The sequence below is a fragment of the Cytobacillus eiseniae genome (genome assembly GCF_017874625.1).
Lineage (GTDB): Bacteria > Bacillota > Bacilli > Bacillales > Cytobacillaceae > Cytobacillus > Cytobacillus eiseniae.
In genome coordinates this window covers 1-50,966 of sequence record NZ_JAGIKZ010000027.1, presented here as the reverse complement: position 1 = coordinate 50,966, position 50,966 = coordinate 1, and the positions used below count along the sequence as shown (strand labels likewise).

At 36.7% G+C, this 50,966-nt stretch carries 55 protein-coding genes, 1 tRNA gene, 2 pseudogenes and 1 riboswitch; of the genes and pseudogenes, 43 read left to right on the top strand and 15 right to left on the bottom strand.

Annotated features, from left to right (window positions below):
* Positions 1-122 precede the first annotated feature (122 nt).
* Entirely contained in the window at positions 123-848 is a 726-nt protein-coding gene (locus J2Z40_RS16710) for an alpha/beta hydrolase (protein WP_066392897.1), read from the bottom strand.
* A gap of 308 nt (positions 849-1,156) precedes the next feature.
* Between J2Z40_RS16710 and J2Z40_RS16705 the strand changes: the two genes are divergently transcribed.
* The 15 genes from J2Z40_RS16705 to J2Z40_RS16645 all read left to right on the top strand — a co-directional run bounded on the left by J2Z40_RS16705 (position 1,157) and on the right by J2Z40_RS16645 (position 14,331).
* The gene (locus J2Z40_RS16705; RefSeq protein ID WP_066392899.1) at positions 1,157-2,158 is read left to right on the top strand and encodes a TAXI family TRAP transporter solute-binding subunit; all 1,002 of its coding nucleotides are present in this window, start codon (positions 1,157-1,159) and stop codon (positions 2,156-2,158) included.
* 114 nt (positions 2,159-2,272) lie between these two features.
* Complete coding sequence (locus tag J2Z40_RS16700) at positions 2,273-2,800, top strand: DUF1850 domain-containing protein (protein WP_066392902.1); 528 nt, start codon at positions 2,273-2,275, stop codon at positions 2,798-2,800.
* Complete coding sequence (locus J2Z40_RS16695; RefSeq protein WP_066392904.1) at positions 2,793-4,751, top strand: TRAP transporter permease; 1,959 nt, start codon at positions 2,793-2,795, stop codon at positions 4,749-4,751. Before J2Z40_RS16700 ends, J2Z40_RS16695 begins: the two co-directional genes overlap by 8 nt.
* Positions 4,752-5,128: 377 nt before the next feature.
* Positions 5,129-5,200: transfer RNA gene (locus tag J2Z40_RS16690), tRNA-Val, on the top strand.
* A gap of 94 nt (positions 5,201-5,294) precedes the next feature.
* Entirely contained in the window at positions 5,295-5,903 is a 609-nt protein-coding gene (locus tag J2Z40_RS16685) for a histidine phosphatase family protein (RefSeq protein ID WP_245350144.1), read from the top strand.
* Positions 5,904-5,948: 45 nt separating this feature from the next.
* Positions 5,949-6,737: a class I SAM-dependent methyltransferase gene (locus J2Z40_RS16680; RefSeq protein WP_066392912.1), complete on the top strand. Its 789-nt coding sequence runs from the start codon at positions 5,949-5,951 to the stop codon at positions 6,735-6,737.
* A gap of 103 nt (positions 6,738-6,840) precedes the next feature.
* On the top strand, positions 6,841-6,993 hold the full coding sequence (locus J2Z40_RS19890; RefSeq protein ID WP_245350143.1) for a nucleotidyltransferase domain-containing protein: 153 nt from the start codon (positions 6,841-6,843) through the stop codon (positions 6,991-6,993).
* A 135-nt stretch (positions 6,994-7,128) separates the two neighbouring features.
* A complete protein-coding gene (locus J2Z40_RS19885) occupies positions 7,129-7,410 on the top strand; it encodes a hypothetical protein (RefSeq protein WP_245350142.1) in 282 nt (93 codons plus the stop codon).
* Between the two features lie 957 nt (positions 7,411-8,367).
* Positions 8,368-9,225 carry a peroxiredoxin family protein gene (locus J2Z40_RS16670; RefSeq protein WP_083953996.1) on the top strand — a complete coding sequence of 286 codons (858 nt, stop codon included), beginning with the start codon at positions 8,368-8,370 and terminating at the stop codon, positions 9,223-9,225.
* A 287-nt stretch (positions 9,226-9,512) separates the two neighbouring features.
* Positions 9,513-9,638: a hypothetical protein gene (locus tag J2Z40_RS20050; protein WP_281064494.1), complete on the top strand. Its 126-nt coding sequence runs from the start codon at positions 9,513-9,515 to the stop codon at positions 9,636-9,638.
* A gap of 60 nt (positions 9,639-9,698) precedes the next feature.
* Positions 9,699-10,301 (top strand): SAM-dependent methyltransferase, encoded by a 603-nt coding sequence (locus J2Z40_RS16665; RefSeq protein WP_066392915.1) that lies wholly within the window; start codon positions 9,699-9,701, stop codon positions 10,299-10,301.
* Positions 10,302-10,472: 171 nt separating this feature from the next.
* The gene (locus J2Z40_RS16660; protein ID WP_066392917.1) at positions 10,473-10,805 is read left to right on the top strand and encodes a metal-sensitive transcriptional regulator; all 333 of its coding nucleotides are present in this window, start codon (positions 10,473-10,475) and stop codon (positions 10,803-10,805) included.
* 57 nt (positions 10,806-10,862) lie between these two features.
* Entirely contained in the window at positions 10,863-11,069 is a 207-nt protein-coding gene (gene copZ / locus J2Z40_RS16655) for a copper chaperone CopZ (RefSeq protein ID WP_066392918.1), read from the top strand.
* 72 nt (positions 11,070-11,141) lie between these two features.
* Positions 11,142-13,577: a heavy metal translocating P-type ATPase gene (locus J2Z40_RS16650; RefSeq protein WP_066392919.1), complete on the top strand. Its 2,436-nt coding sequence runs from the start codon at positions 11,142-11,144 to the stop codon at positions 13,575-13,577.
* 136 nt (positions 13,578-13,713) lie between these two features.
* Positions 13,714-14,331: an NAD(P)/FAD-dependent oxidoreductase gene (locus J2Z40_RS16645; RefSeq protein WP_066392922.1), complete on the top strand. Its 618-nt coding sequence runs from the start codon at positions 13,714-13,716 to the stop codon at positions 14,329-14,331.
* A 317-nt stretch (positions 14,332-14,648) separates the two neighbouring features.
* Here the strand turns inward: J2Z40_RS16645 and J2Z40_RS16640 are convergent, their stop codons facing one another.
* Positions 14,649-15,410: a glucose 1-dehydrogenase gene (locus J2Z40_RS16640; protein ID WP_066392924.1), complete on the bottom strand. Its 762-nt coding sequence runs from the start codon at positions 15,408-15,410 to the stop codon at positions 14,649-14,651.
* 200 nt (positions 15,411-15,610) lie between these two features.
* Here J2Z40_RS16640 and J2Z40_RS16635 point away from each other — a divergent pair, with 200 nt between their 5' ends.
* Complete coding sequence (locus tag J2Z40_RS16635) at positions 15,611-17,239, top strand: FAD-dependent oxidoreductase (protein WP_083953863.1); 1,629 nt, start codon at positions 15,611-15,613, stop codon at positions 17,237-17,239.
* A 34-nt stretch (positions 17,240-17,273) separates the two neighbouring features.
* Positions 17,274-17,726 carry an SRPBCC family protein gene (locus J2Z40_RS16630; protein WP_066392926.1) on the top strand — a complete coding sequence of 151 codons (453 nt, stop codon included), beginning with the start codon at positions 17,274-17,276 and terminating at the stop codon, positions 17,724-17,726.
* Positions 17,727-17,759: 33 nt separating this feature from the next.
* On the opposite strand, the gene J2Z40_RS16625 is transcribed toward J2Z40_RS16630, so the two are convergent.
* Positions 17,760-18,386 (bottom strand): TetR/AcrR family transcriptional regulator, encoded by a 627-nt coding sequence (locus tag J2Z40_RS16625; RefSeq protein ID WP_066392928.1) that lies wholly within the window; start codon positions 18,384-18,386, stop codon positions 17,760-17,762.
* 230 nt (positions 18,387-18,616) lie between these two features.
* Here J2Z40_RS16625 and J2Z40_RS16620 point away from each other — a divergent pair, with 230 nt between their 5' ends.
* The 7 genes from J2Z40_RS16620 to J2Z40_RS16590 all read left to right on the top strand — a co-directional run bounded on the left by J2Z40_RS16620 (position 18,617) and on the right by J2Z40_RS16590 (position 24,805).
* On the top strand, positions 18,617-19,810 hold the full coding sequence (locus J2Z40_RS16620; RefSeq protein ID WP_066392929.1) for an NAD(P)/FAD-dependent oxidoreductase: 1,194 nt from the start codon (positions 18,617-18,619) through the stop codon (positions 19,808-19,810).
* A gap of 238 nt (positions 19,811-20,048) precedes the next feature.
* Positions 20,049-20,447 (top strand): cytidine deaminase, encoded by a 399-nt coding sequence (locus tag J2Z40_RS16615; protein ID WP_066399176.1) that lies wholly within the window; start codon positions 20,049-20,051, stop codon positions 20,445-20,447.
* A 153-nt stretch (positions 20,448-20,600) separates the two neighbouring features.
* Positions 20,601-21,146: a histidine phosphatase family protein gene (locus tag J2Z40_RS16610; protein ID WP_066392930.1), complete on the top strand. Its 546-nt coding sequence runs from the start codon at positions 20,601-20,603 to the stop codon at positions 21,144-21,146.
* A gap of 173 nt (positions 21,147-21,319) precedes the next feature.
* Positions 21,320-21,880: a GNAT family N-acetyltransferase gene (locus tag J2Z40_RS16605; RefSeq protein ID WP_066392931.1), complete on the top strand. Its 561-nt coding sequence runs from the start codon at positions 21,320-21,322 to the stop codon at positions 21,878-21,880.
* 29 nt (positions 21,881-21,909) lie between these two features.
* Positions 21,910-22,926, top strand: coding sequence for a S66 family peptidase (locus tag J2Z40_RS16600; RefSeq protein ID WP_066392932.1), 1,017 nt, complete (start codon positions 21,910-21,912; stop codon positions 22,924-22,926).
* A gap of 788 nt (positions 22,927-23,714) precedes the next feature.
* Positions 23,715-24,227, top strand: coding sequence for a GNAT family N-acetyltransferase (locus J2Z40_RS16595; RefSeq protein ID WP_066392933.1), 513 nt, complete (start codon positions 23,715-23,717; stop codon positions 24,225-24,227).
* Between the two features lie 113 nt (positions 24,228-24,340).
* On the top strand, positions 24,341-24,805 hold the full coding sequence (locus J2Z40_RS16590) for a CBS domain-containing protein (protein ID WP_066392935.1): 465 nt from the start codon (positions 24,341-24,343) through the stop codon (positions 24,803-24,805).
* A 292-nt stretch (positions 24,806-25,097) separates the two neighbouring features.
* On the opposite strand, the gene J2Z40_RS16585 is transcribed toward J2Z40_RS16590, so the two are convergent.
* The gene (locus tag J2Z40_RS16585) at positions 25,098-26,240 is read right to left on the bottom strand and encodes an acyl-CoA dehydrogenase family protein (RefSeq protein ID WP_066392937.1); all 1,143 of its coding nucleotides are present in this window, start codon (positions 26,238-26,240) and stop codon (positions 25,098-25,100) included.
* Between the two features lie 377 nt (positions 26,241-26,617).
* Between J2Z40_RS16585 and J2Z40_RS16580 the strand changes: the two genes are divergently transcribed.
* Complete coding sequence (locus J2Z40_RS16580; RefSeq protein ID WP_162840474.1) at positions 26,618-27,433, top strand: ATP-binding cassette domain-containing protein; 816 nt, start codon at positions 26,618-26,620, stop codon at positions 27,431-27,433.
* Positions 27,434-27,437: 4 nt separating this feature from the next.
* Positions 27,438-28,136 carry a hypothetical protein gene (locus J2Z40_RS16575; protein ID WP_066392939.1) on the top strand — a complete coding sequence of 233 codons (699 nt, stop codon included), beginning with the start codon at positions 27,438-27,440 and terminating at the stop codon, positions 28,134-28,136.
* Between the two features lie 25 nt (positions 28,137-28,161).
* On the opposite strand, the gene J2Z40_RS16570 is transcribed toward J2Z40_RS16575, so the two are convergent.
* Positions 28,162-29,100, bottom strand: a complete 939-nt coding sequence (locus J2Z40_RS16570) for an SDR family oxidoreductase (protein ID WP_066392943.1) — start codon at positions 29,098-29,100, stop codon at positions 28,162-28,164.
* 158 nt (positions 29,101-29,258) lie between these two features.
* Here J2Z40_RS16570 and J2Z40_RS16565 point away from each other — a divergent pair, with 158 nt between their 5' ends.
* From J2Z40_RS16565 to J2Z40_RS16540, 6 genes are all read left to right on the top strand, one after another.
* Positions 29,259-29,426 carry a hypothetical protein gene (locus J2Z40_RS16565; RefSeq protein WP_162840475.1) on the top strand — a complete coding sequence of 56 codons (168 nt, stop codon included), beginning with the start codon at positions 29,259-29,261 and terminating at the stop codon, positions 29,424-29,426.
* Between the two features lie 139 nt (positions 29,427-29,565).
* On the top strand, positions 29,566-30,201 hold the full coding sequence (locus tag J2Z40_RS16560; RefSeq protein WP_066392944.1) for an FMN-dependent NADH-azoreductase: 636 nt from the start codon (positions 29,566-29,568) through the stop codon (positions 30,199-30,201).
* A 479-nt stretch (positions 30,202-30,680) separates the two neighbouring features.
* Positions 30,681-30,863, top strand: a complete 183-nt coding sequence (locus J2Z40_RS16555) for a hypothetical protein (RefSeq protein ID WP_066392947.1) — start codon at positions 30,681-30,683, stop codon at positions 30,861-30,863.
* A gap of 2 nt (positions 30,864-30,865) precedes the next feature.
* Positions 30,866-32,341, top strand: a complete 1,476-nt coding sequence (locus tag J2Z40_RS16550) for a sodium:solute symporter family protein (RefSeq protein ID WP_066399178.1) — start codon at positions 30,866-30,868, stop codon at positions 32,339-32,341.
* Between the two features lie 211 nt (positions 32,342-32,552).
* Positions 32,553-33,866: an alkaline phosphatase family protein gene (locus J2Z40_RS16545; RefSeq protein ID WP_066399179.1), complete on the top strand. Its 1,314-nt coding sequence runs from the start codon at positions 32,553-32,555 to the stop codon at positions 33,864-33,866.
* Positions 33,867-33,877: 11 nt separating this feature from the next.
* Positions 33,878-35,143, top strand: a complete 1,266-nt coding sequence (locus J2Z40_RS16540; protein ID WP_066392949.1) for an MFS transporter — start codon at positions 33,878-33,880, stop codon at positions 35,141-35,143.
* A 445-nt stretch (positions 35,144-35,588) separates the two neighbouring features.
* On the opposite strand, the gene J2Z40_RS16535 is transcribed toward J2Z40_RS16540, so the two are convergent.
* A complete protein-coding gene (locus J2Z40_RS16535; RefSeq protein ID WP_066392951.1) occupies positions 35,589-36,296 on the bottom strand; it encodes a class I SAM-dependent methyltransferase in 708 nt (235 codons plus the stop codon).
* 219 nt (positions 36,297-36,515) lie between these two features.
* Here J2Z40_RS16535 and J2Z40_RS16530 point away from each other — a divergent pair, with 219 nt between their 5' ends.
* The 3 genes from J2Z40_RS16530 to J2Z40_RS16520 all read left to right on the top strand — a co-directional run bounded on the left by J2Z40_RS16530 (position 36,516) and on the right by J2Z40_RS16520 (position 39,396).
* Entirely contained in the window at positions 36,516-37,448 is a 933-nt protein-coding gene (locus tag J2Z40_RS16530; RefSeq protein WP_066392957.1) for a COX15/CtaA family protein, read from the top strand.
* Positions 37,449-37,733: 285 nt separating this feature from the next.
* Entirely contained in the window at positions 37,734-38,177 is a 444-nt protein-coding gene (locus J2Z40_RS16525; protein WP_066392959.1) for a helical membrane plugin domain-containing protein, read from the top strand.
* A 37-nt stretch (positions 38,178-38,214) separates the two neighbouring features.
* A complete protein-coding gene (locus J2Z40_RS16520; protein ID WP_066392962.1) occupies positions 38,215-39,396 on the top strand; it encodes an NAD(P)/FAD-dependent oxidoreductase in 1,182 nt (393 codons plus the stop codon).
* 75 nt (positions 39,397-39,471) lie between these two features.
* Here the strand turns inward: J2Z40_RS16520 and pepT are convergent, their stop codons facing one another.
* From pepT to J2Z40_RS16500, 4 genes are all read right to left on the bottom strand, one after another.
* Complete coding sequence (gene pepT / locus J2Z40_RS16515; RefSeq protein WP_066392964.1) at positions 39,472-40,710, bottom strand: peptidase T; 1,239 nt, start codon at positions 40,708-40,710, stop codon at positions 39,472-39,474.
* Between the two features lie 71 nt (positions 40,711-40,781).
* Complete coding sequence (locus J2Z40_RS16510) at positions 40,782-41,264, bottom strand: hypothetical protein (protein WP_245350141.1); 483 nt, start codon at positions 41,262-41,264, stop codon at positions 40,782-40,784.
* Positions 41,265-41,493: 229 nt separating this feature from the next.
* Positions 41,494-41,688, bottom strand: coding sequence for an alpha/beta-type small acid-soluble spore protein (locus tag J2Z40_RS16505; protein ID WP_066392965.1), 195 nt, complete (start codon positions 41,686-41,688; stop codon positions 41,494-41,496).
* Positions 41,689-41,840: 152 nt separating this feature from the next.
* On the bottom strand, positions 41,841-42,095 hold the full coding sequence (locus J2Z40_RS16500; protein ID WP_342590346.1) for a helix-turn-helix domain-containing protein: 255 nt from the start codon (positions 42,093-42,095) through the stop codon (positions 41,841-41,843).
* 180 nt (positions 42,096-42,275) lie between these two features.
* On the opposite strand from J2Z40_RS16500, the gene J2Z40_RS16495 reads away from it, so the two are divergent.
* From J2Z40_RS16495 to J2Z40_RS16470, 7 genes and pseudogenes are all read left to right on the top strand, one after another.
* Positions 42,276-43,010 (top strand): protein-glutamine gamma-glutamyltransferase, encoded by a 735-nt coding sequence (locus J2Z40_RS16495; protein WP_066392968.1) that lies wholly within the window; start codon positions 42,276-42,278, stop codon positions 43,008-43,010.
* A gap of 92 nt (positions 43,011-43,102) precedes the next feature.
* A complete protein-coding gene (locus tag J2Z40_RS16490; protein WP_425351426.1) occupies positions 43,103-43,420 on the top strand; it encodes a metal-sulfur cluster assembly factor in 318 nt (105 codons plus the stop codon).
* A 129-nt stretch (positions 43,421-43,549) separates the two neighbouring features.
* Entirely contained in the window at positions 43,550-44,074 is a 525-nt protein-coding gene (locus tag J2Z40_RS16485; RefSeq protein ID WP_066399185.1) for an NfeD family membrane protein, read from the top strand.
* Between the two features lie 15 nt (positions 44,075-44,089).
* A pseudogene (locus tag J2Z40_RS20185) lies at positions 44,090-44,734 on the top strand (flotillin family protein); the annotation flags it as partial.
* Between the two features lie 216 nt (positions 44,735-44,950).
* The gene (locus J2Z40_RS20180; RefSeq protein WP_425351427.1) at positions 44,951-45,619 is read left to right on the top strand and encodes a flotillin domain-containing protein; all 669 of its coding nucleotides are present in this window, start codon (positions 44,951-44,953) and stop codon (positions 45,617-45,619) included.
* Between the two features lie 193 nt (positions 45,620-45,812).
* Positions 45,813-45,932 carry a YjcZ family sporulation protein gene (locus J2Z40_RS16475; protein ID WP_083953865.1) on the top strand — a complete coding sequence of 40 codons (120 nt, stop codon included), beginning with the start codon at positions 45,813-45,815 and terminating at the stop codon, positions 45,930-45,932.
* A gap of 90 nt (positions 45,933-46,022) precedes the next feature.
* Positions 46,023-46,109: pseudogene (locus J2Z40_RS16470) on the top strand (YjcZ family sporulation protein); the annotation flags it as partial.
* A gap of 38 nt (positions 46,110-46,147) precedes the next feature.
* Here J2Z40_RS16470 and J2Z40_RS16465 read toward each other — a convergent pair.
* The 5 genes from J2Z40_RS16465 to J2Z40_RS16445 are packed head-to-tail and all read right to left on the bottom strand — an operon-like array spanning position 46,148 to position 49,729.
* Positions 46,148-46,921: a TatD family hydrolase gene (locus J2Z40_RS16465; protein ID WP_066392983.1), complete on the bottom strand. Its 774-nt coding sequence runs from the start codon at positions 46,919-46,921 to the stop codon at positions 46,148-46,150.
* Positions 46,918-47,661, bottom strand: coding sequence for an ABC transporter ATP-binding protein (locus tag J2Z40_RS16460; protein WP_066392986.1), 744 nt, complete (start codon positions 47,659-47,661; stop codon positions 46,918-46,920). The genes J2Z40_RS16465 and J2Z40_RS16460 overlap by 4 nt, the downstream gene beginning before the upstream one ends.
* Entirely contained in the window at positions 47,658-48,425 is a 768-nt protein-coding gene (locus J2Z40_RS16455; protein WP_066392992.1) for an ABC transporter permease, read from the bottom strand. Before J2Z40_RS16455 ends, J2Z40_RS16460 begins: the two co-directional genes overlap by 4 nt.
* A complete protein-coding gene (locus J2Z40_RS16450; RefSeq protein ID WP_066392994.1) occupies positions 48,422-48,715 on the bottom strand; it encodes an MTH1187 family thiamine-binding protein in 294 nt (97 codons plus the stop codon). The genes J2Z40_RS16455 and J2Z40_RS16450 overlap by 4 nt, the downstream gene beginning before the upstream one ends.
* A gap of 12 nt (positions 48,716-48,727) precedes the next feature.
* Complete coding sequence (locus J2Z40_RS16445; RefSeq protein ID WP_066392996.1) at positions 48,728-49,729, bottom strand: ABC transporter substrate-binding protein; 1,002 nt, start codon at positions 49,727-49,729, stop codon at positions 48,728-48,730.
* Between the two features lie 107 nt (positions 49,730-49,836).
* Positions 49,837-49,945: riboswitch (TPP riboswitch) on the bottom strand.
* 281 nt (positions 49,946-50,226) lie between these two features.
* Here J2Z40_RS16445 and J2Z40_RS16440 point away from each other — a divergent pair.
* Entirely contained in the window at positions 50,227-50,826 is a 600-nt protein-coding gene (locus J2Z40_RS16440; RefSeq protein ID WP_066393000.1) for a cell wall hydrolase, read from the top strand.
* Positions 50,827-50,966 lie beyond the last annotated feature (140 nt).

Sequence of the window (50,966 nt, the reverse complement as noted above, 5' to 3'; positions counted from 1 at the left end):
AGGGAAACCCTTTCAGTGGGCCTTTAAGGCCAAGGCCGGTAAGAGAGGCTTTCAGCCGCAGAGCAAACCACCAGTTCACACTGGTGGTTTTGATTTCTGAGAACTATTTTTCTGTGAAAGGATTATGAAAACATTTGTTTTAATGCTCTTTTTAAATCTGGTTGCCAATGGGTCCATGTATGGTCTCCATCAAATTCATCATAGAAATAGGGAAAGCCCTTTTCTGTAAATAGTTTTGAAAGTTCTCTATTTGGAGTGAGAAAATCTTTCTCTTCATTTTTTGTTGTTTGAACATTGGTTTCCTCTTTACCAATTACATGATAAACACTTGTTAGATGAGGCTGATTGATTTCTTTAACCGCATGTAATACATTCTCATCCACCATCGGAGATTGAAGTAAAACTTTACCGAATGTATGAGGATATTCAGATGCAGCCATTAATGAGACGGTTGCTGCAAGTGAGTCTCCTAATAGTGCACGGCCCATTCCCATTTGATAGGTTGGAAATTCCTGATCTAAAAATGGAACGAGCTCATGAGCTAAAAATCGGATGTAGGCATGATTTTGTTCTCCTTTTGGATGATACTTCTTCCAGCGATCCTCTACATTTTTATAAGGAATCCCAACAATAATAATATTTTCAATTTCTCTGTTTTTTAGTAATTCATCTGTTGTACGGCCAATTCTCCCTAGTTGAAAATAATCTCTGCCGTCTGGGACAATTAGCATGTGATACTTATATAAAGGAGTATAAGTTGCAGGCAAGTATACAAGCAGTTCGATGTCCTCGCCTAATTCCTTACTTGATATAGTCATATCTTTAATGGTTCCTCTAGTTTCTTGCATAGATGATTCCTCCATTTGATGTTATGTAAGCTTTGCATGATATTTTAACATAAGTTTGGTGGAAAAGCTTTTAACATGTTTGAAAAAATTTAAGAAATAATTGATTCATGCTATTAAACATATATGTATAATATGGATATTTTTTTGGAGAACATGCAAGTTAATAAAAATTTCTTATCATAATTTCCTATGATGAGAACTAGTAATCTGTTTTCATTATAAGCAGACTTATTTTTTACAATTTTCCTAATTTTTATGTTAAACTATATTTTGAATAAACAAACAATTCGAAAAGGGGGACAAAATAATTGAAAAAGAGAAGCATATTTTTACTGACTGCTTTCCTTCTAGCATTCTCGATGTTTCTAGCAGCTTGTAGTGGAGGTTCTGAAACTTCAGGTGAAAAGGACGACGATAACACAGCTGGAACAGAAAAGCCGAAATTTATGAGTATTTTGACAGGTGGAACTGGTGGTACATATTATCCGCTTGGTGGTGCATTTGCTAACATTATTTCTGATGAGACTGGAATTCAGACGACTGCTGAAAGTTCTGGTGCTTCTGCTGAGAATATGAATACGCTGAAAGATGGCAATGCTGAAATCGCTTTCTCGCAAACAGACATTGCTTCTTATGCGAAAGAAGGCAAATTAATGTTTGAAGGTGCAGCCGTTGATAACGTAAGTGCGATTGGCACACTGTATCCTGAAACAATCCAAATCGTTACAACAACTAAATCTGGGATTAAAACTGTAGAAGATTTAAAAGGCAAGAAGGTTTCTGTCGGTGCCCCTGGTTCTGGAACGAACCCAAATGCAGAACAAATTCTTGAAATGCATGGCATGACTTTTGATGATATTAACAAACAGGATCTTTCCTTTGATGAGTCAACTGCTGGTATTCAAGATGGTACAATTGATGCTGCATTCGTTACAGCTGGAACGCCTACAGGTGCTGTAGAAGGTCTTTCTGCAACGGAAGATGTCGTTATTATCCCAATTGCACAAGATAAAATTGATGCTTTAATCGAGAAATATCCATATTATGTGAAGGATGAAGTTCCTGCTGGCACATATGGTCTTGCGGATGCTGTGACAACTGTAGCCGTTCAAGCGATGCTTGTTGTTACGAATGATCTCTCTGAAGACGTAGTTTATGAAGTGACGAAAGCAATCTTTGAAAATTTAGATCAAGTGGCACATGCAAAAGGTAAATTAATTAGTGCGGAAAATGCTGTGAATGGTGTGGGAATTGACATTCATCCTGGCGCACAAAAGTACTATGATGAAAAAGGCATATCTCCTAAGTAAACCATACATTCATTAGGAGATAACTTGACCGGCTATAAAACCATATTAAAGGTTTTTATGCCGGTCATTATATCTTTAAAGCATTTTCCTGAACGTTGATTAGGTGGGGTTTACATGAAAGAAAAAAAGCCAGATAGAAAAATGCTTATCCTGGTTTCCCTCATTCTCATATCCATCGTATTTCTGTTTTTCATTCCCTTAAAGCAAGCACTGGTTTTTCAATATCAACATACTGGTAAGGTGCTCGCCTATATTCCGATACATAAGGATGAGCAGTTCAAAATTAAATATTTACATTCTATCCATCGATCAGATGTAATCGAAAGCTATCTTGTAACGAAGGACAAACAGATCAAGCAATATGAACTGATGTACGAAGATTTTGCAATTGGAATGCCGGAAAATGCTTCAGAAGGTGAAATATTTGAGCATAAAGACGGCAAATATTTTATAAAAAACATGAATCGCATTTTTCCTTTATTTGATCTTAGATTAGGGAAAGTGAGAGCAAATCACACGTTAATTTATAAGGAACTTGAATATCCTCTTTCTAGGTATATAGAACCCGGAACGTTGCTGCGCATAAAGATAGACAAAATAAGTGTTTTTGAACAATTGAAAGGAGTGAACATCCTTGAGTAATTCGGAGGAAACATTATCTCTTGAAGAACAGCAGAAAATATTGGAGAAGTATGACCCAGAAGCAGGAACAAGAAAATTAAAAGGGATAATCGGTTGGATTGTTTTTTTCGGTTTGTTATCATTCTCTTTATTCCATCTATATACGGGTGTATTTGGAATGCTAACAGCGCAGCTACAGCGTTCTGTTCATTTGGGATTTGCCTTAGCACTTATTTTTCTTTTATTTCCTGCTAGGAAAAAAGATAAGGGGCGCAAGCATAAAGTCGCATGGTACGATATAATCCTTGCTATTCTTGGCGTAGCAGTAGGTGCATACTGGCCCTTATTTATAGACGAGATCGTCATGAGAGCGGGACGGCTAACAGAAATTGATTTTTTGGTTGGACTTTTAGCGGTATTATTGGTGCTTGAAGCAACACGACGAGCGGTTGGGTTACCAATCACAATTATTGCCATTGTATTTTTGTTATATGCTCTTTTTGGCCCTTATATGCCAAGCTTTTTAGCTCATAGAGGTCTTGACCTTGAACGGCTAGTACAAACAATGTTCTTTACAACAGAAGGAATTTTGGGTACTCCCTTAGGTGTATCCTCAACATTCATCTTCTTATTCCTGCTATTTGGGTCTTTCCTTGTAAAAACAGGGGTTGGTCAATACTTTAATGATCTAGCTGTTTCAATTGCTGGGAAAGCAACAGGAGGTCCGGCAAAGGTGGCTATTTTCTCAAGTGCTTTACAAGGTACGATTAGCGGAAGCTCAGTAGCAAATGTAGTCACTTCCGGTTCTTTTACCATCCCAATGATGAAAAAGCTTGGCTATAAGAAGGAGTTTGCTGGAGCCGTTGAAGCAACTGCCTCAACTGGTGGACAAATTATGCCTCCTGTTATGGGAGCAGCAGCCTTCCTAATGGTTGAGTTCATTGGCGGAGGCATTACTTATTGGGAAATTGCCAAAGCAGCAGCGATCCCTGCATTGCTCTATTTTTCAGGTGTCTGGATTATGACTCACTTTGAAGCAAAGCGTCTCGGTTTACGAGGATTAAAAGATGAAGAAATGCCGAACAAGAAAGAAGTATTAAAGAAAATCTATTTACTTCTTCCAATTCTTGCGGTAATTTTCTTATTGATGAGTGGAATGAGTGTCATTCGCGCTGCTTTATTATCGATTGTGATTACGATCGTCGTTAGTGCGATTAGTAAGGAAACAAGAATCAATTTCAGAGATTTCATTGATGCACTAGTGGATGGTGCCCGAACAGCACTAGGAGTTGCTGCGGCAACGGCTGCCGCTGGAATCATCGTTGGTGTTGTTGTGAAAACAGGCTTAGGGTTGAAGATGGCAAATGGACTGCTTGATCTGTCCGGTGGCTTATTAATTCCAACTCTGATGCTGACAATGGTCGCAGCTATTATCCTTGGCATGGGTTCACCAACAACAGCAAACTATGTTATTACTTCAACGATTGCCGCACCTGCTATTATACTATTAGGAGTACCAGATTTATCAGCTCATTTATTCGTATTCTACTTCGGTATTGTGGCAGATATTACCCCTCCAGTTGCGCTTGCCGCGTTTGCAGCAGCAGGAGTGTCTGGTGGAGACCCAATTAAAACAGGAGTAAATGCATCCAAGCTAGCGATAGGTGCATTTATTATTCCATATATGTTTGTTCTCTCACCAGAGCTATTAATGATTGATACAACTTGGTATTACTTAATTTGGGTTGTATTCACGGCCATTTCTGGAATGATGGCTATTGGTGCGGGTGTAATCGGCTTCTGGTTGCGCAAACTAACATGGATAGAGCGGATATTAGGTATAATTGGGGGATTATTGCTCATTTATCCAGAAGGAATTTCAGATATTGTTGGCTTAGCCATATTTATTCTCTTAGTCGTTCTGCAATATGTCTTTAAACGTAATAATACTGTAAAACCACAAGCAGCCTAACTAAAGTGATAGTAAGTAAGAGGAAAGTAGATAGTAGCTTAAATCGTAATTGATTTAGGCTACTTTTTTTAAAATGAAGTAGCATTCGATAAGGTGTTAAAATGAAATTGGAATCTTTGTATAAGGTTGGATAATCTGTAATGAAGTACTTTTATCCATTATGACTGTAATGAAAGCTATTTTAATGTTATCAGAATGACAATGAGCATTGGCAAAAATAGCTGTAAAGCGAGTGTACCTTAAGATTTTATATTTAATGAAGCACCAATTATTGACTTTTTCTTTATTTTTTATATAATTATATGTATATCTACTCAAGGATCTGGTAGTTTAGCAGTAGAGTACAGTGATGATAGGGTAGAGAAATTGTATAATCTGATCCGATAGTTCAGTGGGAGAATACATCCTTGACAGGGATGGGGTCGGGGGTTCGAATCCCTCTCGGATCATAAGCAAAAGGCATATTTCATTTTTTGGAATATGTCTTTTTTCATATTCACTTTTTGAAGTTTAGGTAAAATTGTAAGGAGATCAATCATCCTCATGAGAACTTTATTCATTTCTATTATTGCCAATATGAATAGGAGCGTGGGAAGTTTGTTGACCAATTTGTACTTTGTTAGACATGCTCATTCTACATATACACCAGACGAAGCAGGAAGACCGTTGTCTGACCGTGGCTTTACTGACGCAAATACTGTAACAAATTTGCTGAAAAAAGAAAATATTGATATTGTCTTTTCAAGTCCTTATAGACGTGCAATTCAAACGGTTGAAGGAATGGCCAAATACTTAAATAAAGAGATTGTGTTAGTGGATGATTTTAAAGAACGCCTTTTGGCGGAAAACCCTGTTAAAGATTTTACAGCCGCTATTACTAAAGTTTGGAAGGATGATAATTTTTCATGGGAAGGTGGAGAATCAAATAAGACAGCTCAAAAAAGAGGTGTTTATGCGACTTTACAAGTATTAGAAAATTATCCAGGCAAAAACGTAGTAATCGGTACTCATGGTAACATTATGGTCTTAATTATGAATCATTTCGACAGGAAATATGGATTCGGATTTTGGAAGGAACTTGAAATGCCTGACATTTATAAACTATCATTCGATGGTAAAAAGCTCGTACATGTTAAGAGAATATGGGAATAAACCTAAGGATTTTGTACTAATTACAGAACTAAAGGAGTGGAGAGCTTGAAACTAAACTTTGAATTACTTGATCCATCCAATCATCCTGACTGGTTGGAACCCCATTCTATAGATTGGTATAAACAACTTGGTGAACTTTCTGGAAAATACCAATATCCTTGGAATTCATTATTATCGAAGCCCAATGGAGAATCTTTATTTGATGAAGAAGTGTTTAGTATGATTCAGAACAAAAAAGTGTTAGATGTTGGATGTGGACACGGAGAATTTGCTATACTGTGTAGTTCATTAGCAAAAAAGGTTGTTGGCTTTGACGTTACTGATAGTTTTGTAGAAAGCGGAAATCAGAATAAAAAGATGAATGTGTCATTTGTTGTCGGTAATTCAAAAAGTGGACTGCCTTTCACACAAGATGAATTTGATTGTGCATATATTCGTAAAGGCCCCACATCTGCATATCTCTTGCTAAGTAATGTCGTTAAAAAAGGTGGGAAAATACTTGGACTTCATCCAGGAGATGATTCTGGTAAGGAGTTACCTCATTTATTCCCCAACCTCTTCAAACAAAATAAAGGGAATACCTTAGATTTAATAAAGCAAAGACTGGTAAAAAGTAAGTTGTCCCACATAGACATTGAAATAGTCAATAATACTGAGTATTTACAATCACCTACTGATGTATTAAAACTACTTTGTTTTGGTCAAAAACAAACTGTATTTAATTTGTTAAGTGGTGAAAATTTGCAACATATCAGTACGATATTTGAGCAAAATGCAGTGAGCGAAGGATTACCCATTACGTTTCAACGTTATTTAGTTCGGGCAACGGTATAGAAATCATAGTTTACAAAAGAATATGGGAAGTTTTAATGGTGTTGTTCGGAAAACAAAAACACAAGCGTGTTTATTGAAATTAAGGATTACTAAGGGGGATGCTATGTCATTTGAACAGTGTAGAAGAATCAATAAACTGATGGAAAACTTTAACTGGAGTTGGTTTATTGCAGGTGGTTGGGCAATTGATCTTCATATCGGTAAAGAATCAAGAATACATAAGGATATAGAGATAGCGATTTTTCGTAAAGATTAATTAAGATTAAAGGATTACCTACAAGATTGGGAATGTAAGAAGGTCATTAGCGGTAAACTCCATCCTTGGGAAAGTGAATATCTGGAACTTCCTATTCATGAAATACACGTTCTAAATGAATTGAATAAGGAAGAGATGGAAGTTCTACTTAATGAGACAAACGGTGATAAGTGGAAGTTTAGGAGAGATATGAGCATTTCCTCTCCTATTAAGGAAATATGTAGTTATACAGGCGAAGGCGTTCCATATCTTAATCCAGAAATTGTACTTTTATATAAAGTGAAGAATACGAGAGAAAAAGATCATCAAGACTTTATGACAGTAAAAGATTATCTAAATCCCCAACAGAGAAGATGGTTAAGTGATGCAATACAGATCCACGAACCACAACACGTATGGCTGAAACATTTGATTTAAAGTTTCTCTTTAGGGTTAATAAGGGTGAAATGCAGGTGAAACTCTTTCGTAAAACCTCCCAATACCTCATTTTACATCAGAAATAGGTCGTTAAAACAGCCGACAAATAAGGGTTCTTCAAATTTTTTTGGAATACATCCAACTTTGGAGCTTTCCTTGACAGGGATGGGGTCGAGGGTTTGAATCCCTCTCGGATCATAAGCAAAAGGCATATTTCATTTTTTGAGATATGTCTTTTTTCCTTTTTAAGGAAACTACTTTTGTGTGGTCTTTGTTATCTAGTTGACAACATACCCTAAAGGGTATAACATAAAAATATGTTATGTGTTCTTCAATTTGGCTCTTTTGTAAAAGATTGTTGTTTTTTAATCAATTGTGAAAATGAACGGTTTACGAAAACAGCCTTCAATTTTCATGAAAGATGAATTAGATAGGTTATAATGACTCAAATTGGAGATAGACAGATGATGTGATAATAGATAATCTGAGTGGAAAAAGGAAGAGGTTTGGCCTTTTATTTTTGATTGTATAAATACCCTAATGGGTAATTAAAATATACCTATGGAATAAAAGTATATTAAAAAATTTGATGAGGAGGCTATATGATGTCAGAACAAGAAAAAAAAATGAAGAATTGTTCCTCGCCGAATTCTTGAGGAATCAGTCAGACAAAGGTTACTGGAGTTGGAAAACAGGTAAAAAAACCATTTCCAATATGACCAGGAACGTTTGTATGGCTCCTGGTAGGAGTCATTTACTTAATTTTTAAAGCCTTTAATTGATCTTCCATATTCGCAAGGAATGGGAGAAACATATCATGAACCAAATGATTATCTCGATTATGTGATAATAAAAACGAGGCAGTGATAGGTTCTAATTGATAGTGTTAACAAGCAATCAAATGTAAGAAAGGGGGAGCCTTAAATAAATGTAATCCAAATTGGTTCTATGACTATTATGATGAAATGGATTGTTCTTAGCATTGCTATTGTGATCGGATTTGTATTTCTGAAATTATGGCTGAATCGTTCACAAAAAGGAGATTCTGGAAAACAAATATTTGATTTGGCATTAAATAGTCTTTTTTGGGGTTTTCTCATTTGGAAAGGCAGTTTGTTGCTGTTCGAACCGAAATTAGTTATTGAAAGTCCAATGTCCTTATTATATTTTACAGGCGGATTGAAGGGTTTATTTTTAGGAATGCTCTGTGCACTAATCTATTTCTTTTTCACGACCAGAAAATTAATGGTAACAAATGTAGTGATTATACAGTCCGTGGTTATTTTTGCCTTTGCGGTAATGTGTAGCTATTTCTTAGTAAACCTTATTTTGAACAACGACAAGCCAAAAGTGAATACAGCGACAACAAAGACCGTAGAAGTTGGTCTTCAAGAAGGAAATAAAGCACCAGATTTTGTATTAAAGAGTTTAGAAGATACGAACGTTAAACTATCAGATCTACAAGGGAAAAAGCTCATTCTAAATTTCTGGGCAACATGGTGTCCACCATGTAAAGCTGAAATCCCGCATATGCAAGAATTTTATGCTACAAGAGATAAATCCAATGTCGAAATACTTGCCATCAATTTGACTACATCAGAGAAAAATTCGGAAAATGTGAAAGAATTCATGGAAGAGAGAAACGTAACTTTTCCTGTTTTACTTGACGAAGAGGGAGATATAGGCACTTTATATCAAGCAATTACAATTCCTACAAGTTACTTCATTGATTCTCATGGAATAATACGCAAGAAAATAGTCGGTCCTATGGATAAAGAAATGATGAACCAATTAATTGAAAATATGAGCGATTAACGAGCATTAGATAAATTTGTAAATTCAAAAGCTTTGACAAGATTAAACTTTTGTTTCAAACTATACCCACAGGGGCATTATGAGAATTATCTAATTTAGACACAATAAAATCATGGAGGTGCAAAATGGTTAAAGTTACGCATGCTGCCATTTCAGCTATTAAAAGTGAAGTTCAAGATGTCATCAATGAGGGGAAAAAACCGCTGATTCGTTTTTCAATGGGCATTGGCTGAGGGGGACCTCAGTTACGTCTGACTCTGGAAGAGTCAGCTTTAGAAAATGATGAAATGATTGAACAAGATGGAATCGGATTTTTAGTAAATGAAAGAGATCAGGTCTATTTTAATCATGTAAAGATTGATTATATAAAGACATTATTTGGAGGCGGACAGTTTACCGTGCTTCAAGTTTAAGTTAAAGGGCTATTCTTGCCCTTTTTTTACATACTTTTTTCTAATAAAAAGGAGACTATTATGAGTAATCATTGGAATGATCGATTTCAAGCTAAAAATTATGTTTATGGAACGGAGCCAAATGTGTTCATTTCTGATATGCAATTAAAGCTACAATTATCCGGAGAAGCTTTGGCTATCGCTGAAGGTGAAGGTAGAAATGCTGTGTTTTTAGCTGAAAAAGGAATGAAGGTAACTGCATGGGATTTTGCCGAATCTGGACTGCTAAAAACGAGAAAACTTGCTGAAAGCAAAGGAGTAACAGTTCAAACAGAGCTTGTTGATTTAAACGAAGCTGTCTGGGAAACAGGTTTATGGGATTCAATTGTTTGTGTATTTGGCCACTTCCCAAAAGAAACACGTAAAAGAACATTTGAGGGAGTAAAAAAAGCAGTTAAACCTGGTGGTTATTATGTGTCAGAGGTATATTCCATTCATCAACTTTCATATAAAAGCGGGGGACCTAAAGATATCAATTTCCTTTATTCTCCGGAAGAGTTTCTGCAAGCTTTTTTGGATTGGAAAATTGTACATTTTTTTATGGGTGAGGCGATTCGGCATGAGGGCGAATTACATACTGGTTTAGCACATATTATTCAATTTGTTGCTCAGAAACCGGAATGAATGTATGTCATGCTGCTAGTAGACTGTTTTCCAAGACCACAGTGTACAGAGATAAAGTCTTTTAATAGTAGATGTGAAACCATGTATATGAAGAATGGATAAAAAATAAAATTGCCTCTTTACATACCTATCTAGGGTATGGTAAAATTTAATTATGTTAGGGGGGATTAGATGGAAAACCCATTAAAAGTAGATGTTTGCCATACAGAAGACGGCAGCTCTTGTAGAAAAAGTCATCATCCTGAGCGTGTAAAAAAGGATTTAACAACTCGATTAAATCGTATCGAAGGCCAAATACGAGGAATCAAAGGAATGATTGACAGGGATGTATACTGTGATGATGTTATCACTCAGATATCAGCAACACAATCTGCTATCAATAGTGTAGCCAGGATTCTTTTAGAAGGGCATTTAAAAGGGTGTGTGGTAGATCGGCTTTCTGAAGGGGAGCATGAGGTATTAGACGAATTGGTGATTACCATTCAAAAACTTATGAAAAGATAAATTTTTTTCAGCCATATATACGCCTATGTGGTATGGGGGTTAAAGGAGAGTATGAAGATGCAAACGATATCATTAAATGTACAAGGAATGTCATGTGGACATTGTGTAAAGTCTGTAGAAGGAAGTGTCAGTGAATTAGTAGGTGTAAACAGTGTGAACGTAAAATTAGACGAAGCTTTGGTTGAAGTATCCTTTAATGAAGCGAAAGTACCCCTTGATAAAATTAAAGAAACGATTGAAGATCAAGGATATGACGTAGAATAAGAGTGCTTTTAGAGCACTCTTTCATTTTATAATAATTATACCCCTTATAGGTATATGGAAGGTGGAGAGATCATGAGTACAGAAGCTATAGATGTTAGTAAATGGAAAGAAACGAGCATTCAAATTACAGGAATGACATGTGCCGCATGTTCAACACGCATCGAAAAAGGGTTAAATAAAATGGAGGGTGTTGAGCAAGCATCCGTCAATTTAGCACTTGAAAAGTCAACGATTAAATATGATCCATCAATGTTAAGTGAAGCTGATTTCGAAAAGAAAATAGAAGCACTTGGCTATGGTGTTGTAAAGCAAAAAGCGGAGTTTGATATCATAGGAATGACATGTGCTGCATGTTCAACACGTATCGAAAAAGGATTAAATAAAATAGAAGGTGTTTCAATGGCAAGCGTTAATCTAGCGCTTGAAACAGCAAGCATTGAATTTAACCCTTCAGAAATAACTATATCAGACATAATTGCAAAGGTTGAGAAACTTGGTTATGGTGCACACCAAAAGAAAGAGGATATGGCACAAGTAGATCACCGTGAAAAGCATATAAAAGATCAACAGCGTAAATTCATCTTTTCAGCGATTTTATCATTGCCATTATTATGGACAATGGTTGGGCATTTTTCTTTCACATCGTTCTTATACGTCCCAGACTTCTTAATGAATCCATGGATTCAAATGTTATTAGCAACACCGGTACAATTTCTAATCGGGAAACAGTTTTATGTTGGTGCCTATAAATCACTTCGAAATGGTGGTGCCAATATGGATGTACTCGTTGCTATGGGTACTTCCGCAGCCTACTTTTATAGTTTATATCAAGCGATTGTTACAGTTGGAACACACCATGTACCACATTTATATTTCGAAACAAGTGCGGTACTAATTACCCTTATTTTATTAGGTAAACTATTTGAAGCAAAGGCAAAAGGACGTTCATCTGAAGCGATTAAAAAGTTAATGGGTCTTCAAGCCAAAACAGCCATTGTTGTACGTGATGGGATTGAAAAGGAAGTACCGTTAGAGGAAGTAGTCATTGGTGATATGATTTTAGTGAAGCCAGGGGAAAAAATCCCTGTTGATGGTGAAGTATTAGAAGGAACAACGGCTGTGGATGAATCGATGTTAACTGGTGAAAGCTTGCCAGTGGATAAAATAGAAGGTGACATATTATACGGATCAACAATAAATAAAAATGGTTTTATCAAAATGAAAACAACTAAAGTAGGACGTGATACAGCTTTAGCTCAAATCATTAAAGTAGTAGAAGATGCACAAGGTTCTAAAGCACCCATTCAACGTTTGGCTGACCAAATTTCAGGTATTTTTGTCCCGATTGTCGTGGGAATTGCAATCCTTACTTTCTTGATTTGGATTTTCTGGGTTCAACCAGGGGAGCTTACACCAGCATTGGAAGTTTTAATTGCTGTTCTAGTTATTGCTTGTCCATGTGCACTAGGACTTGCAACGCCAACTTCTATTATGGCTGGTTCAGGCCGTGCAGCTGAGTTTGGTATTTTATTCAAAGGTGGCGAACATTTAGAACAGACGCAAGCGATAGACACGGTGGTTGTTGATAAAACAGGTACTGTCACACATGGTAAACCTGTACTAACAGATGTTTTATTAGCAATGGGTCAAGATGAAGAGAATTTCTTATCACTCATCGGTGCAGCAGAAAAACAATCTGAGCATCCATTAGCACAAGCGATCGTACAAGGAATTGAGGATAAAGGCATTGAACTTGGTCATACTCAATTTTTTGAAGCGATTCCGGGTTATGGTGTTCAAGCAACCGTTTCAGGTCAAGGGGTTATCATTGGAACACGTAAACTCATGCAGCAATATGGGATTGATATTACATCCATTTTACCAGCAATGGAGGAATTGGAGAAAAACGGTAAGACAGCAATGCTGGCTGGTATTAATGGACAATACGCAGGATTAGTTGCCGTAGCAGATACGATTAAAGATACGTCTCAACAAGCGATTCATCGTTTACAAGAAATGGGCATTACAGTCATCATGATGACAGGTGATAACGAACGTACAGCCCAAGCGATTGGGAAAGAAGTAGGCGTTAATGCAGTCATTGCAGAAGTACTTCCTGAAGGAAAAGCAGAAGAAGTGAAAAAACTACAAGAACAGGGAAAAAAAGTGGCAATGGTCGGTGACGGTATAAATGACGCGCCAGCACTCGCTACTGCTAATATTGGGATGGCGATTGGAACAGGTACTGATGTGGCAATGGAAGCAGCGGATATAACTCTCATACACGGGGACCTTAACAGCATTGCTGATGCTATTTTAATGAGCCGTAAAACGATGCGCAATATTAAACAAAACTTATTTTGGGCATTTGCTTATAACACGATTGGGATTCCAATTGCGGCAGCAGGATTCCTTGCACCTTGGCTTGCTGGTGCAGCGATGGCATTTAGCTCCGTTTCTGTCGTTTTAAACGCATTGCGATTACAAAGAGTAAAGCTAGAGAAGTAGAATCGTTTTCTAATTAAGCCCCTTTTTTAGATACCTAGTGAATACTACCTATCACTGGATTCTGTGATAGGTAGTATTTCCGTCATTAACATACCTTCCCAATGTATAGGAGATTATTAAAATAGGAGTGGTTAATATGGAACACGATGTCAAAAAAATAAAGCTTGCAATTAATGGAGGGATAGGGTTTGGAGCAAAACTAAACGCCAAACAACTGGTGACAATCTCAAAATATATGAATGATGATGAAGAACTTGAATTAACTGCGTTCCAACAACTTTATATTGATATCCAAGAAACTAAAATGGAGGAGATCATAAAGGAATTTCAAAAGGTTGGCTTAGCTTGTTATCCTGTTGGAAACTACGTAAAGAGCTTGAGAACTTGCAATTTTTGCAAAGGAGAAGAAGAAGAAGGAATGCCAGTTGCAAAAGAATTAAATCGGCGGATTGCAGGTATGCCGGTACCTTTTACCTTAAAGGTTGCTTATACAGGCTGTCCAATTGGCTGTGGTGAACCGATGTTAAGCGACATAGGTGTTATGAAAATTAAAGATTATTACAATTTATATGTTGGAGGAAAAGCAAAAGGGAAAGATGCTGAGGTTGGATCTTTGCTGATGGAGAATTTAACACCAGAAGAATTGTATGAAACCGTAGAAAAAATGATCCACCTCTATTCACAATTAGGTAAAAAACGAGAGACGTTTTATAAATTTATAAAGCGAATAGGAAGAGAGCAATTAATAAGTTAATAGATTAATAGTAAAGAGAAGCAAAAATTTATAACCAACAAACTTTTACATTTACTAACAATGTTTTCAACTAATTTATATGTAGTGATTAGTATGTTGTAACGTTCAACTTACAAAACCAAACTGATTTATTCTACCCTGTAAAACTAGTTTGATAGATAGTATACTTTCCTAATTATGTATATGAAATGGCCAAACCCAACGAACAAAAGATTTACGCATTTGGGTCTGGCCATTTTGTATTTCAAAGGATGCAGCTACAAAATAGCTGCATATAAAGTTTATTCCCAGAATGGCTTATATGATAAAATTTCAGTTTAATATGCACTCCAACCAAAATCAGCTGCTATCGTCACCCCATTAATATAAGATGATTCCTCAGATGCTAAAAAGAGAGCAATATTAGCGATATCCTGTGTCGTACCAGCTTTTGTCATTAACCCAACCCCACGCGTAGCAATTCCCATACCAAATTCATCAATAGTTGACATATTTGTTGTTAAAGGTGTAGGAACATGTGCTGGTCCAATTGCATTGCAACGGATATTTTGTGGACCATATTGAGAGGCAATATTTTTAGTCATTCCAACAACAGCATGTTTAGAAGCCGTATAGGCCAATCCTCCACGCCCGCCAGTTAGGCCCGAAATGGAAGCCATATTAATAATATTTCCATATCCTTTTTCTTGGAAAATTGGAAGGACTTTGCGTACTCCACGCATGACACTAGTTACATTTATATTCATCACTCGTTCCCAAACTTCATCTGTCACATTTTCAGCTGCTTGCATATGATCAGAAATCCCAGCATTATTAACTAAAATGTCAACTGTACCAAAGGTTTTTACGGTTGCAACGATCATGTTTTCAATCTCTTCTTCGCTAGTTACATTTACTTTTACACCAATCACTTCTACACCTAAGTCTTTTAATTCTGAAACGGTTTGTTGTAACCCTTCTTCATTAAAATCAGCAACGACGACCTTTGCTCCTTCTTTTCCATACGTCAAGGCAATTTCTTTCCCGATGCCTGAACCACTACCTGTAATGATTGCCACTTTATTCTCTAATCGACCCATAATAATCTCTCCTTGTTCATTTTCCATTTAAGATAAAAAACAGATGATTCTACTAAAATTAAAATATAATTCTACAAATATAACAATTTTGCAAAAATGTTCAAAAATTAGACAAATTTACTTGAAAAAATCAGAATAATCCTAGATAATCAAATTATTGATAGTGGCACTATCAAAAATGTATCAAAGGGGATGATTTCTTGTCAAATACAATGACTACACATTGGGATAAAGAAGTAGATGTTATTGTTTTAGGAACAGGTGGTGCTGCGTTAACGGCAGCTGTTGCTGCGGCTGAAAGCGGTTCCAAAGTACTTGTCTTAGAAAAAACGCATCAAATCGGTGGTACTACAGCTTTTTCAGGTGGTGTACCTTGGATTCCGCTAAATCATTACATGAAAGAGCAAGGTTTTGAAGACAATCGTGAAGATGTTATAAATTTCATCAAACGCTTAGCACTTGATCGAGCTGAGGATCATATGATAGAAACTTTCGTTGATAAGGGGCATGAAGTAATAAAATTCTTGCATGATCATACGCCAGTAAGATTTGTTTCTCCAAAATCCTATCCTGAGTATTATGCACGGATGGATGAAGCGTTAAAGCATGGAACACGTTCGTTGGATCCTGCTCCATTCAATTTGAATGAAATTGGAGAGTGGGGAGAATTAGTACGTCAAAATCCTATCTTTCCTCCGCTTACATTAGAAGAAGGTGGAGCAGTTGGGGGGATTGATTTCCAAGTAGTAGCTGAACGTATGCAAAATAATACAGTCACCATGGGTCGTGCATTAATCGCTTCCTTATTTAAAGCATGTTTGGACCGTGGGGTAGAAACGTTAATTGAAACTGCTGGTAAAGAACTAGTTATGGGCGAGGATGGACAAGTAGTTGGTGTAATCGCTGAAACAAAAGATGAAGAAATTTTTCGTTTCGCTGCTCGTAAAGGCGTTATCCTAGCATCAGGTGGATTTGAATGGAATAAGCAGTTAGTCAAGGCCTTCCTAAAGGCTGAGTTTACACATCCAGTTACACCTCCAGGTAATGAAGGTGACGCACTTATGATGGCGATGAAGGCAGGAGCAGCACTTGAAAATATGAGTGAAGCATGGTGGTATCCAGCGATGGTCGATCCAACATTTGAATATGAAGATAACGTAATGGCACAGCTTGGCAGTGGCCGTCAAGGTCCAAACTCCATTGTTGTTAACAAGTACGGACGTCGTTTTGTTCATGAAGGTACAACTTATAATGATATGCCAAGAGCATTCTTTAATTATGATCCGGTTAAAGTAGAGTTTCCAAACGAAGGACCTAACTGGATGATTTTTGACCAACAATTGAAGGACAGTCAGTTAATTGTTACGATGTCGCCTGGCGAGCCTGCACCAGAATGGGTCGATCAAGCTGATTCTATTCGTGAACTAGCTGAAAAAATTGGTGTCGACCCAGCTGGTTTAGAGGATGAAATCCGTAAATGGAACGAATATTGTGAGCAAGGTGTCGATCCAGATTTCCACCGTGGAACAATTCAATTCGAAGCATTAACAAGTGGAGGCGGTAGCCCTGCCAATAACCTTGGGAAAATCGAAAAAGGTCCATTCTACGCACTACCTATTTATTTAGGTGCACTAGGTACAAACGGTGGACCAAAAATCAACGAAAATGGGCAAGTAGTTAACTTTAAAGGCGAACCAATTAAAGGATTATATGCTGCAGGGAATGCATCAGGAAACCCACTTGGACCGATTTACCCTAGTGCTGGCGGAACGATCGGACCAGCAATGGTATTTGGTTTCTTAGCAGGACAGCACGCAGTCAATTCATAATACTAAACTTTAAAGAAGCGGGAAGGTGCATCATATGCCACAAGGAACACACACAGTAGAAGTACCATTAGATATTCAAACGATTTGGAACTTTGTTCATGATATGAACAATTGGGCTCCACTCGTTCCAGGATATATTGAACACGAAATTTTAAGTGAGCGACAATCGACATGGGCATTTAAAGGTGACTTAGGTTTTATGAAAAAGACAGTGAAGTTACAAATTGATATTAAAGAATGGAATGAGCCTTCTGAAGTAACCTTTGATTTGAAAGGCATGTCTGATAACTTTAAAGGTGGGGGCTATTTCCGTGCTGAAGCGATCGATGAAAAGACAACAAAAATGTCTGGACATCTAGACATCACTGCTGGTGGGATGATGGGTGCAATGGTGAATCAAATTTTAACGAAATTTGTTCCACAAACAGCAGAAGAGCTTACTGAAGCAATCGTAGCAAAATTATTAGAAATAAATTTAGTAAAATAAAGTAAAAAGCGGTCTCATGGTTGAGGCCGCTTTCTACTTAGCCGGATTTTTTAAAAAGTGTATCATCATATTTTTTACCTCAGTCAATTCTTCTTGATTCGGAACGGGAAGAATTACATCGGGTAGAAATGTATATAAGGTGTATTTTTTTATAGCTGTACCAAACATATTAAAGATCGTATTCCAGATGAATTCATCACTAATTGAAAGCTGAATACTGCCATCCTCTTTTCCTTCTTTTACAATTTCAGAAATGATATGGCTAATTTCTCCATATGCTTTTTCAATTTCTTCTAACATTCTTTTCTCAACAGGGGTAAAGGCCGTATATAGTTCAAATGCTTCCAAAAGCTTTGTTGTTTCCCGGTTTTCTTCAGATATAAATCTTATATAAACAGTTAATACATCATCGATTTTTTCTATGCCCTTTTTATTTGAATGGATAATTTCTTCAAAATACGGGACATGCTGTTCGATCGCTTCCTTCACAACTTCAATAATTAAATCCTCTTTCTTTGGAAAATAACGAAATAGAGTGGCTACCCCTACATTCGATTCATCTGCAATCTTTTGCATCGTTGTTTTTTCAAACCCTTGTTCAGAAAATAGTATTCTCGCGGCTTGAATCATGCGTTTGCGTCTTTCCAATTTTTTAACCATTTCATCACCTACTTCCAATATTATACTACTTTTTTATTGTTCGTAGTAGGAGGCGGATGATTGATAAAAAAACATAGTCTATTAAAAGATATAAAAAAGAAGATTGATTTTTTGATAAAGGTGGAGTATTATCAAAGTATATTTTATGTGAAATATTTCACAAACTTTAAGAGCTATATATGAATTATTTTGAGTTTTATGCTGTTACATAAATGGGAGGGGGATACAATATGGGAAAACCAAAAGTAATTATACTTGGTGCTGGATATGGTGGAATGATCGTGAGTAGAGAGCTAGAAAAAACATTAATGAAAGGTGAGGCAGATGTTACTTTAATAAATAAACATGATTATCACTATATTTCTACACAACTACATAAAATTGGAGCTGGTACAGTTTCTGATGATCATGTCGCATTACATATACCTGATTTACTAAAGACGAATCATGTTAAATTTATGAAAGCAACTGTTAAAAATACCGATTTTACCGAAAAGAAGATAATCTTAGAAAGTGGTGAAATAGTCGAATACGATTATCTCTTAATTGCGTTAGGATTTGATGTAGATACTTTTGGAATACCTGGAGTGGAGGAATTTGCCTTTAAAATTCGTAGTTTTAGAAGTTCTAAAGCTATTCATTATCACATTAGGAAGGAGTTTGCAGCGTATAAAGAGGATTTAGATTCTTCACACCTAACATTTGTTGTAGCGGGAGCGGGGTTTACTGGAATTGAAATGGTTGGGGAATTAGTTGATCAGCTTCCTAAACTTTGTAAAGAATACGCCATTCCTTATAAAAAAATCAGAATAATTAATGTAGAATCATCCGACTCCATTTTACCTTTTTTTGACCGTAAAGCAATTGATTTTACTTCAGCCTATTTGCAAAAAAATAGTGTGGAACTTATGACTTCTACTAAAATTATTCAATGTAAAAAGGATGCAATCATTTTGGATAATGGTTTTCAAATTTCTGCAAGAACACTGATTTGGTCTGGGGGAGTAAGAGCGAATAGACTATTAGAACAATGGGATTTGCAATTGATTAACGGAAGAATCCCAGTGGACAAATACCTTCGAGTGAATGGCCTTGATGGAGTATTCTGTGTAGGGGATGCAGCATATTTCTTGAACGAAGATGAAAAGGCGTTGCCAGCAACAGCACAGGTGGCGATTCAACAAGCCCAAGTATGTGGCCCTAATATTGCTGCTGCTATACGTGGGCAAGGGTTGAAACCATTCACCTATCATCATAAGGGAACCGTTGCCTCCATCGGAAGTAAAGTAGCAGTAGGAAATGTTTTTGGGCTAAAGATGACTGGATTTTTTGCTGCACTAATGAAACAAGTGGTTGAAGCAAGATATTTGTTTGTACTTGGAGGACCGGTATTCATGGCGAAAGTAATGCTAGCAAAATCCTAATCAATTGAAGGATTCAATCATGCTTGCTTCCTTATGAATGATAATATCTAACCAATTTCTTTATAATAATGCATAGTTTCTCTTAAAACTTTTATACACGATTTTAAATAAAATCTGTAAACCATACGCGGTATTGACAAATTGCTTGGAAAATTATACTATAGAAATCCTGCCAATTTATACATTGGCGTTAAGGGGACTGTGAAAAGTTCATTTTTCTTTGAAAGGGACGGATCATATGAATAAAGAGCAATTAATGGAAAGTGCACGTAGTATGAAGGAAAGAGCCTATGTACCTTATTCCAAATTTCCAGTTGGAGTCGCTTTATTATTAAAAGATGGTACGGTAATTAACGGAGTAAACGTGGAAAATGTTTCATTAGGTGCAACAAATTGTGCGGAGCGTACTGCTGTTTTCACTGCCATTGCTAATGGTTACAAAAAAGGGGACTTCCAAGCAATCGCTGTATCAGGTGATACGGTAGATTACCTTCCACCATGCAGTATTTGCAGACAAGTATTAGCAGAATTCTGTCTACCTGACATGCCTGTATATTTAACAAATGAGAAAAAAGATATATTAGAATTGACATTAGGGGAGTTATTACCTTATGCATTCACTGATTTAGAAATGTAAATATATAATCGAGAAAAAGACCAGAGATTGGTCTTTTTTCTTTTTACTCATATTCTTCTGCTGGATTTATATATGTTCTTGAATGCAGAAATAATATACTGAATAATATGAAGTATCCAAATCTTATATTGCGAAGTTTCTGAAGGAGGAAATATGAGTAAAAATATTTATATAATTAGGCATTGTGAAGCGGAAGGGCAAGCTGATGATGTAGCTTTAACAGATAAGGGGTTTCAGCAAGCAGACAAATTATCTGATTTTCTATCCAATTTAAAAGTGGATAGGATCATTTGCAGTCCATTCTTAAGAGCCATTCAAACGATAAAGCCTTTTGCAGTGGCGAGGAATATTGAAATCGAGATGGATCATCGATTAAGGGAACGTAGCCTTAGTTCTAACTTTTTACCGGATTGGTTGGATAAATTGGAAGCAACTTTCTATGATATGAATTTAACGTACGAGGGTGGAGAATCTAGTAACGAAGCGATGAATCGAATTGTAGAGGTAGTAAATGAGATGATCTCAAGTCAATCTAAACATATGATTATTGTGGCACACGGAGGGATTATCTCCTTATTATTAAACCATTATGATAAGAAGTTTGGTTTTGAACAATGGAAGGGTTTAAGTAATCCTGATGTCCATCATTTGGAAATTGATCAAAACAATTTCCAAATGAAAAGATTATGGAAAGATTGATTAGATATTAGAAGCCATCAAAAATGGTTGAAAGTCTTTTTAATAGGAGCTAAACAATTGAAAGAAGAAATAAGAGGATAAAATTCTAAGTAAACGCTTGATTATTGATTTAAAAGAAGAAAAGACGTATTATTTTAAAAATAAGAATATTTAGTAAGAAGGGAAGTGGAAGAATGAATCCGTTGCTGCTAGAGATTCCAGAACAATTTTCAACTGAACGATTAGTCATTCGAATGCCGAGGCAAGGTGATGGCAAAGCCGTATATGAAGCGATAACGGCTTCCATTAATGATCTGAAACCTTGGTTGCCTTTTGCTCAAAAAGAGCAGTCTGTAGAGGATGTTGAAGTGAATATAAGAGAAGCACATATCTCCTTTTTGAAAAGAGAGGATTTAAGATTACTAGTCTTTCTAAAGGAAACAGGTGAGTTTGTTGCGTCTTCGGGATTACATCGAATAGATTGGTCTGTACCAAAGTTTGAAATCGGCTACTGGATTGATAGTCGTTATAGTGGAAAAGGGTATATGACAGAAGCGGTGAAGGGCATTACTGATATTGCTTTCCATGAATTGAATGCACGTAGAGTTGAAATTAGATGCGATGAAAAAAATAGAAAAAGTCGAGCAATTCCAGAAAGGTTGGGGTTTACTTTAGAAGGTGTATTAATAAACGATGATCTATCACCAGATACGAATGAATTAAGAGATACATGCATCTATGCAAAAACAGTTTAGGATTATTAGCTGAATGGGGGAGGCAAAAAATGATCATCTATCCAGTTTTAAAAGATGGAGCAACAATTGGAGTGACTGCTCCATCATCAGGAGTTGAAGAAGAGCTGCATGAATTATTAAAACAAGCCATTGAAAGAATGCGGGATCAAGGTTTTCGTGTTGTATCAGGTAAGACACCTTGGACTCAAGTAAAGGCTAAGTCGGCCCCTCTTCTTCAACGTGCAGAAGAATTGAACTCAATGATGCAAAATGAAGAAATTGATATCATCATCCCTCCATGGGGTGGAGAGCTATTAATTGAAATACTAGAATACATTGACTTTAGTAAAATACAAAACAAGTGGATATTAGGTTACTCCGATATTAGTCTCTTATTATTAGCAACAACACTTACTACTGGACTGGCAACAGCTCATGGCACTAATTTAATTGATCTAAGAGGCGAGTATTCGGATGATACAACTGCAATGTGGCAACAAGTATTAGCAAATAAAACTGGTGAAACAATTGTTCAAAAATCATCGAAAAGCTATCAAAAAGAGTGGAATCATCATAAGCCATCTCCATGTGTATTTCATCTTACTGAAAAAACGGATTGGAAAACGTTGTCTAATCAACCAGTTTATATAGAAGGTCGCCTCCTTGGAGGTTGTATCGATGTAATACACCATTTAGTTGGAACACCATATGGGGATGTAAAAACATTTAGAGCTACACAAATACAAAATGAACCAATTATTTGGTATTTAGAGAATTGTGAACTAACCACAACTGATGTACGGAGATCATTAGTGCAAATGAAGTTAGCGGGGTGGTTTGAGGGCTGCTCTGGCATCCTTTTTGGTCGTAGTGCTGCGAATACAACTGTAGATGATTATTCAATTGAAGACGTCTATCGGGAAATGGCTGATGAGCTACAAATCCCCATTATTTATGATATTGATTGTGGTCATGTTCCCCCGCAATTGACTTTCATTAATGGTGCTCATGCTGAAGTACGCGTAGAAGATGGCAAAGGCACGGTCATACAGCATTTTAGGCCATGAATCATTTCTTGTAGATGGTTTATTTGAAATAAGAAGCGATGGTTATATGTTTAATAAAAAGAGGGACTCCCATTTTTTGCATCCTCTGCGTTTTTTATAATCTAATGACTTGTTCATCAACTAACGCATCTTTAATTGATAAGGCAAATAAATGAAGTTTTCTTAAAGAACGTCCCTACTTATACCTCACTTTCATCTAAATTAGCTGTCTAGTCCTTTATCGAGTAATGAGCAAAAGTAATATAAGCGGAAATTTTCCGGTTAAATGCAGAATGAAGCTTCTTTTGGCGGAAATAAGCGGAAATTTTCCGCTTATTCAATGAAAAAACCCCCTATTTTGAGTTTTTTAAGGCAATAGGCGGAATTTCTCCGCTTATTTGGGCCTTTTATAATAATAATTACGAAATAAGCGGAAATTTTCCGTCTATTTATTCGCTTGGGTGCTTAACCTAATCCCGCCTACTGATCGGTGCAGAACTTCTCGATCCTAGTTAGGGGAATCAACAACTTTCTATCCAATTGCTATTGCCGATTGGTTAAAACCTATGCTACATCTGCTGCTATTTTCGCTAATAAAACATAATCATCCAAAGATATAAAGTAGCAAGCTGATTTAATTGCTAATTCGCTTGCCGAAACCCTTGTCCCTTTTATTTTTCTCCTTTTGAACCGAACTACTGACGTTTTAAAGGGTGTTCCCTTTTTATATCCCTTAAATGAAACGAAAGATGCAAATGGAATAGCGATTATTGAACTTATAAAAATGATTTCATCATAGAGGTGTTTTTATGGAAATTCGAAAAGGAAAAATGAGTGATGCAAAAGGGATTGCCAAAGTTCATGTAGATAGTTGGAGAACAACATATGTGAACATTGTTCCTGACGAATATTTAAAAGAAATGACTTATGAAAGTCGTGAACAATTATGGAACCAACTCATTCCGAATGGAAACGTATTTGTTGCAGAGGATAATAATGGCAAGATCGTTGGTTTTGCCTCAGGAGGAAGAGAGAGAAGCAATCAATATGAAGATTTCAATGGAGAATTATATGCGATCTACCTATTAGAAGAGTATCAAAGGAAAGGAATTGGAAAGTTACTTTTCATGCAAATCGTTAAGTATATTCAAGAATTGGGATACAATACGATGATTGTACTGGTTCTGGCAGAAAACCCCTCCTGTTTATTTTATGAAGCACTAGGTGGAAGGAAGATTGATGCCCTTGAGGTGGAGATATTGGGTAAGAAATTAGTTGAGACAGTTTATGGTTGGGAAGATATTCGTCGGAAAATGGTATAATTATCTCGATTTAAGGAATTGCTAATAAAAAATTTGAGTAATTCTTGACTATGAAAATTGATAATGAAATACTTAAACTGATTCTATTTGTACTGGCAATGGGGTGCTTATGCATGAAAGTAAGAGAGTTCATGATCACAAATGTCATTAAAGCTCATCCAAAAGATAGCATTAAAGAAGTGATGACTATGTTCGTAGAGAAAAAAGTTGGCGGTTTGCCAATTTGTGAAGATGACGGAACTTTAGTTGGAATGGTATCTGATGGAGATATTTTGAGATCAATAAAGCCGATCGAACAGCGTGTTTATGATTTTATTTTTTATATGGAATACTTAGAGGAAGAGAATTTGCGAAGTCGATTAAAGGATTTAACCGAGAAGCAAATTATCAAAATTGCTAAAACAAAAGGATTGATCACTGTTTCTCCTGATGATGAAATTGAACATGCTGTTACGTTATTGTCTAAACATCACTTCAAAAAGCTTCCTGTAGTTAATCAAAATAATCGAGTAGTTGGTGTGATTAGCAGGGGAGATGTGATTCGTAAAATCCAAACTTCGATTCTTAATGAACTGTAGAAAAGGCTGAAGTTCCATTTAATGGAACTTCAGCCTTTTAAATGTTTAGGAAACTAGAAAATCGCACGTTGTGTTTAACTTTGCGACAAGTTTGTCTGCGTCCAGCTCCACAAGGAATACTTCGGCAGCATAAGCATCGCGCGACTATAAGTGTATTTCTTATAGGAGGAGCGCCTACCCCCTCGAGGTCACAAGCCAATCCTCTAAAGATAGGTAAAGGACACCTTTCCGTGAGGCTCGTCTTGTGCTATGCCTGAGGCTGATCAAGGCGCTTGCGCATTTGTTCTTGAATCTATTTAAGTGCTCGTTTTGCAAGTGCTGAAATGGTCATGTCATCCATTGGCGGATTATGTAGTCCTGCACGAACATCTCGATAATACCGCTGTAATGGATTTTTTTGCGATAAACTTCGAGCACCTGCAATTCTCATTGCCAGATCAACTACTTTAATCGCACTGTTTGTGACAGTTAGTTTGACTGCACCTAATTCAGGATTCATTAGATTTCTCTCATCTTCACCTGATTGATCCCATTGATTTGCAATGGAATAGAGAAAATGTCTTGCTCTCATCAGCTCTAATTCTATTTCGCCAATTTTTTGCTGGATATTGGGCAGGTCACTAATTGTTCCTTCCATACTGTTAGGGGAGTAGCTTTTTGCAAAATCAATGGCATAGCTTGCCGCCGCTTGGGCAATTCCAAGATAGCAGGCAGGAATATGCAGCAGCCATCCAGAAGCGGCTTTTTTTCCAGGTTCGATATATTCAACTAAATAATCTCTCTCAATCTGAACCTGATGTAAAACTAAATCATGACTTGCAGTCCCTCTCATTGCAACGCTATCCCACGTTTCATCTATTTCTACTCCCTTAGCTGAACGCGGAATTAAGAAATAGGCAACCTTGTCATTTTCTGCAATGGTTGCAGTTACATTGAAATAATCAAGCACAGGTGACATCGTAGTGAAGTTTTTCCGGCCATTAATAACCCAGTGATTATCGTTCCATACAGCGGTTGTCGTTGGTTTGCCCCCTCGGGTAGGACTGCCAGTTTGCAGCTCAGAAGCACAATTATTGATTAGTGCCCCCTTTTTTACATCTTCACAGAGCATTTGGAAAATGGCTTCATTCCATTTGTTTTTTTCACCTAGATCTTTGATAATTCCCATATGCCAGCCGATAGATAAAGCGGTAGGACCATCTCCTCTTGCGATATACTCTTGAAATCGAACAAAGTCAAAAAGAGAAATCGCTTCACCGCCGTATTTTTTAGGGATTGTTAAGGATGTATAGCCAGCTTTTTTTAGCTCAGAAATATTCTCAAATGGGAAACTCCCGTCTTCATCTAACTTTTGTGCTCTAGATAAGAAGCCTTTAGATAACTGACTTATTAATTCAAGTCGATCTTCTGGCTTTTTTATATCTTGAAACTTCATAATAAGTCCTCCTCATTATTTTCGATCATCTGCATATAGTTCTTAGTTAAAGGCTCTTTTCTAAAAGATTGTTGTTTTTAAAACAATTGTTAGAATGAATGGTTTACGAAATAGGTCGGTTGATTGGAGCGGAAGGTGCGAGACTCCTGCGGGATGCGTAGGACAGCTGAGACCCCACAGGAGCGATTGCTCCGAGGAGGCTCAGCGCCTACCCCGCGGAAAGGGAGCAACCTGGAGTGGAAATCAACCTTTACCAAAATTATGTGTAAAATAGCAACAATGTTTACGAAAACAGCTTAGTTAAAAGAAGAAATTTGTTCCTGTTATTCATCTATTCTAATGGTAAAATAAAGTAAAAACTAGTTGAGGCTATGGAAATGATTCTTTTTGAAGCGATGAATGCTGGGAAACAAATAGATGGAGCAGACATACTGAATAATATCACAATTCAAATAGCAGAGGGTGAAAAGGTAGCGATTGTTGGCCATAATGGCTCAGGGAAAAGCAGTCTATTAAAGTTGATTGGCGGTATTTATGAAAATACGTCAGGTCAAGTGAAAAGGGAGAAGTTTATAACTGGGTATGTGCCTGAACATTTTCCTGAGAATATTCGCTTTACAATCAAGGAGTATTTGTTGTTAATTGGGAAAATGAGCGGCAAAACTGAGGGCGAAATCATAAAGGTTATTTATGATTATTCAGAACTATTCTCGATCACAGCTTATTTAAATACGCCATTAAAAAACTGTTCAAAAGGTACCAAACAAAAGGCTGGAATCATCCAAGCAATGCTGACTCCCCCAGAACTTTTTTTATTAGATGAGCCATTAACAGGATTAGACGAACCAGCACAAAAACAGATGCTAAATATATTAAACTCTTTTAATCAGAGAACATCGATTGTTTTCACTGCGCATGAATCGTTGTTGGTCGATGGTTTAGCAGAACGAGTAATTACGATTGCTAATGGTACGATTCTTTCTGATGAGAAAAAAAGAATAAATGAAAAGATATATATGATTAAGGCAATTGTTCCAAATAAAGAAATTGTTTCAACGATCGATTGTGTACATATGAAATATCAGGAAGGGAACATCATTGAATGGATGGTATTTGCTGAGCAGTCTGATGAGGTTTTGATTAAACTTTTGAACAATGGCTGCAAAATAATTGAATTGAAAGAAAAGAGGTAGGAAGTTGACAGCTTTTATCCGCTATGAACTAATGAGTTTCATCCGTTCATTAAAGTTTATCCCGCCTGCAGTACTTTATTTGGCATGGATTTTTATTTTGTATGCGTATAAAAATGTGCCAGTACTTAGCAGCTATGGTGTTTCATCGATTTGCTTATATTTAACGATGACATGGATAGCGATGGTGATGTTTTCGCTAGAGGTGGAGAGTGAAAAGCATATACTTTTCACTCATCTAAGAAGCAAGGAGAGATTCTTATGTGGGAAATGGCTCACTTGTCTAATTGTCATGGTCCCAATCATGCTATTTGCTATATTTTTTCCAATCATTACAGGCAGTTTTAATGAAGGGATGAAGGGAGATTACTATGCTTTAGCGTTTTTTTCACACATTGTGTTTGCAATTTTAGGCATTTTAGTTGGCTCACTTTTTTCAGCCACTTTTTTGGCAACGAGAAAGTATGCGTGGCTGTCAGCTGTATTTTTTTTAGTTTGTTCACTAGCTTCAAAGGCATTAATTGAAACGTTAGAAATACTAAAATGGATCGTATGGATTTTTCCTCCTGTATTTAAAATCATTGACCATATGAGCAATGATTTCATAGGGAACATGTCATTTTGGTTTGATAATATCTTTGTTTTTATTTATATAATCTTTAGCACTTTTATTCTTATTTACCTTTTTTTAAAGAAAGAAAAATAAGAGAGTGTTATCTACTATCTGACTCTTAAGAGGACATCACTTGCCCCCCATTTACATGGAGTGTTTGTCCTGTTACAAATCGTGAATCATCAGATGCTAAATACACATATGTTGGGGCAAGCTCAAATGGCTGTCCTTGACGCTGCATTGGATTGCCAGCAAGTGTCACTACATCAGCTGAAAAACTAGAAGGAATGAGGGGAGTCCAAATCCGGCCAGGCGCTACAGCATTGACTCTAATTCCCTTTTCTACTAAACTATTGGCCAATGCTCGGGTGAAGCCAATATTGGCGCCTTTCGTTGCTGAGTAATCGATCAATTGATCATTTCCATAAAATGCAACAACAGAAGATGTATTAATGATGGAGCTACCTGGTTTTAAGTACGGCAGGGCTGCCCGAGTAGTATAAAAATGCGAATATATATTTACTTTAAATGTATCATCAAATTGTTCGTCTGTAATATCTAGCAGACTTAATTGCTGAAATTGGATACCAACATGGTTACATAGAATATCAAGCTGTCCGAATTCCTGCACTGTTTCTTCAACAATCTTCATGCATTGCTGTTTATTTCTTAAATCTCCAGCCAATAATAGACATCTTTGGCCAAGTTCTTCAATTCTTGTCTTTGTTTGATTCGCATCTTCGTGTTCATCTAAATAGCTTATCGCAATATTTGCCCCTTCTTTTGCAAAAGCAATCGCTACTGCAGCGCCGATTCCACTATCCCCTCCAGTAATGAGTGCAACTTTGCCAACTAGTTTTTCACTTCCTTTTTCATTTGGATTTTCAATAATAGGCTGTGGCACCATTAATTTTTCAATCCCGGGCTGTCGCAGCTGTCGCTGTTCTGGGACTGTAATTGGTATCTCTTCATATTGAGTTATTTTTCCGAAATTTGGGTGCATTGGATATTCCTGTTTTTGTAAATTATGATGGGGGCTATGCTGATTTCTTTTCATTCGATCCCTCCGCAAACACATATTTTGATTACTTTATGTGGTCTAGGCGAATTAAGTGCTTATTTCATTGATCCATTCAGAAAGTGATGAATGACGGGCTCAATTGTATAGGGGAATGAATAATGTAATGGGAGAATACGTCTGAAGGAGGTTTTAGTATGCAATCCGATATTCCAGAAGTAAAAATATTACTAGTAAATTATTCTGAAGAAAGGGTGGAATTACAGTATAATTCTAATTCTAAGCCACTAGAAATGCCTAAAATAGGTCCTAGAACCCCTTATTATTGTCATCCGCGGTATGAACCTTATTACCCGATTATTTAAAGAATTAGATTGCTGATAATGACGATTGAAACTATTTATTTGACGACTAAAAAAAGTTATTGTAAGATACTATTTGTCTTGGATTAAATATATTTTATTTCGAGGTAAAACTTTTAAATAGAAGTAAGGAGATATAAATATGAATGTTTTAGTCGTTAAAGCAAATAATCGTCCAGCATCTGAGGGAGTAACTAGTAAAATGTATGAAGTGTTTATGGAGGAAGCTCGAAAAGTGAGCGGGATTGATCTTCATACATTTGATGTTTACAAAGAAGACATGCCATATTTCGGCCAAGATTTCTTTAGTGCAATGGGAAAATCAGCACAAGGACTAGAATTAAATGAAATAGAGCAACGAATTCTAGCTGCATCAACGAAAGCAATGGATGCCTTTATGGCAGCAGATGTAGTTGTTTTTGCATTCCCATTATGGAATAAAACAATTCCAGCCCCATTACAAACATTTATTGATTATATTTACCGTGCAGGTATGACATTTAAATATACTGAAAATGGTCCAATTGGCCTTGTACCAAATAAAAAAGTGATCATTCTAAATGCACGTGGTGGTGTTTATTCAACACCTGAGATGCAACCATTTGAAATGAGTGTAAATTATGTGAAGCAAATAATGAATTTCTTTGGTGTTCAAGCGATTGAAGAGGTTATTATTGAAGGACATAATCAATATCCAGACCGTGCAGAAGAGATCGTAGCTGAAGGAATGGAACGTGTAAAAGTTTCTGCAAGCAAATTGATGCCTGTTCATGCATAGTTCGATGAAAAATTGCCAAAAATGAGTAGTAGAAGCTCTAATTCCTAGTTTAAGGAGTTAGGGCTTTTTTTATTAGGTTCCTTTTTCTAGCCTATTTTCTAAAAGATTGTTGCTTTTAAATCAATTGTTTGAATGTAGTTGACCAACTAGGTCGTTCGAATGGAGGGAAAGGTACGAGATCCTCGAAAATGCTGTCGCATTTCCTTCGTGCGGTGTGGATTCTAAGGAGCCAACTCAATGTCCTGCGGGATGTATAGGAACAACAGAGCCCCCCGGATTGCTCCAAGGAGTCATTGCACTCACCCAGTAGAAAGGGAGTGCACGTAAGCAGAAATAAAACTTTACCAATTATGTGTAAAATAGCACCAATGTTTACGAAAACGGCCTTTTATTAATAAAAATAAATAAGTGTCTTTACACATGTATATTCTGGTGTATAATAGGTTACGTGATTTACTAGAAACTAGAGGGGTGATCTTTTGAAATCGAAAGAATTGAAGTGGGCAATTCTTATTTCTATTATTATCTTACTTGGTTATCTTCTTCCTTATACGGTGTTAACCAATGTAGCGGAATGGTACGGAAGTTTATTATTATGGACGATCTTAGCAGTCATAATTATCGCGATAAATTATTTGATTTCTAGGAAATGGGGTGAATAATGTTGAGTACAAGTTTAGTTTGGTGGACAATTGCCATTTATATTATTATTTCATTATTTGTTGCTTATTTATCAAGAAGCGGGAAACAAACGAACATGGTCAGTTATTTTTTAGGAGACCGTAAGTTAAATGGATTTGTTTCTGCATTAAGTTATAGTGCAACTACATATAGTGCCTTTATGTTAGTAGGTTTAGCTGGATTAACATATAAGGGTGGAGTAGGTGCATTTGGTTTTGAGATTATCTATTTTATGGGTGTATCATTAGTTGCTTTCTTTGGCCCAAGATTTTGGTTAGTTGGAAAGAAATATGGATATGTGACTCCTTCTGAAATGCTTGGAGACCGATATGAAAATAAAAAAGTGGCAATGGTTGTTTCCATATTCAGCTGTCTTTTCCTCATTCCTTATAGTGCGGTTCAATTAGCTGGTGTGGGCTATTTATTAGCAGGGATCACGGATCATGCAATCTCATTTACAACAGGTGTAATTATTGCCACAGTCCTTGCAATCGTCTTTTCGTATATTGCTGGCATTCGATCAGTTGCTTGGACGGATTCATTGCAATCATTATTTATGATCATTTCTGCTACTTTAGTTGTTATCTTAATTATTCGTGGACTAGGTGGCTTAGGTTCATTTTTTGATACAATTAAATCAAGCAATCCTCAATCATTAACGGTTCCTGGTAACGGATTCTTTAGCTTTCTAACATTTTTAGGGTTGACTGTTCCATGGTTTTTCTTTAGCTTGTCCAATCCACAAGTAAGCCAAAGATTATTCATGCCAGCCTCCTTAAAAAGCTTAAGAACTATGTTAATGGGATTTTTAATCTTTGGTTTCATTTATACAATCGTTTCTGTTGTCTGGGGGTTTTCTGCATCTATCATGTTTCCCAACTTGGAAAATGCGGATCTTGCAACACCGAAAATGCTGTCATCTGATTTAGTTCCACCAATCCTAGCAGTCATCGTTATGGTAGGAATTATGGCAGCGGCAATATCGACCATTGATTCGATTTTACTTACGTTATCATCCCTATTTGCAAGGGATGTATATGGAAATATAAAAAAAGATGCTACGGATAAGAGCCAGCTAGTAGTTGGGAAAATTGTTATTCCTATTATTGCCATATTGGCCTACCTTTTTGCGCAAACAAATGCGAATTTAATTGCTGTTCTATCAGTTGCTTCTTCTGCAGGCTTACTTGTTGCAGTCCCAGCAATAATTGGCGCATTTTTTTGGAAAAGAGGAACAGCTGCTGGGGCGTTATCAAGTGTTATTATTAGCGGGATTATTGTGATCATTTTAGAATTAACGTCTCTGAAACCACTTGGACTTGCTTCAGGACTTTGGGCAATTATCATCTCAACGCTTCTATTTATAGGTGTAAGTTTAATGACGAAAGCACCTGAGAAGAAAGCGACAGAATTTCTATCTTATTTAAAAACAGAGCTTAGAAAAAATAAGATCGTTTGATTTTTATGTTAAGAATGTACAACTGAATTGAAATAGGAGTACGAAATCTCTATGGATTTCGTGCTTTTTTATTGTAATGACCGTTTCCTCTTTTCGTAAAATTCATAATAAATAAATAGTATTTACATATTCCTATCATATATATAATGGTAAAATATATGAAAGAGTATATATTTGGAGGATACGAACATTGGATGAACAAACAAAATATATGATCGTTATTTCTTTTGATTGTTTAGCATCACTAGATTTTGAACGCATTAAAACACTTCCAAATTTCCAGCGGGTTTTTCAAAAAGGTTCCTATGCTAAAAATGTGAAAACGATTTATCCGTCTGTAACCTATCCATGCCATGCAACGATTGTGACAGGGAACTATCCAAATCGGCATGGCGTTGTAAATAATACATTATTACAGCCTGGTGCAGCTTCACCTGATTGGAATTGGTATCGAAGTGCAATTAAAGGTACAACTCTATATGATGAAGCAAATAAAAGTCATCTCACAACAGCAGCACTTCTCTGGCCAGTTACGGGCAAAGCAAAGGGCATTCAATATAATTTGCCAGAAATTTTTCCGAATCGGCCATGGCAAAATCAAATTCTTGTTTCACTTATGAGTGGCACACCATCCTATCAATGGGAGCTAAATAAGCGCTTTGGTCATATTAGAAAGGGATTAAACCAACCTGAACTAGATGATTTTGTTTTAGAATCAACCGTTCATACGATTTTAACGAAGGCACCCAACTTGCTTCTTGTTCACTTCACAGATTTAGATACGATGAGACATCACTATGGTGTAAATTCAGAAGAGGCAACGAACGCACTTCATCGCCATGACGATAGATTGGGACGTATATTAGATGCACTTGAAGAAAGTGGACGCTATGAGGATACAACGATTGTCATATTAGGGGATCATAGTGCATTGGATGTAAATAAAGCCATTCATTTGAACCGTATTTTCCTCGAAAAGGGCTTAATTACTGTTGATGCAAAAGGGAATATAAAGGATTGGCAGGCATACTGTAACGGATGTGATGGCTCTGCTTATATTTATTTGAATAGCAATAATGAGAAAGAAACAAAATCAGCTGTAAAAGAAATTCTAGATGAATTAATCGTCGATCCTAGTAATGGAGTGGAACAAATAATGACTGGAGAGGAGGCTGGTAGAAGAGGCGCTGATTCAGCTTGTGCATTTATGGTAGAGGCAAGAAAAGGATATTATTTTCTTGAACATATACAGAGTGAGTATTTAAAAGAAATTACTCAGGATGATGTTTGGAAGAATAATAAATACATGCTTGCCTGTCATGGGTTTTCACCTGAGAAGCTTGATTATACGACGTTTTTTCTAATGTCAGGTAAAGGAGTTCAGCCAAATGAGATTGTACCATTTATGCATCTAGTTGATATTGGGCCAACATTAGCTAGTTTACTAGGTTTGAATTTAGGTCAAACAGATGGTCAAGTAATTGAACAATTTATTAAAGCCAATCCAGTGTTAGTAGGTAAATAGGAGGTTGTTAAATGAAGAAAATGTCCAAACCTGAACGCAGTTGGGTTTTTTATGATTGGGCAAACTCGGCTTATTCAATTGTCATTGTTACGGCAATTTTTCCTTTGTATTTTAAATCAGCAGCTGCAGAGGCTGGGATTGCTTCAGCGACCTCTACCGCTTATTGGGGATATGCCAATTCAATTGCCACACTCATTGTCTCCATATTAGCGCCATTATTAGGAACAATTGCTGACTTTAGAGGCTTCAAAAAAAGATTCTTTACTTTCTTTGCGTCATTAGGGATTATCTTTACACTGTTATTAGCGGTCGTTCCAATGGAACAGTGGCTCATATTATTAGGGTGTTTTGTTTTAACATCTATTGGTTTTGCGGGTGCAAATATCTTCTATGATGCTTTTCTTGTGGATGTAACAAGTGAAGACCGGATGAATCGCATTTCTGCCAATGGTTTTGCTCTTGGATATATTGGAAGTACGATTCCATTTGTTATTTCAATAGGAATCATTATCATGGCTCAACAGGAGATTATTTCATTATCTGTTGGAGTTGCTAGTCAAATTGCTTTTGTCATTACAGCATTATGGTGGGGCTTCTTTACGATGCCAATGCTTAAAAATGTGGAGCAAAAATATTATGTGGAACGTGTTCCAAATCCTGTAGCTACTAGCTTCAAAAAGCTGTTTGTTACTTTGAAAAATATTAAAGCCTATCGAGCATTATTTCTGTTTTTATTAGCTTATTTCTTTTATATTGATGGGGTTCATACAATTTTTACAATGGCAACAGCTTATGGTTCTGATTTGGGAATTGGTTCTACCACATTATTAATTGTTTTATTTGTTACGCAGATCATTGCTGCCCCTTTTACAGTCCTATTTGGAAAACTAGGGCAGAAATTTACTGAAAAAAGAATCATAATGGTTGGAATCTTAATTTATATAGGTATTTGTGTTTATGCCTATTTCATGAAATCAGCCATAGACTTTTGGGTACTTGCCATGCTTGTTGGTACAGTTCAAGGAGGTGTTCAAGCATTAAGTCGTTCCTATTTTGCCAAGCTTGTTCCGAAAGAGTCGTCAAATGAGTTTTTTGGATTCTATAATATTTTTGGTAAGTTCGCAGCGATCGCTGGACCTGTATTAGTTGGTGCTACTGCTCAAATCACAGGAAATACGAATAGTGGTGTGTTCAGTCTTGTCATCCTATTTGTCATTGGCGGCATTCTTCTTCTTAGGGTACCAGATCATAATCGTTTAACAGTAAATGAAGGATAGGAAACAGATAAGCATCTGTTCTCCTGTCAACAGGTAACCTTTTTAGAAGTAATACACATTATAAAATAATTATTTGGCATGTGGAATCGCAAAAATTTCATATGCCATTTTTTTGCTTTAAATTGATGATGGACAAAACAGTAGATAGAGCGCAAAGCAAAGTCCATCAATCCTGGTGTGATGGACAAAACAATTGATAGAAGGCAAAGCAAAGTCCATCAATTCTGAGATGATGGACAAAACAATTGATAGAGCGCAAAGCAAAGTTCATCAATCTTGAGATGATGGACAAAACAGTAGATAGAGCGTAAAGCAAAGTCCATCAATCCAGAGATGATGGACAAAACAGTAGATAGAGCGTAAAGCAAAGTCCATCAAACTTGAGATGATGGACAAAACACTAGATAGAGAGCTAAGAAAGTACATCAATCTTGAGATGCTTCGTCTATTTAGTTGCAACGACGATGAGTGCAGGTGTGTTTACTGTGTATGCTTCTCCTTTAAAGTTCCCATATGCCTCGATTTTTTTAAAGCCAATTTTTTCGAGAAGAGGGAGTAGCTGGTTGGCTGTTGCTGGATATAATGGAATCGTATTCGACTCAGATATTCCATCAACTATTAACGTAGTTGTGAATAATATTTTGTCGCCAACAAGTTCGTAGTGGCGTTGAAATTCAAATGCTTCTTTTTTTATGATCGGAAAGTGGAAATCCTTATTTGTTAATACCTTTTCAAAATTAACAATTTGAAAAATGAACTTGCCATGTTCATGCAATTTTTCATATGTATGTTGAAAAAAATGCTGGATTTCATCTAAATGATTTAAATGGGCAAGGGTGTTGCCGATGCAATAAATCCCATCAAATGGTTCCAGGAATTCGTCTATTTCCTGCATAGACTTTGTATCCACCTTTATTTGAAGATTCTCAGCGACTGCTTTGCTACGAATTTCGTTCGCCATTTTCTTTTCTGGCTCTGTAGCTGTTAATGTAAATCCATCTTTTGAAAGGGTAATTGCCATATTTCCGGTACCAGCACCAACATCAAGTATGTTTCCATTCTTAAGTAAATGGGATGACAGAAATTGCTCTGTTAATGTATTGGCCGGAAATATTTGATCATAAAAGGGTGTTAATGTTTTGTAAAAAGACATGTATGTATCATTCCTCTCATTTAAAATTTCACCAAGACCATTTACAAATATACGGAAATTCAGAAAAATAATCAGTGATAGCCGTCATTGCTATTAGGAAAATTTCTAATATATATGTGTAAACTACCATTTCGTGATTAAAATCACCGAAAAGCAAACTTCAATTTGTTAAATTAGAGTTAAAATTCTAAATATTATAACAAAATGAGGTGTGGTTAGTTGACTTTAAATCGATTTGTGTATTTCACGATTATCTTAACTTATTTTTTGATTGTTTTTGGAGGCTATGTAGCATCTTCAGAATCAGGAATGGGCTGTGGACCTGAGTGGCCATTATGTAATGGAGCAGTGATTCCCATTTTGCAAGGGGACACATTAATCGAATTTGCCCATCGAGTGATTGGTGCTGTTCTTGGAATAATGACGGTTATTTTATTCATAAAGCTATTGCGTGCACAGGTGGATCGATCCACACGATTTGTAAGTTGGGTTATGCTCTTTTTATTAGTTGTACAAATCCTTTTTGGTGCAATCGTTGTTATTCTTGATTTACCAGCTATCATTGTTACTGCACATCTAGTCATTGCCATGCTTTTTCTTGCCAGTCTTATTTGGATTGGGAAGAGCACGAATCAAATGGCAGTGAAGGAGAAAATACATAGCCATATTTTAAATAGTGTAAAACACAAAATTGTTATTTTTCATTTAAATATTGCAACAACTATTTTGCTGCTTACTTTAGCAGTTGGGGCCTATATTAAGCATGAGTCATATGGGCTCGCATGTGGTTGGTTGTCATGTGGTGAATCTCTCATCCCTGCAACTATTCCAGAATTTCTGCAGACGACTCATAGATTTCTAGCCATTGCTGCGACTCTTTATATTTTTTTACTAATTTACTGGTCATATACAAAAAAATGGGGAGCTGCTTTGCGAAACCGCCTTCTATTTGCAGGGTTTCTTGTTTTATTACAAATAATTATCGGTGTGTTGACAGTGATTACTTATATAGACATACCTTGGGCTGTCCTACATTTAGCAGCTGGGACCGCATTGTTTGCATCTGTTTATGAAGCACGTGCCTATGTTGGAGTGAATATGCCAATGAGTTACAAACCGAGTATTTCATCAAATGAAAAATTTCATTCTTGAAAGATAATTACTAGATTGTTCGGACAAATGCTGCCTTCTAATTAAGAGGGCAGCATTTTTACTAGATAAGTAAATAGAAGTGAAAATCAAAGTGATTTTTCCATAAAAAAATAGGAAAGATGTATTTGAATTTATCCTAATTTAGGAGTATAGTAGTTAAGGGGTAACTGATAGGTAATAGCAAGTGAATTTTTTTTGAATTTTTATGTGAAATATCACACAAGTCATAATTACCTTTCAGTTTAAAATTATCAAAATATTTATAAATGCAAAGGGGAATAGAAAATGACAGCTACGCTAACTCAAACAAAGCCTGAACAAGAAGTTTTCGAAATGTCTTCAAATCAAGAAAGACTAGATATTGTTGATCAGCTATTAAAACCTGAAGTTCAAGAATCATTAACAGCTTTAGTTGAACAGCTGCCGAAATTAACTGAACTTATCAATATTCTGAATAAGTCATATGACTTTGCTCATTCTGTTGCAACAGATGAAGTATTAAAGAATGATACGGTTGGTGCTATTAAAGAAATGGTAGATCCTGTTAAGGATTCTGTAAAAAATATTGCAGCTACTGCAATTGAAGCGAAAGATCGTGCAGAAGAAAGCCATGAAGTCATTGGTCTTTTTGGACTTTTAAAAATGATAAAAGATCCACAAGCACAGAAACTTTTCCGATTCTTAACAGCTTACCTTGAAGTTTCTTCTGAACGTAGCAATCAAAAATAATTCATTTAATACAACATTGTAAGGACGGGGATAAATAATGACTAAACATATTGTTATACTAGGTGGAGGTTACGGCGGATTGCTTTCTGCTTTAACTGTACGTAAATATTTAGATCGTAATGAAGCTTATGTTACTGTAGTAAATCAGTTTCCAACACACCAAATTATTACTGAACTGCACCGTCTAGCAGGTGGAACAATCGCTGAACAAGCAATCTCAATGCCGCTTGAAAAGCTTGTCAAAGGAAAAGATATTGATCTAAAAATTGCAAAGGTTGAATCATTTTCAGTAGATGATAAAAAAGTAAAACTATCTGATGGTTCAACATTAACATATGATGCACTTGTTGTTGCTTTAGGAAGCAAAACAGGCTACTTCGGTATCCCAGGACTTGAAGAAAACAGCATGGTATTAAAATCAGTTGATGATGCAAATAAAATCTACAATCACATTGAAGGCAAAATCCGTGAATATGCTCAGACAAAAAATGAAGCAGATGCTACGATCGTTATCGGTGGTGGCGGTTTAACAGGTGTAGAATTAGTTGGTGAAATTGCTGATAATATGCCTAAAATTGCTAAAAAGTATGGTGTTGATCCAAAGGAATTAAAGATCAAGCTTGTTGAAGCTGGTCCGAAAATTCTTCCTATCTTACCAGATCATTTAATTGAACGTGCAACGGAAAGCCTTGTAGCACGTGGCGTTGAATTCTTAACAGGTCTTCCTGTTACAAATGTAAGCGGCAATGAAATTGACTTAAAAGATGGAAGCAAAATTATTGCCAATACATTCGTATGGACTGGTGGAATCCAAGCACTTCCTATCGTTGAGGAATCTGGTCTAGCCGTTGATAGAGGTAGAGCAACAGTGAATGAATTCCTTCAATCAAGCTCTCACACTGATGTATTTGTTGTTGGAGATAGTGCGGTTGCATTCCCAGAAGAAGGCGGTCGTCCATATGCACCAACTGCTCAAAATGCATGGCAAATGGGTGAACTTGTAGGGTATAACTTATATGCATACCTTGAAGGAAAAACATTTGAGCGCTTTGCTCCAATCAATTCTGGTACACTTGCTAGTCTTGGCCGTAAAGATGCAGTAGCATCGATTGGTGCAAATAATACGTCACTTAAGGGCCTTCCAGCTACACTCATGAAAGAAGCGAGCCATGTTCGTTACTTATCACATATTAAAGGATTATTTAGCTTAGCCCATTAATTCAAAATATGTTAGAAAAGAAAGAAGCCGAAAAACAAGATAAAATTGTTTTTTGGCTTCTTTCTTTAAGCTATTTTATATTTCGCCCTTTTCTTCATAAATCTCAATAATATTCAAAATTACATTTGTTGCTTTCTCCATATTATCTACGGAAATATATTCATACTTGCCATGATAGTTTTCGCCGCCAGTGAAAATATTTGGGGTAGGGAGGCCCATGTAGGAGAGCTGGGAGCCGTCCGTTCCGCCGCGAATTGGTTTTATATTCGGTTGAATATCTAGTCTTTCCATTGCTTCATAGGCAATGTCGACGATTTCCTTCACAGGTTCAATTTTTTCCTTCATATTATAATATTGATCCGTTAGTTCCAAATGGATGTTTTCTTGTCCATATTTATCACGAAGTTCCTCTGCAATCTCTTCTAGCTTTTCTTTTCTTGCATTGAATTGATCCTTATCGAAGTCACGAATAGTATAATGAAGAATTGTTTGTTCGACATATCCATTAATAGAAGAAAGATGGTAAAAACCTTCATAGCCCTCAGTATATTCAGGCGCCTCTTCTTTAGGGAGTTTATTGTGGAATTCCATAGCGACTTTTGCGGAATTTACCATTTTTCCTTTTGCTGTGCCAGGATGGATGTTGTTTCCTTGAATGATAACTTTTGCAGCGGCAGCATTAAAGCTCTCATATTCTAGTTCCCCTAATGGACCGCCATCAACGGTATACGCATATTTTGCATCGAAAGCCTTAACATCAAACTTATGAGGTCCTCTGCCAATTTCCTCATCAGGAGTGAAAGCGACACGTATTTTCCCATGTTTTATTTCTGGATGAGTAATTAAGTAGGCCATCGCAGTCATTATTTCAGCAATTCCAGCTTTATTGTCTGCCCCGAGTAGTGTAGTGCCATTCGTAGTGATTAACGTATGTCCCTTATAATTCGTTAAATTCGGGAAATCCTTCGGTGATAGCACGATATGTAAATCTTCATTTAAGACAATGTCATTGCCGTCATAATTCTCTACTAGTTGAGGAGAGACGTTCGTACCAGTGAAATCTGTTGCTGTATCCACATGCGCTAAAAAACCAATGGTAGGGATCTTCTTATCTGTATTTGCTTGCAGGGTCGCCATCACATAGCCATTTTCATCGATTGTCACTTCATCCATACCGATTGTTTTCAATTCGTCAACAAGCATATTTGCTAATGTGAGCTGTCCTGGAGTTGTCGGACATGTATTGCTATCTGCATTTGATTGTGTATCTACTTTTACATATGTTGTTAATCGTTTAATGAGCTCTTTTTTCACCTTTTGAACATCTCCTTTATTGGACTACTTTCAATTTTATCATAGCTAATCAATTTTTCTCGTGAATGGAGCTAAATGAAGACATGAAAAAGCACGAAGCCCAAAAAGATAAAAGCCATTGTATAATGAAACCTTCGCCTTTTACCCGATGCTTTCCATCTTCGTAATAATCCACTATAAAGCAGAAGGACTAGTAGACTGAATGCAACTGCACCTGTTATCGTTTTTGCCTTCCACAGCTGTTCTTGATGGGCAGTGATCATAATTGCTGCATGCGAAATTATTAATACAGTCGCGGTGATTGCAATTGGAATATGAAATTTCATCATCTTCTTCGATATTTTTGCCAGTTGGATTTTTACTTTTCGTATCTTACTTTTCCGAATGAGGAGGAATACGAAGTACATATTAATATTGATTAAAAATAAAATAAATGCAGCTTGTGAAATGATTTTTCCGATTAATATATAGTTTGATTCATAGCCCCGGTACAAACTCCATAAAACAATGATAATAATTGTTAGTCCGTTCATAATCAACCATTTAGCAATCAAGAAATCACTCCTTTCGAATTGTTGCTCTGCACTTACTATAACATAGTTGAATTGTTAACTAATAATCCCATAAAGAGAGATTAAAGGGTAAATATGTGAAGAAAACAATAGACATCCACCTTTTAATAAAATTATACTTGTACGTTGTTTATGCTTAAAAAGTGTTTCAGTTGAAGATAGTCAATATAAAAAGAAAAAGACCCATTTCGGGTCTTTTCCTCTGAAATCATCAGTTATCCCTTTGATTTCTTAATTGCTGCTCTGCCATTGCGACGAGTCGCTTCGTCATTTCGCCGCCAACAGAGCCATTTGCTCGTGCGGTTGTGTCAGCACCAAGCTGAACTCCAAACTCGTCCGCAATCTCTTGCTTCATTTGATCTAAAACATTTTCAGCACCAGGGACTAAAAGTTTGTTTCTTGCCATGATGATCACTCCCACCACGATTATTTGAGCAATTTGATCATTGCCCATTTTTAACATAACCGATTAAGAGAGGTTCATTCATTACATAATAGAGTAACATTCAAATGTGGAAAGTAAGAACGGATTTCGTGTGAAGAAATAATTGAAATCTGTTACATCATTGGTGGGATCCCTTTGCTAAATTCTGATACAAGCGTGGCAATGGATTGCAACTGTTGATCGTCTAAGTCAAAAGCTACTTTAATTTTATCCTCTAAATTACTTGTTACGCGTCTTTTTCCAATTTCAACGAGTGCAATTAGAGAAAAACTGCAACTAACGATTTTAGCAAAATCTCGTTGTGTCATATTATAGCTTTGCCGTATGAACTTAATAATTTCCTTATTCATATAATCACCTTTATTCATTCCCATTCTATTTTTCTAAATTAGCACTTTTCACATGTTTTTGTAAAGATTTATTTCTTGGCAATGAGGTGCAATAATTCCAACTTGCTTATTCGAAGGGGTGGAATAGGATGAATTTGTAACCGTCTATTGTCAAATTCCATAAGGTAAATTAAGAACCTTAGGAAGGTTGGGAATAGGATGATTTTGATTAGCAATTATAACGATAAACCTGCGATCGAACAATTTCAAGGGTTGAAAAAAGAAATATATGCAGCATTGGAAAATAGCCCAATGATGCATTCCTATAACTCAGTTCATGAACTATTATTTGATATTCAGTTAAGGAGTAATATTATTAAAGCTGCAAAAGATCTTCATGAGAGTGCAGTAGAGTTTGCGCCATTCCAAACCTCCAAATTTAATCCTGAAATTTGGACAAAAACAAAGTATGGTTATTTACTTAATTCGTGGGTCCTCCCGTCTGAAGCCATCGAAGATATTTTTACGAATAGTAAAGAGTATGCATTTGAATGTTCAACAGCGATTGTCGTTATTTATTATAAAGCAGTGCTGGATACGATTGCGACAAGTTATTTTAATACTTTGTTTCAAAGACTTCTCGTATGGGATTGGAATTATGACCGCGATTTAAGCATAGTTACGAAAGTAGGCAGAGATTTTATTCCTGGTGACGTTGTTTATTTTTATAATCCTGAATATGCTCATCCCGTTTGGACAGGAGAAAATGCAGTTATTCTTGGGAATGGACTTTATTTTGGGCATGGGGTCGGAATTGAAACTGCAGAAGGGATGATTCAAGCGTTAAATACATTAAGAGTAGAAAATGCAACAAAATCGGCATACTTAATTTCTCAGCATAGTCGATTGAATCCACAATATTTGTCACAATTTGCTAGGAAGCAGTTTGCTTAATGTGATGTGATTCACTTCCTCCTCTTTTGATATTCTTTATAATGACAATGAATATCAATTAGCATCATTCATCTCATTATTCAGGAGGAAAATTGATGAGCAACTTACTAAAAGATAAAATTTATGAAGAGCTTGAATTAGTAATAGATCCAGAATTAGGCATTGATGTCGTAAATTTAGGACTAGTATATGAAGTTAATATTAATGAAGGAAATGATGTCCATATTGTTATGTCAATGACTTCGATGGGCTGTCCAATGGCAGGTCAAATTGTTAGCAATGTGAAAAGTGCGATTCTAGATAATATCGAGGAAATCAAGAAAGTCGAAGTGGATATTGTTTGGAGTCCACCTTGGACAAAAGAACGCATGTCCCGCTATGCACAGCTGGCACTAGGTATTCATAGATAAGCTTAATAAAAATGCATGAAGAATTTATTCTTCATGCATTTTTTTGTTGGAATTTTTGAAACATTTCTGACTTTCATTCGTAAGTATACTGTACCAGAAATAGCAGGATTAGGAAGAGGGGGTGGTATTATGGAACTGTTTGGCATACCTATCCAAACATTATATTTATATGTACTCGTTATTTCCGGTAGTTTAATCATCCTATATTTATTTTTTGGAGATATGGTTGAAGGGTTATCAGAAGCAGCGGGCTTTCTCCATCCAGTATTAGTACTTGCATTTTTTACGTTTTTATCCGCAATTGGCTATTTATTAGAATCGTTAACAGGGATGAATGGCGTACTCATTTTTGTTATTGCAGCTCTAACCTCACTAATACTAGATACATTATTAAATATTTTCGTTCTTATACCATTAGCAAATACAGAGGAATCACTCGTATATACAGAGGAATCATTAAAGGGGAGGATAGCTACTGTCATTATTCCAATACCTCAAGATGGATTTGGAGAAATTCTGATTGAAAGCATTAGTGGGAGGATATCTAAGCCTGCTTCGAGCTTTGATAATACAACAATAGAAGAAGGAAAAAAAGTCCTTGTAATCGATGTGAAAGACGGTGTGCTCTTTGTTGTGCCGCGCAATGAATATTAGATAGGGGGAAAGTACATGCTTACAATTTGGATTGTTATTGGAATTGTTGCTTTTTTACTAATTGCTTTAATAGGGGTCTTTGTTACAAAATACAGAACAGCTGGTCCTGATGAGGCATTAATTGTTACAGGTAGTTATTTAGGTTCTAAAAATGTGCATGTAGATGAATCAGGGAATAAAATCAAAATCATCCGTGGTGGAGGTACTTTCGTATTACCAGTTTTCCAACAAGCAGAGCCATTAAGTCTTTTATCTAGCAAACTAGAAGTTTCAACACCAGAAGTATATACGGAACAAGGGGTTCCGGTCATGGCAGATGGAACAGCCATTATAAAAATTGGTGGTTCCATAGGTGAAATTGCTACGGCTGCCGAGCAATTTCTTGGAAAATCTAAGGAAGACCGTGAAAATGAAGCGAAGGAAGTGCTTGAAGGGCATTTAAGATCCATCCTTGGCTCAATGACAGTGGAGGAAATTTACAAAAATCGGGATAAGTTTTCTCAAGAAGTTCAACGTGTTGCTTCACAAGATCTTGCAAAAATGGGACTAATTATTGTTTCATTCACGATTAAAGATGTTCGTGATAAAAATGGCTACCTTGATTCATTAGGGAAACCAAGAATTGCTCAAGTAAAACGAGATGCTGATATTGCAACTGCAGAAGCTGAAAAGGAAACGCGTATCAAACGGGCAGAAGCAGCTAAAGACGCTCAGAGAGCAGAGCTTGAAAGAGCAACTGAAATTGCAGAAGCGGAAAAAGAAAATCAAATGAAAATGGCAGATTACCGCAGGGAGCAGGATGTAGCAAAAGCGAGAGCGGACCAAGCCTATGATTTAGAAACGGCTCGATCGAAACAAGAAGTTACAGAACAGGAAATGCAAATTAAAATTATTGAACGTCAAAAACAAATTGAATTAGAAGAAAAAGAAATTTTGAGAAGAGAACGTCAATATGATTCTGAAGTGAAGAAAAAAGCCGATGCAGACCGTTATGCAGTAGAGCAAGCAGCAGAGGCAGAAAAGAGAAAGCAATTTGCTGAGGCAGATGCGAATAAGTATCGCATTGAAGCACAAGCAAAGGCTGAAGCTGAGCGAGTGCGAGCAGATGGTCTTGCAAAAGCAGATGCACAGCGTGCACAAGGGGAAACAGAAGCTGAAATTATTCGTCTGAAAGGTCTTGCTGAGGCAGAAGCGAAGCGCAAAATTGCCGAGGCATTTGAGCAATATGGCCACGCAGCGATTATGGATATGGTCTTAGAAATGCTGCCTGAGTATGCAAAACAGGTTGCTAGTCCATTAGCTAATATTGATAAAATTACCGTAGTGGATACTGGCAGTGATGGGACAAATGGTGGGGCGAATAAAGTGACAAGCTATGCAACAAACCTTATGTCCACGATGCAAGAAACTTTGAAGGCATCATCTGGCATTGATGTAAAAGAGCTATTGGAGAATTTCTCTGGTAAATCAAATATTCGAGAAAGCCTAGATCACTTGGCACTGGAATTAAAAGATAAAGAAAAAGTAGAAGATAAACAAGAGTAAAGAATGAAATCCGCCCATTTTTTAATATGAAAATGACGTGGAAAATCCAAAGTAACTCCTTGATAAAGGGGCCCTGTCAACAAGGGTCTCTTTTTTCATGTAGTGGATGCACCTAAAATTGTGCATTCGTCTATCGCACAATCTAGGGTAAATGAATAGGATATATGGAAACAAACAAAGGAGGTATTTGAACATGGGAAATGAATGTGGAGGCGTTGGTTACGGTGGAGGCTTCGCTCTACTTGTAGTATTGTTTATCCTATTAATTATCATTGGTGCTTCATGGGGTTATGGTGGAGGATACGGTTACTAAAAAAGTAGAATAAAATAATTTATAATAGCAAGGAGGAGAAAGTATATGTATGGATACGGCGGCTATGGGTATGGCGGCTGTGGATACGGTGGAGGAGCTAGCTACGGCGGCGGTTTTGCATTAATCGTTGTGCTTTTCATCCTTCTTATCATTGTAGGCGCAGCTTGTTTTAGATAAATAATTAATAGAAAAGCAGGAGAAATCCTGCTTTTTTTTTATATAAGTGAGTAAAATTTTCTCGTATTATAAAGCAGCTGTTTATAGACTTCTTGAATCGGCATTTCTTTAATCTTAGAGAGGATGGCAATGGATTCATTCATCATATTTGGGTGTGTCATTAACCCTTTAAAGGGACCTTCAAATCGCCATGGTCCATCTGTTTCAACCATCATTTGTTCGATTGGAAATATGCTTGCGATCTCCTGAATTTCTTGTTCATATACAATATCCGGAGTAAAAGAAATACAATACCCATTTGCTGCGATGCGATTAATTGTCACGGGATCCCCTTTGAACCAATGGAAATGGGCTTTCTGAATGGAATGCTTTTCTAAAAGATCACACACAATAGGAGCGTCTTCATATATGGCGTGAAGAATGATTGGCTTATTCCATTTCTTGGCTAGCACAATGAAAACTTCCAATTGATCAATATATTCTTGAAGTGGAAGCGGTTTCGATGATTCTTGTCGTAAATAGTACGGCAGCCCGACTTCACCTACTGCAATCATCTTTTCTTGATTGCACTCAATCCAAGAGAGCAGTTCCATTCGTTCATCATTCGTTAGTAATGGCTGTTCTGGATGAAACCCGAAGGCAGGATTCACCTTCGGATATTTCTCAGACAAAAGAAGATTTCTCTTCGCGGATTCTAAGTTAAAGGATACAGAAATTAGGGATTGAATCGTTGATATACTTGAATTTACCTCTTCAATCTCATCGTCTGTGTAATGGTCCAGGTGAATATGTGAATCGATCATTTGTATCATTCATATACATTCCTTTTTAGTGAGTAGTGGATCGCCCGCTTACTTTCCAGAAATTGATCTTCAAGTACAAGTTCTTCATTTCTCGGACGATCAAAGGGAACTTTCAGATCAGATATGACAGATGCAGGCCGCTGGGAAAGGATTAAAATACGGTCTGAAAGAAAGAGTGCTTCTTCAATATTATGTGTCACAAAAAGAACAGTGCGCTTATTTGATTCCCAAATATTTAATAGCCATTTTTGCATAGATAGTCTTGTAAGCTCATCAAGTGCAGAAAACGGTTCATCAAGAAGAATGATAGGCTGTGGACTTAAAAGAGCACGAATAAAAGCAACTCGCTGCTTCATCCCCCCTGATAATTCATGTGGGTAGGAATGAATATATTCACCTAGCCCCGCTTTATGAATCATTTCCTGTGCTTTCTCAATATTTGTAGTGCCTCGTAGCTCTTGACCAAGAACTACATTCTGTAAAATCGTTCGCCATGGAAGCAATGAAGGAGTTTGTGGCATATAGCTAACTGAGCCACGTTGCCCATTAATGATTTTATTCTGTAAATGAATCGTTCCTTCTTCAGGAGTAAGCAGCCCACCAATTAAATTGAAAATCGTGCTTTTTCCACTTCCAGAGGGACCTAGGATCGAAACAAATTCTCCTTCTTGGATTTGTAAATTAAGCCCATGAATCACTTCATTTTGGCCAAAGCTTTTTGAGACATTTTCTATGGATAGTAAAGTCATTTTTTGTTCTCCTCCTTTGCTTTCCAGCGGACAAGTATGCGCTCTATTAATAGAATGATTGCAAATAGGATCAGACTTACGATCATAATAAATAGGATTGCGACAAATACTCGGTCTGTACGAAAGGAGGAAGAGGCAAGTGTCATATAGACGCCAACTCCATTTTTAGCTCCAAGCCATTCTGAAATAACAGCTCCCATTACACTGTACGTTGCAGAGATTTTTAAGCCGGAAAATACGGCAGGCAATGAGTAAGGAAGTTCGAGCTTCCAGAAGAGCTGGCCTCGATTTGCGCCAGCCATCATCATATAATGCTTCAACTCATTAGGTGTTTGCCTAAAGCCATCCAATGCTGCTACCGTAATTGGAAAAAAACAAACGAGTGTAATGACTATCAGCTTTGGCATTAATCCAAAGCCAAACCAAATCACTAACAGTGGAGCAAGTACGATGATTGGAATATTTTGTGATAAAATTAATAAAGGATAAATGGATTCTCTTATAATTGGAATAAGATGAAGAATAATGGCTGTAATTAATCCAATGCTTGAGCCAATAACAAAACCAAGTAATGACAGCTGTATGGTTGATTGCAGATGAACAGAAAAAAGACTCCACCCAGTCATTGCTTCTTCGATAATTTCAGTTGGTGGAGGGAGCAGCCAAGCAGGAATCTCTGCTAATTTAACGACCATTTCCCATATAATGAATAAAAAGAGGAGAACCAATGCCGGTCTCCATCCTTTTAATAAAATGTTTCTCATGATCGGTATTTCTCCGTCAAATCATTCATTTCAATTCCTGATGGCTGATACAAAATTTTTACTTGTGAAATGACATTTCGGCTTCCTTTTTCAATCATTTTCTCATTCATCTTCGTTATTATTTTTAATAGATCTTCTAATTCGCCTTCCATTGTTGTTTCAAGCGGATGTACCTCATATTTGACTCCTGCTTCTTCGATTACACGGATCGCTTCATCCACATAGGGAATGACATCTTCTCCATTTTTTGTTTTTGGAATGATTTGTATGCTTATTAATGCATTTGCCATGTTTGCTTCTCCTCACTCTGGTAAAAATTCATTTGTGAATGCTTGATCTGCTTCTAATTCTTTATCAAGTAATCCATTTTCAAACATCCAGCTTGCATAGTTTTCCCAAACCTCAAGCTTTTGTTCACCCCATTGTGCAGCATCATCTTGATAATATGGGGCTAACCATTCTTGGCTCTTCTGCACGAGCTCTTCATCTAAATCTGGTGCAGCTTTTAAAAGGATTTGAGCTGCTTCATCTGGATTTTCGATCGTGAAACTGTATCCTTTGGAAGCGGCTTTAATGAATGCTTTTACCGTATCCGGATTCTCAGCAATCATTGTTTCATTTGTTGCGAGTACTGGCGTATAATAATCAAGCTTCTCACTATAGTCGGTTAAATAAACCATATTAATTTCTTCTCCACGTAGCTCAGCTTCAACGCCTGTCCACCCGTAAAATATCCATGCAAAATCAATGTCGCGTTTAACAGCAGTGAAAAAGTCCGAATCACCCATATTGATAATGGATACATCTTCAACATTGGCATTTTCAACTTTCATTAAAGAATCTAAAACAGATTGCTCAACAGGTGAACCCCAGCCCCCATACGTTTTCCCAGCAAAATCCTTAGGAGATGTTATGTTTTTTTCAACGGGAGAGGCAAAGCCGGAAGTATTATGTTGAATCACAGCTGCAATTGAAACAAGCGGGACTCCTTGTACACGAGCTTGGGTGATGCTTTCTTGATAACTCACGCCAAAATCTGCCTTTCCTGATGCGGTCAACTGATCAGCGCCAGCTTCCCCAGGCATAATGATTTCAACGTCAAGTCCTTCTTCAGCAAAGTATCCTTTTTCTTGAGCTACATACAATCCAGTATGATTTGTATTTGGTGTCCAATCTAGGACAACAGTTACCTTATCAAGCTCCTGATTGTTTTTTTCATCTTTAGCTGGTGCTGTTTCTTCATTTGTTGTGCCACAGCCGGCCAGCAGCAAAACAGTGCACATCATTGCCATCCATTTTTTCATCTTTTGACCCTCCTGATGTATTATTCTTATTTTCTCCAGTGTGTCTGGAATTGAACAAAATAAAAACGCCCTAGGCAGGAACCTGGGCGCATATATACTTAACATTAGTAGTTATAGAATATGTTCCCTCCGCTGGTACTAACCAGATCAGGTTCTAAGGGTTATCATCTTTTTTAGATGAAATCTCAACCAATAGTGGTTCCCCTACATTTCTGCCTATTCAATTATGATAAAGCATTTTCATTTCTAACCCATTATAACAGATAAGTTTCATTTTACTAGAAAAATGTACTAAATGTTTAGGGTGAAATCGTGTTTATCCAATATTTCCCTCTATTTCTATGGATATTTTTGTAGGTAGAAGTAGTAATTAGACTGTGTTAAGGTTATATATATTGTTAGTCGAATGATATTTCAAAAGCTAGTTGAAGAAGCATCTTTGTTTATTATTTAATAAGCTTGGTGCTTTTTGTTTTTTAATAAAAGGAGGAGATACAATGAAAAAACTTGCAGCTATTTTTGCAGGATTCATGATGCTCTCATTCCACTTTGTCCTTTCTAATGATAATCATATGAATGCTGAAATATTAGATTCTGTTAATGTATATATAGTTGAAAAAGGAGATTCACTGAACAAAATTGGAATGGAATATGGGGTATCAGTACAGGAATTAATGAAGAGTAATCATAAAAAATCAGAACAGATCCATACGGGTGAAAAACTTATATTGCCAAAATCAATTACAAATGCGGAGCAAGATCTCTTAGCTAGACTCGTCCATGCAGAAGCAAAAGGTGAGCCGTACGAGGGAAAGGTAGCTGTTGCTCAAGTTGTCTTGAATAGGGTAGAGGATGAGCGCTTTCCAGACACGATTAAAGAGGTCATCTATGAAAAAAGACAATTTCAACCCGTTGATAATGGTTCAATTCAAGAACCAGCAGATAGTAGTGCTAAAAAGGCAGTAAAGGAAGCATTGGCCTTTAACAGCAAGGAAAATGAATCTGTCTTCTTCTTTAACCCAGACTTGACAAGCAGTACATGGCTTAGATCAAAAACAGTTACAGCCGAAATTGGTAAGCACCGTTTTGCAAAATAATGAATGCAGCTCCATTCTTTAGGAATGAGAGCTGTTTTTTTATTATCTAGGAAACCAACATGGCGGCGCTTCTCGCCGCCACCGTCTATCATGAAAACTAATTCTTAACCATAGTAGAGTCTACACTATTTTTGCATTGA

Excerpts from the sequence above, each read along its gene's own strand:
- J2Z40_RS16485 (WP_066399185.1), top strand. The coding sequence starts at position 43,550 with ATGGAACTGTTTGGCATACCTATCCAAACATTATATTTATATGTACTC.
- J2Z40_RS16580 (WP_162840474.1), top strand. The coding sequence starts at position 26,618 with ATGATTCTTTTTGAAGCGATGAATGCTGGGAAACAAATAGATGGAGCA.
- J2Z40_RS16645 (WP_066392922.1), top strand. The coding sequence starts at position 13,714 with ATGGAACACGATGTCAAAAAAATAAAGCTTGCAATTAATGGAGGGATA.
- J2Z40_RS16455 (WP_066392992.1), bottom strand. The coding sequence starts at position 48,425 with ATGAGAAACATTTTATTAAAAGGATGGAGACCGGCATTGGTTCTCCTC.
- J2Z40_RS16505 (WP_066392965.1), bottom strand. The coding sequence starts at position 41,688 with ATGGCAAGAAACAAACTTTTAGTCCCTGGTGCTGAAAATGTTTTAGAT.
- J2Z40_RS16710 (WP_066392897.1), bottom strand. The coding sequence starts at position 848 with ATGCAAGAAACTAGAGGAACCATTAAAGATATGACTATATCAAGTAAG.
- J2Z40_RS16585 (WP_066392937.1), bottom strand. The coding sequence starts at position 26,240 with ATGAAGTTTCAAGATATAAAAAAGCCAGAAGATCGACTTGAATTAATA.
- J2Z40_RS16450 (WP_066392994.1), bottom strand. The coding sequence starts at position 48,715 with ATGGCAAATGCATTAATAAGCATACAAATCATTCCAAAAACAAAAAAT.
- J2Z40_RS19885 (WP_245350142.1), top strand. The coding sequence starts at position 7,129 with ATGGAAGTTCTACTTAATGAGACAAACGGTGATAAGTGGAAGTTTAGG.
- J2Z40_RS16545 (WP_066399179.1), top strand. The coding sequence starts at position 32,553 with ATGATCGTTATTTCTTTTGATTGTTTAGCATCACTAGATTTTGAACGC.
- J2Z40_RS16475 (WP_083953865.1), top strand. The coding sequence starts at position 45,813 with ATGGGAAATGAATGTGGAGGCGTTGGTTACGGTGGAGGCTTCGCTCTA.
- J2Z40_RS16640 (WP_066392924.1), bottom strand. The coding sequence starts at position 15,410 with ATGGGTCGATTAGAGAATAAAGTGGCAATCATTACAGGTAGTGGTTCA.
- J2Z40_RS16525 (WP_066392959.1), top strand. The coding sequence starts at position 37,734 with ATGACAGCTACGCTAACTCAAACAAAGCCTGAACAAGAAGTTTTCGAA.
- J2Z40_RS16565 (WP_162840475.1), top strand. The coding sequence starts at position 29,259 with ATGCAATCCGATATTCCAGAAGTAAAAATATTACTAGTAAATTATTCT.
- J2Z40_RS16665 (WP_066392915.1), top strand. The coding sequence starts at position 9,699 with ATGAGTAATCATTGGAATGATCGATTTCAAGCTAAAAATTATGTTTAT.
- J2Z40_RS16620 (WP_066392929.1), top strand. The coding sequence starts at position 18,617 with ATGGGAAAACCAAAAGTAATTATACTTGGTGCTGGATATGGTGGAATG.
- J2Z40_RS16685 (WP_245350144.1), top strand. The coding sequence starts at position 5,295 with ATGAGAACTTTATTCATTTCTATTATTGCCAATATGAATAGGAGCGTG.
- J2Z40_RS16615 (WP_066399176.1), top strand. The coding sequence starts at position 20,049 with ATGAATAAAGAGCAATTAATGGAAAGTGCACGTAGTATGAAGGAAAGA.
- J2Z40_RS16625 (WP_066392928.1), bottom strand. The coding sequence starts at position 18,386 with ATGGTTAAAAAATTGGAAAGACGCAAACGCATGATTCAAGCCGCGAGA.
- J2Z40_RS16540 (WP_066392949.1), top strand. The coding sequence starts at position 33,878 with ATGAAGAAAATGTCCAAACCTGAACGCAGTTGGGTTTTTTATGATTGG.
- copZ (WP_066392918.1), top strand. The coding sequence starts at position 10,863 with ATGCAAACGATATCATTAAATGTACAAGGAATGTCATGTGGACATTGT.
- J2Z40_RS16605 (WP_066392931.1), top strand. The coding sequence starts at position 21,320 with ATGAATCCGTTGCTGCTAGAGATTCCAGAACAATTTTCAACTGAACGA.
- J2Z40_RS16570 (WP_066392943.1), bottom strand. The coding sequence starts at position 29,100 with ATGAAAAGAAATCAGCATAGCCCCCATCATAATTTACAAAAACAGGAA.
- J2Z40_RS16600 (WP_066392932.1), top strand. The coding sequence starts at position 21,910 with ATGATCATCTATCCAGTTTTAAAAGATGGAGCAACAATTGGAGTGACT.
- J2Z40_RS16535 (WP_066392951.1), bottom strand. The coding sequence starts at position 36,296 with ATGTCTTTTTACAAAACATTAACACCCTTTTATGATCAAATATTTCCG.
- J2Z40_RS16500 (WP_342590346.1), bottom strand. The coding sequence starts at position 42,095 with ATGAATAAAGGTGATTATATGAATAAGGAAATTATTAAGTTCATACGG.
- J2Z40_RS16465 (WP_066392983.1), bottom strand. The coding sequence starts at position 46,921 with ATGATACAAATGATCGATTCACATATTCACCTGGACCATTACACAGAC.
- J2Z40_RS20050 (WP_281064494.1), top strand. The coding sequence starts at position 9,513 with ATGATTGAACAAGATGGAATCGGATTTTTAGTAAATGAAAGAGATCAG.
- J2Z40_RS16440 (WP_066393000.1), top strand. The coding sequence starts at position 50,227 with ATGAAAAAACTTGCAGCTATTTTTGCAGGATTCATGATGCTCTCATTC.
- J2Z40_RS16520 (WP_066392962.1), top strand. The coding sequence starts at position 38,215 with ATGACTAAACATATTGTTATACTAGGTGGAGGTTACGGCGGATTGCTT.
- J2Z40_RS16610 (WP_066392930.1), top strand. The coding sequence starts at position 20,601 with ATGAGTAAAAATATTTATATAATTAGGCATTGTGAAGCGGAAGGGCAA.
- J2Z40_RS16445 (WP_066392996.1), bottom strand. The coding sequence starts at position 49,729 with ATGAAAAAATGGATGGCAATGATGTGCACTGTTTTGCTGCTGGCCGGC.
- J2Z40_RS16660 (WP_066392917.1), top strand. The coding sequence starts at position 10,473 with ATGGAAAACCCATTAAAAGTAGATGTTTGCCATACAGAAGACGGCAGC.
- J2Z40_RS16595 (WP_066392933.1), top strand. The coding sequence starts at position 23,715 with ATGGAAATTCGAAAAGGAAAAATGAGTGATGCAAAAGGGATTGCCAAA.
- J2Z40_RS20180 (WP_425351427.1), top strand. The coding sequence starts at position 44,951 with ATGCAAATTAAAATTATTGAACGTCAAAAACAAATTGAATTAGAAGAA.
- J2Z40_RS16590 (WP_066392935.1), top strand. The coding sequence starts at position 24,341 with ATGAAAGTAAGAGAGTTCATGATCACAAATGTCATTAAAGCTCATCCA.
- J2Z40_RS16630 (WP_066392926.1), top strand. The coding sequence starts at position 17,274 with ATGCCACAAGGAACACACACAGTAGAAGTACCATTAGATATTCAAACG.
- J2Z40_RS19890 (WP_245350143.1), top strand. The coding sequence starts at position 6,841 with ATGTCATTTGAACAGTGTAGAAGAATCAATAAACTGATGGAAAACTTT.
- J2Z40_RS16650 (WP_066392919.1), top strand. The coding sequence starts at position 11,142 with ATGAGTACAGAAGCTATAGATGTTAGTAAATGGAAAGAAACGAGCATT.
- J2Z40_RS16560 (WP_066392944.1), top strand. The coding sequence starts at position 29,566 with ATGAATGTTTTAGTCGTTAAAGCAAATAATCGTCCAGCATCTGAGGGA.
- J2Z40_RS16670 (WP_083953996.1), top strand. The coding sequence starts at position 8,368 with ATGATGAAATGGATTGTTCTTAGCATTGCTATTGTGATCGGATTTGTA.
- J2Z40_RS16460 (WP_066392986.1), bottom strand. The coding sequence starts at position 47,661 with ATGACTTTACTATCCATAGAAAATGTCTCAAAAAGCTTTGGCCAAAAT.
- J2Z40_RS16495 (WP_066392968.1), top strand. The coding sequence starts at position 42,276 with ATGATTTTGATTAGCAATTATAACGATAAACCTGCGATCGAACAATTT.
- J2Z40_RS16700 (WP_066392902.1), top strand. The coding sequence starts at position 2,273 with ATGAAAGAAAAAAAGCCAGATAGAAAAATGCTTATCCTGGTTTCCCTC.